Source organism: Aquimonas voraii (assembly GCF_900101825.1).
Taxonomy (GTDB): domain Bacteria; phylum Pseudomonadota; class Gammaproteobacteria; order Xanthomonadales; family Xanthomonadaceae; genus Aquimonas; species Aquimonas voraii.
In genome coordinates this window covers 1-40,655 of sequence record NZ_FNAG01000019.1, presented here as the reverse complement: position 1 = coordinate 40,655, position 40,655 = coordinate 1, and the positions used below count along the sequence as shown (strand labels likewise).

The window sequence follows — 40,655 nt, the reverse complement described above, 5'->3', positions numbered from 1 at the left end:
TAGCGTTTTACCCCGAAGCCGACCTTCAGCGCCTCGATGTCCAGGTGTGCTTCGGCGAGCAGGCGCTTCAGCCGGCTGTTCTCCAACTCAAGTTCCTTGAGGCGCTTGGCGTCCTCCGCCTCCATCCCGCCGTACTTGGCTCGCCAGGCGTAGAAGCTGGCGGGGCTGAAGCCGTGCTGGCGACCCAACTCGGTCACGGCCATCCCCGCTTCGGCCTGCTTGATGAACCCGATGATCTGCTCGGTGGTGAATCGACTCTTGCGCATGTCCGTCCTCTCAGGGTGACGGACTCTACCTAGCTTCGAGTGGTACGGCTGGGTGGGGGCAGGTCAGCTGTCGCCGCGTTTGGTCATGCGTCCGAGTCGTCGCGTGTTGCCGCTGGAGTGTTCGCGTGGCGGTAGGCCGAGTGCGCTGGCGAGGTGGCGGCCGGAATCGAAGCGCGCAAGGTCACCAACCGACGCGCTCAGCGCAGTCGCCGTCAGCAGACCGACGCCGCCGGCCTGGAGATACAGCTGGCTGCGCCGATCGCGACGCGCGAAGGTGTCGAGTTCCTTCTCGATGCCCTGCATGCCGCGCTCGCACAGGGCGATCTCTTCGAGCAGGTGGTGGAGGCTGTGGCGAAGGGCCATGGGGTGAGCGGCAGCGCTTGCGCGCCACTGGCGCGCGCTCACGCGAACGCCAAGCCAAGGATGGCTTGGCCGGCGGGCGCTCCATGGATGGATACTTGTCGCATGCACCGTCGAAGCCGTCTCAGGTCAGCCGCACGCGCTCGGCTCCCGAGGCAATCACCAGCCCGAACTCGCGCAGTTGGCGTCGAAACTCAGCACCCCGGGAGTCCTGCCCACATGAAAAAACTGGATGACGCAGAGATCTACTTGCTGAACTTCGAGCAGGCCGGGACCCCGCCTTCTGCGGCCACAACTCACATTGGGATGTTCTTGGCTTGGGCCCTCTTGAAGGGGCTTGGAGCGTCATCACACATCAACTTCGACTACCACCGCCTAAAGGCCAGAGAGATCACCGGATCCGAATTTCTGAACAGATACTGCGGCTCCACACTGGTCGACAAGAAAGATCTGAACGAGACCGGGGCTGCGTTTGCGAACTGGTACTACGACCGATACTTTCACGACTATCTGGACACCTTTGGACTTAGTCCAAACGCGTCTCTTGACGTTCTAGCCAAGGTCAGCGACAACTGGCAAAACTACGAGAGGGTCGCCACGGTACTTGACACCCGCCTGCTTGAGTGGATGGAGGCAACGGGCCTCAGCGCATCTTCTCTTTCAGATGCTCCTGACTCCACCACAGCAAAAAACGACTCAACGGCTCCGACCTTTGCAAGCGGCGCTCGCGTTGGTCATGGGCGCTTCGGCCCGGGGGAGGTGCTTACCTCCACTGTAGAAGCTGGACGCGAGAGAGTACTCATCAAGTTCGATTCGGGCGCCGAGAAGTGGCTGGCTGTTGGCATTGCACCTCTTACGCTGCTACACGATTCCTAACCTGTAGGTCAACCCGAGCCTACGCGCCATGGCACCTCGCCGCGAGGCGCTCTCTGTCTTTGCTGTGCCTCCCGGCCCAGGCACCACGCCGTTCTGGCCCGGCTACCTCGACCTTAGACCGAATGAACAACACGACCAACGACTAACTGTTGGATCTCGGATGCCATCTTCGCGAGCCATGGCAAGATGCCGAAACGCGCTATCGGCTCGCCACTGGCTCAGAGCCCCAATTTGACGATGGTCGGCGCAGGGCAGATCGGCAAGTTCTGAGGCTCATGCTTCTGCAGGCCGAGGCCTTCGATCCTGATCCATCAGCCATCGCGCTCCAGGGAATCGACATCGACGAGGACCACGGCTGTTGGCCGCGGGCCAAACGGTCATGTATGGACTCCCTCGTCACCCGCTGACGCGTCGGCTGTTCTTTGTTTCCTGCTGACCCGCTCTCCTTGCGCCTGAGCAAATCGCCAGGTTCGATCAAGGCTGGCTCATCAGCGAGTTCGTCTGTGCCGAAGATTGGGCGAACTGGGAGATGCATCCACAGGGCGACGCGTTCCTTTACCCGCTTAGCGGTGATGTCGAACTCATGCTGGAGCTTCCGTCCGGCACCGTTTCAGCGCAGATCTCCGGCCGAGGAGCGCAGGCAGTGCCACAAAACGTCTGGCACACGGCCAAGTTCTTTGCGCCAAGTCGTATGCTTTGCGTCACCCGAGGCGAAGGCACCCAACACAGGCCGACCGGTGGGGCCTGACCCTTCGCCGGCCCGACTCGCACCGACGGGGGACTTGGCCCGCTTCTTGGAATCCTTTGCACGCACGCTGGCAACTCGATCAAGACGGGGCATTTCATTGGCATCGGCCTCTGCCTGGGAGCGGCGATCGGCGCGGGCCTGGGCGTGGCACTGGGCAACCTGGCCTTGGGCATGGGCCCCGGCATCGCCATCGGGGTGGGCCTTGGCCTGGCCGCCGCGCGCAGGGTCCGCGCGGCGAACGCTTCGGCGGCCTCCCCTGCAGACCGTGGCTAGGCGCTCGCGCAGGTCGCGTATCCAATGCGGGAGCGCGCGAGATCCAGCGCACGCAGCAGGAGGCCTGGGCCCGCCGTGAGTGAAATCGTTCTGGCCTATCTGGGAGCCTACACCGCGCCGGTCATGGCGCTTGCGCTGGGGCTGGCCATTGCGCTCAGGCGCTCCATGCGCAAACGCCATCTGCTCTGGCTGCTGGGTGTGACCGTGCTGTCCCTGCTGGGGTTCTTTGGCCTGCTCATCGCAGGTTTCCAGCTCTACCGCGGGCCGGGCCCAGGCGCGAGCCTGCTGCATCTCGCGCTGGTGCTGCTGGCCGGCCTGTTTGTCGGCAGCAGTGCGCTGGCGGGCTTCAGTTTCCTGCTGAAGCTGCTGGGCCTGGCCCCGCTTGAGGACAGGCCCGCAGACAGCGGGCGTTAGGCCGGAGGGGGCGGCGGCGGCGCGGTAGGCGGCGAGCCGGTCGCCGGCAGTGCGGGCTTGTCGCCACGACGGAACAGCAGCACGCCGACGGCCACCAGCAGGGCCAAGCCACCGAACAACCACCACGGCCGGTACCAGAGCCAGCCGCTGCCGATGGCGACCAGGCTGAAGAGGGCGGCGAAGACGAACGACACGGCAGCGGCGGCGCCGCCGACCAGGCGGCCGAGCAGGGGCACCCACTCGGCCAGCGCCACCAGCGGCCGCAGCAGCAGGCCGAAGCCCATCCACAGCAGGCCGAAGCCGCCGACACGCAGGCCCCAGGCGAGCGCGCTGTTGCTGCTGCGGGCCGATTCGATCAGCGCTTCCGGCGAGTGTTGGCCGCGCTCGATGAGGAAGAAGACTTCGTCGCTGCGCAGCTTGGCCGGCGCGAGCCGGCCGGGTGCCACCGCGGCGATCAGGCTGACCTGGCCTTCCGGTATTCGCGCGAAGCGGATGCGCAGGTCGCCAACCTGCGGCGAGGCGAAGTTCTCGCCGCTGTACAGCCAGCCGTCGGCCGGGCGCAGGCTGGCGGCGAGGTTGGGCGGCAGCGCGTCGGTGCTGGCCGGCAGCGGCTCCCAGCCGCCGATCTCGCTGGCGATCCTCGGGTCCAGCACGCGGCCGTCCACGCGCACTTCGCCCGCGCTGAAACGCTGGCTGCGGAAGGGCGGCGGTGGCGGGTTCTCGTGGCCGGACCGATCCTCGAAGCGGCTGCTGTCCTGGTGATCCTCGCTCCAGCGGCGCTCGTAACGGTACTCCTCGACCTGCCGGGTGCTGCCGTCCGCGCGGCGCTCGCTGCGCGTCTCGCGCTTCTCCACCCACTGGAACATCTCGACTTCGCGGCGCAGGGCCAGGCCCTGGGTGGCGACGCCGAAATCCGGGTCCGCCACCGGTGCGCTGGCGCTGGCCGCGGCGCTGACGTGGGCGAGACCGCCCTCGCCCGCCTGCGCAAGCGGCTGCACTTGAGCGCTGGCCGCGTCCAGCACCTGGGTGCGGCGCATGGCGCGGCCTTCGTTCCAGAACTGCAGGCCGAGTGCGACAGCGATCATGGCGAGCCCGAACAGGGCACCGCCGAGCACGCCCTTGCCCTTGCCGGTTTGCGCGTGCGGCATGCGCAGGCCTGGAATCATGTCGGCTTACTCGGCGGTTTCGCCGATCTCGACGGCGTAGGCGTCGATGCGGTACTCGACCTTGGCGACCTCCATGCCACGGGTCGATTCCTCCTGCAGGTGCTGGCGGTGGTCGTCGGACAGCTCCTTGCGCTGCAGTTGGCCGTAGACCACGGCAGGGCCGCTGGAATCCTTGGGCACGTCGAACTTGTGGTCGTGCATCATCACGCGGACGCTTCCGCCCTCTTCTTCCAGCACCACCCAGCAGCCCTTGTTCTGGCAGACCTCGACGATGCGGCCGCTGAACTTCTGCCGGCCCTCGGCGTGCTTGTCGAAGTCGGCGATGGCGGCCTGCACCGGCGTGGCCTCGCCTGCGGGCATGGGTTCAAGTCCATAACTGCCGGCAACAGCCAGCGCGGGCAGCACGGCGGACAGGCAGAAAGCGATCAGGGTGGTGCGCATAGCGAGGCTCCGGGCGGCGCGTGCCGCGTGTGAAGGAGCCCGCACGATAGCGCAGGCGAGGCTCAGGCCGCCAAGGGCTGGGCCTGCAGCTCTGCCTGCGGCTGGGCCACGCCGTAGCGGCCCTTGTCGTCCAGCGCGACCTCGGCCATGGCGCAGCGCGTGTCGTGGGTGAAGTACAGACGCACGCCGCGGGCGCGCATGTCGTCGAGGAAGGCGCGCTTCTCGTCGATCAGCATTTCCGGGTAGCGGTCATAGCCCATGGTGACCGGCAGATGCACCCAGGGCGCGCCGGGGATCAGATCGGCGCAGAACACCACGCCGCCACGGCCGTTCGGGCCCACGATCTCGGCCAGCATCAGGCCCGGGGTGTGGCCGTCGCTGTAATGGAAGCGCACGGCCGTGCCCAGGGATTCGCAGTGCGGCCCGTCGACCAGTTCCAGCCGGCCGCTGCGCTCCAGCAGCTCGGGCAGCTCGGGAATGAAGCTGGCGCGGTCGCGCGGATGCGGGTGCTTGGCACGTTCGAAGCAGGCGCGGCTGACCACGTAGCGCGCGTTGGGGAACAGGAGCCGCGGCGGCTGGCCGTCCTCATGCGCGGCAAGCAGGCCGCCGGCGTGGTCGAAGTGCAGGTGGCTCAGCACCACCACGTCGATGTCGGCATCGCTGAAGCCGGCGCTGGCGAGCGAGTCGAGCAGCACGTGGCGATCCTCGACCACGCCGAAGCGCGCCTTGAGCTTGGGCTCGAAGAAGGCGCCGATGCCGGTCTCGAACAGCACCCGCTTGCCGTTGACGCCGTCAGCCAGCAGCGCCCGGCAGGCGAGGTCGATGCGGTTGTCTTCGTCGACTTCCACCCATTTGGACCACATCGCCCGCGGCACATTGCCGAACATGGCGCCGCCGTCGAGCTTCTGCGAGTTGCCGATCAGGGACCACAGCCTCGTCGTCATGATGTTCTCCTGCTCAGCGGAAGATGGCGTCGTCGCCGCTGCCGTCGGCGGCCTTGCCCACGCCTTCCCAGCGCGAGTCGGTGCCGGCCTCGACTGCACCGGTGGCACGGTTCCAGACCACCACCTGCATGTTGCCCCAGGGCCGCTCGGCGGCCTTGATGACGTGGCCGCGCGCGCTCAGCGCCTCGGTTTCGGCCGGCGACAGCGCTTCCGCCTCGACCGAGAGCTGGTCTGGCAGGTACTGGTGGTGGAAGCGCGGCAGGTCGGCCGTGGCCTGCGCGCCGCCGCCGTCGACGAGGTTCAGCAGACCGAGGATGACCATGCTGATGATGCGGCTGCCACCGGGCGTGCCGAGGATGGCCGTGCGCTCGGGGCTGACCAGGATGCTGGGGCTCATCGAGGACAGCGGGCGCTTGCCGGGGGCAATGGCATTGGCGTCTTCGCCGACGAGGCCGAAGGCGTTGGGCACGCCGGCCTTCATCGAGAAGTCGTCCATCTCGTTGTTGAGCAGGAAGCCGGTGCCGGGAACGACCATGGCATTGCCATAGGGCAGGTTCACGGTCTGGGTGACCGCGACCAGGTTGCCCTCGGTGTCCAGCAGCGAGAAATGCGTGGTGTCGGGTCGCGCGCCCATGCCGACGCCCGGCAGCAGCTCGCTGGGCGTGGCGCGCTGCGGGTGGATGCCGGCGCGCAGGCCGGCGGCGTACTGCGGGCTCATCAGCAGCTCGACCGGCACTTCGACGTGGTCGGGATCGCCGAGGTGCATGGCGCGGTCGCGGTAGGCGCGACGCATGGCCTCGACGGTGAGGTGGATGCGGTCGACCCGCGACAGCGGCGCCAGATCGTAGCCGCCGAGAATGTTCAGCACCTGCGCGATGGCGATGCCACCGGAAGACGGCGGCGGTGCGGTGACGATGCGGTGCTCGCCGAACGGGACCGACAGCGGCGCGCGCTCGACCACGGCGTACTGCTCGAGATCCTCGATCGTCCAGATGCCGCCCGCGGCGCGCACGCCGTCCACGAGCGTCTGCGCGAGCTCACCGCGATAGAAGCCGTCGTGGCCCTCGGCCGCGAGCTTCTCCAGCATCGCGGCATAGTCGGGGTTGAGCATGCGCGTGCCTTCGGCGGGGATTTCACCGCGGCGCAGGAACAGCGCGGAAGCGCCCGGATCGGCGGCGATGACCTCCTTGCGGAAGCCGAGCATCAGGGAATTCTTGCGACCGAAGGTCCAGCCTTCGCGGGCCATGCGGATGGCCGGCGCCAGCGACTTCGACAGCGGCAAGCGGCCGTACTTGTGCGACAGGTGCACCAGCCCCGCCGGCAGGCCGGGGATGGCCGCGGCCAGCGCGCCGTCCACGCTGCGGCGGCGCACGGGCTCGCCGTTCTCATCGAGGAACATGTCGCGGGTGGCCGCCAAGGGCGCGCGTTCGCGGGCGTCGATGAAGACGTAGCGGTCCTCGGCGGCGATGTGCAGCAGGAAGAAACCGCCGCCGCCGATGCCCGAGCTTTCGGGCTCGACCAGGCCGAGCGCCGCGCTGACCGCCACGGCCGCGTCGAAGGCATTGCCGCCGGCGGCCAGCACTTCCATGCCGGCGTCGGTGGCCTGCGCGTTGGCGCTGGCGATCGCCGGGTGGCGCGGCTTCTCGGCCGCGAACGAGACGGACACGCACAGCAGCAGGCCGGCCAGTGCCGCACCGCGGAGAATGCTCAGGCGCACTTGGCGACTCCTGTCAGCAGTTCGAACTTGATGAGCAGCTGCTCACGCGTTTCGGGATGGGCCGGGTCGAGGTCGATGCACTCGACCGGGCAGACCTCGACGCACTGGGGCTCGTCGTAATGGCCGACGCACTCGGTGCAGCGCTCGGGCGCGATCTCGTAGATCACCTCACCCTGGCTGATTGCGCCATTCGGGCAGGCCGGCTCGCAGACGTCGCAGTTGACGCAGAGCGCGTTGATGATGAGGGCCATGCTGTACCTGCGTCGCGGCCTGCCCCCGGGGCGCGATGCCCCGGGGCGGCGTGGAGCCTTCCAAACGGGGATTACTTCGCTTCGACGAAGACGTACTCGGCGCCCGAGGCCTGCAGGGCCTGGCCCACGCGCTCGGAGTCCTCGGCCTTGCCGATGAACAGCACGCGCACTTCGTTGAAGGAGCCGGCCGACGCTTCCTTGAAGGCATCGACGATGAGGTCGGCCATCTTGGCCGACTCCGGCGAACCGAAGGCCAGCATGTTGCCCGGCAGCACGCCGCGCGACACCGTGCCATAGACGTTGTCGAGCTGGCGCTCGTACTCGCCCTGGAAGTCCTCGCGGGTGGCGGCCGGCAGGTAGTACATGAAGGGGCTGGTGCGCAGCTTCTCGGGCAGGTTCTGCTTGACCACGTTGGTCAGGTAGAGCTTCCACGCGCGCTCGTCGTTGGGATCGGCGGGCACAGTGAGGGCGACCTGCTCGGTGGCGGCCGGCGCGGCCTGCTGCTCCTGCTTGCCGCAGCCGACGAGGCCAAGGCCGAGCAGGGCCACGAGGGCGATCGGCGCGAAGCGGACGGTGGACTTCATGGGGGGCTCCTGTTTGCGTTGTGTGTGAATCGGTGGCCGGATGCGGGCCCGACCGACGGGATCAGACGCGGTTCCAGCGCTTCTTGAGCGCTGCATCCACGGCCGGGTGCACGAAGCCGGAGACGTCGCCGCCCAAGCGGGCGATCTCGCGGACCAGGGACGAGGAAATGAAGCTGTACTGCTCGGCCGGGGTGAGGAACAGGGTCTCCACCTCGGGGATCAGATGGCGGTTCATGCTGGCCATCTGGAACTCGTACTCGAAATCCGACACCGCGCGCAGGCCACGCAGCAGCACGCCGCCGCCGACCTTGCGGACGAAATCCGCCAGCAGGCTGTCGAAGCCCACCACCTCGACGTTCGGGATATCGCCAAGAGTGATGCGGGCCAGCTCGATGCGCTCGGCGAGCGCGAAGCCCGGGCCCTTGTGCGGGCTCTCGGCCACGCCGACGACGATGCGCTCGAACAGCGGCGCGGCCCGCGACACCAGGTCGATGTGACCGTTGGTGATCGGATCGAAGGTGCCGGGGTAGACGGCGGTGCGCTGGCGGGTCGAACTCATGCGGTCAGGGCCTTCGGCATCAGGCGCCGGAGTGTAGCAGGGGGGATTCCGGCCTCGCCCGGTCGCACAGGTACAGGCGGCCATGGGCGTGCCGGGTCGCAAGCTCGCGGTGCAGCTGCCAGTGCGCGGGCACCACCGGCGCCGGGCCGGGCGCCGACTCGACGTAGACGAAGGCGCGCTCGGCAAGGTGCGCGTCGACGAGGCCGATGACCGACGCCTGCACGCCGGCGGCAAAGGGCGGATCGATGAAGACCAGCTGCCAGCCCCGCGCCGGGGGCTGCCGCAGCCAAGCGAGCGCATCGCCAAGATGCACGTCCAGCGCCGCCCCGAGACGCTGCGCGCTGGTGCGGAGGGCGGCGGCGGCGGCGGGATCACGCTCGATCAACAGCACTGGCGTGGCGCCGCGCGAAGCCGCCTCGAAGCCGAGCGCGCCGCTGCCGGCAAACAGGTCGAGGCAGGCGCGACCGGCGGTCTCGTGCATCAGCCAGTTGAACAGGGTCTCGCGCATCCGGTCCGAGCTGGGGCGAAGGCCCGGCAGGGCGGGGAACTTCAGCCGGCTGCCGCGCAGGCGGCCGCCGATGATCCGCACTTCGCCGTCGGCGGCGGGCAGGGGCGCGCGTTTGGAAGTTCGTGACATGGCGCCAAGGCTAAGGCTTCGCGCCTGCCCGCGCACGAGGCGCGCGGGGGCCTGCTGCTACCATGCGCATCCCCCGGGATGCCTGCGCCTGCATGTTCAAGTTCTGGAAGAAGAAACCTGCCGCGACCCCGGCGCCCGCGCCGGCCGAAACGTCTGCCGGCACGGACGCCTGCGCCGATGCCCCGCCGCAGGACGCGCAGGCGCCGGCCGCGTCGTACGCCGACGACACAGCCCTTGCTCCCGCAGCCGTCGCTGCCGGCGCTGTCGCGGCCGACGATGTCGCCGCGCCCTTGGCGGCTGAGCGGATTGCCGAGGCGCCCAACGACGCCCCCGAAGCTGTGGCGCCGTCCGCGGAAGCGGCCGCGACCGCAAATGCGCCTGCGCCGGCCAAGCTGAGCTGGCGCGAACGCCTCGCCGGCAGCGCGCTGGCGCGCGGCTTCGCCTCACTGTTTTCGCGCAATCCCAAGCTCGACGAGGACCTGCTCGACGAGATCGAAACCTGCCTGCTGACCGCCGACGTCGGCGTGGCCGCGACCGAGTCGCTGGTTTCAGGACTGCGCACGCGCATGAATCGCCGCGAGTTCGCCGATGCGCGCGCGCTGATGAATGCCCTGCGCGGCGAACTGCAGGCCCTGCTGCAGCCGGTGGCGCAGCCGCTGTCGATCGCCGGCGCCAGGCCTTTCGTGATCCTCACCGTCGGCATCAACGGCGTCGGCAAGACCACCACCATCGGCAAACTGGCGCACCGCTACCGTGGGCAGGGCAAGCAGCTTCTGCTGGCTGCCGGCGACACCTTCCGCGCGGCGGCCGTCGAGCAGCTCAAGACCTGGGGCGAACGCAACCAGGTGCCGGTGATCGCCCAGGGCAGCGGCGCCGACTCGGCCTCGGTGATCTATGACGCACTGGCGGCCGCGCAGTCCCGCGGTGCCGACCTGCTGATCGCCGACACCGCCGGCCGCCTGCACACGCAGAGCGGGCTGATGGACGAACTCGCCAAGATCCGCCGCGTGCTGGGCAAGCTCGACGCTTCGGCCCCGCACGAAGTACTGATGGTGATCGACGGTACCACTGGCCAGAACGCGGTCAACCAGGTACGCCAGTTCCGCGCCAGCGCCGGCGTCACCGGGCTGGTGGTGACCAAGCTCGACGGCTCGGCCAAGGGCGGTGTGGTGTTCGCGCTGGCCCGCGAGTTCGGCCTGCCGATCCGCTTCGTGGGACTGGGTGAGAAGGCAGCCGACCTCCGCGAGTTCGAGCCGGCCGCCTTTGTCGACGCCCTGCTGCCGGAGTCGCTGGGCGCGTGAACGCCAGCGCGGCCCCACGCGGGCAGCGCTGGCCGCTGTATGCCGGCGGCGTGATCCTGCTGCTGATCCTGCTGCTGGCGCTGCTGCGCCACCACATGCAGCCCGAGCACCTGTCCGCGACTCTGCTGGCACAGGCCGAAGGAGCGACGGGACTGAGCTTGAAGCTGGCGGTGCCCGCCGACGTCTCGCTGTGGCCGGATCTCAACATCGTGCTGCGTGGGCTGGAAGCGCGCAGCGAGGCTGGCGCGCGTCCGCTGCTCACCGCCGAGCGGGTCGAGCTGGCCCTGCCCTGGGGCACGCTCTGGGGCCGCGAGATCGAACTCACTGCGCTGCGCCTGCAGCGCCCGCAGCTGGATCGCGACGCCTTGGCGAACTGGCTGTCGGCGCGCCCGAGCACGGTCGGACCGGCGGCGCCCCCCAGACTGCCGCGGCTTGCGGCCGAACTCGCGATCAGCGAGGGCCGGGTGTTTGGCCGCGCCGCTGACAGCTGGGCGCTCGAGGAGATCGATCTGCAGCTCTCGCGCCTGCTGCCCGGCAAGGACTTCCGCCTCTCGCTTGCGCTGGACTACCGCGAGGGCGATCTGCGGATACCTCTGCAGGCGGACGCCGCCGGTCAGCTGGCCACACAGGGCATGCCGCTGGAGCTGGCGCCATTGGCCCTGCGCTGGCTGGATCCCGAGCGTGAGGATGAGGAGTTGCTGCGACTCAACGGCCATCTGGAACTGGCCTGGCCCCATCGCCTGCAGCTGCTACTGGAGGGCCGCGGTCGCCGCTGGCCGCGCGATTGGCCGTCCCTGCCGCGGGCAGCCGACGAGTCGCCCGGCGAGTACACCCTGGCCCTGGAGTTCGTCGGCACGCCCGAGGGCCGCGGCCCGCTCACGGCGCGCTTCGCGCGCGGCAGCCTGCAGGCCGATCTGCAGGCGGATGCCGCCGAGCTGCTGGAATGGATCGCCCAGCCGGGGCCGCGCGATCTGCCTCCGGCGCAGTTCCGTGCGACGGTCCCGCTGATCGAACAGCCGGACCTGCGCATCGAAGGCCTGCAGATCGAACTGCGCGAAACGGAAACCGAAGCCGATGCCGACTGAATCGAACGCAGCACCGCCGTGGGGGCTGGCTGCGCGCCTGCTCGACTGGCAGGTGCAGCACGGCCGCCACGACCTGCCCTGGCAGCATCCGCGAACACCTTATCGGGTGTGGCTGTCCGAGGTGATGCTGCAGCAGACCCAGGTCGGCACGGTGATCAGCTACTTCGAACGCTTCGTCGAAGCCCTGCCCTCGCTGCCGGCGCTGGCGGCCGCACCGCTGGACCAGGTGCTTGGGCTTTGGTCTGGCCTCGGCTATTACAGCCGAGCCCGCAATCTGCACCGTGCGGCGCAGCGCTGCGCCGAAGCGCATGCGGGCGAACTGCCGACGACGCTGGAGGCGCTGATGGCCCTGCCCGGCATCGGCCGCAGCACCGCTGGCGCCATCCTTGCCCAGGCGCATGGCCTGCGCTTTCCGATTCTCGACGGCAACGTCCGCCGGGTGTTGGCGCGCTACCACGGCATCGCCGAATGGCCGGGCCTGCCGGCGGTCGAGAAACAGCTGTGGCGGCTGGCGGAGTCGCATCTGCCGGATGAGCGGCTCGCTGACTACACGCAGGCGCAGATGGATCTCGGCGCCACCGTCTGCACGCGCGGCAAGCCGGCCTGCCTGCTGTGCCCGCTGCGCGAGAGCTGTGCCGCCCATGCGCAGGGCCTGACCGGCCTGATTCCAGCGGCACGGCCGCGCAAGGAGACTCCGGTGCGCAGCACGCGGATGCTGCTGCTGGTCGATGCCCATGGCCGCGTGCTGCTGGAGCGGCGGCCACAGACCGGCGTCTGGGCCGAGCTGTGGAGCCTGCCGGAATGCGCCGGGGACGCGGATGCCGAACATGCCGCCTGCGCCCTGCCGGCACGCCTTGAAGGCCAGGCCGAACCTCTGCCCGGCTTCCGCCACACTTTCAGCCACTACCATCTCGACGTCCAGCCCCTGCGCTGGCGCGCGCGGGCGATCGAGGGTGTGGGTGAAGGCTCGCACAGCAGCCCGCAGCGCGCATGGTTCGACGCGGCCGCAATCGAATCGCTGGGCCTGCCCGCGCCCGTGCGCAAGCTGCTGGGCGAACACCTTCAAGCCAGCGGCGCCCTGCGCGCCTGTGGCGCCTGCGACTGACCAGCCACTGGAGCCCCCATGCCCCGCACCGTGTTCTGCGCAAAGCACAAGATCGAAACCGAAGGCCTCGACTTCGCCCCCTGGCCGGGCGAGCTCGGCAAGCGTGTCTACAGCGAGATCGGCAAGCCGGCCTGGGCCGAATGGCTGGCGCATCAGACCATGCTGATCAACGAGAACCGGCTGTCGCCGATGGACCCCAAGCACCGCGCCTACCTGGGTGAGCAGATGGAGAAGTTCCTGTTCGGCGGTGGGGCGGATGCGGTGGCGGGCTACGTCGCGCCAGACGCGCGCTGAGGTCGGGATAGTCGAAGGGTGGGGCGAGATTGGCCCCCTGTCCCCAACCTGCCTTCGCTTCGCTCGGGCTCCGGAGAGTGTCGGCTGCCACCGGCAGCCGACACTCTCCTCCGCTTCCCACGAGGGGAGAGGGGCTTGACAGCAGTGCTTCGAAGAACGCGCTGGAGCTCTAGAGGACCGGAATCACAACTAGGAATCCATTGAGCGAAGCCGCCGAACCAGTCCGCGTCCCGCTTCTAACGAATCCCGAATCCCGAATCCCGAATCCCGATTCCCGAATCCCGAATCCCGGCCCTTCAAGCACAGACCGCAGCCAGCACCGCGCGCGAGCTGACGGTGGGCGTGGGGCGCTGCAGCTGCCACACGGGCACCTGTTCCGGTTCGAGCGGAGCGGGGCCGCTGCGGCGATCGCCGGCGAGCCAGCGGCGCACGGCGACGCGGTCGCCATGCGGGGCGAGCAAGGCCAGCAGACGCTCGACCGGGGCGGACAGCGCGCGGTCGGTGCGGGGCATGGCCCAGGTGGTGCAGATCGGCAGCAGGTGGCCAAGCGGCAGGGCAACGAGATCGGTGTCGTTCTCGTCGAGCGAGAGCTCGGCGAGGATGCCCACGCCCATGCCGCGGCGCACGTAGCTCTTGATCAGCTCGCTGTCCTGGGCGGTGCAGCCGACCCGCAGGCTGAAGCCGGCGGAGGCGAAGGCACGGCGCAGGCTCGAACGCTCATCGAGCGTCGAGTCGTAGCTGATCAAGGGGTGGCGCGCGAGCTGGGACAGGCTCACCCGACGCAGTTCGGCCAGCGGATGGTTGCGCGGCACCACCGCCACCCGCTGCCAGCGCAGCACGGGCACCGCAAGCGGGCCGGGCGGGACATCGGTGGAGGTGCTGACCAGGGCGATATCGGTATCGCCGGTGGCGAGCTGGGTGAGCGCATCCTCACGGCTGGCGTGGCGCAGGCGGATCACCAGCTGCGGCTGTTCGGCCTGGAGCACCGACATGGCAGCGGGCAGGATGCTGCGCGCGAGCGTGGGCGAGGAGGTGATGGACAGGACACCGCCGTTGTCGCGCTTCAGGCTCTGCGCGAGCGCACGGATCTGTTCGGCTTCGGCAATCATGCGGCGGGCGCGCTGCACGACTTCCTGGCCTTCGGGTGTCAGCGCTTCGAGGCTCTTGCCACGGCGCTTGAAGAGGCGGAAGCCAAGCCCGGATTCGAGCTGGCGGAGTTGCTTGGACAGGCCGGACTGGGTGGCGTGGATACGCTCGGCGGCGAGCGTCACGTTGAGCCCGGAGTCGACGATGGCGAGGACGGTGCGGAGCTGGGTCAGGGTCATGATGTCGTTCCGGGAGATCGCAAGGGCTGGTGCTGGGTGTCGTTGCTGGCGTCAAGGGTGTACCAGTGGGCGCTGGTAAAGCCCCAACCGCCTACGTAGGACATGGCAATACACGGGTTGCCGGTATTAATCGATTTCATGGTCGTGACCTCGGGTGTGGGCGACTTCGCGCCCGGGAGTGCTTTGGGTGGTGCGGGGGTCTTGCTGAACCGGACAGGCCGACAGGCCTGCTCGGTTGGTGCATCGCGTCATATGAAGCGATGGATCGAACCTAACGGGTTTGTGTCAAGCCCGCCAGCGTTTTTTACGGGCATATGACCAAAGTGTCGTATGCGGTTTTGGACCTTGTCAGTCCGCGACGGTGCTGCGCCGCGTCGGAATCGCGACGTTGCAGACCTCGATGCGCCCGGCCGGGTGCGCGAACCAGGCTTCGTAGCGGAAGCGGCGCGATTCGATGAAGGCGCGGAAGCTGTCGGAGTCGGTGCGCATCACCTCGAAGCGCGGCCGTTCGGCGGCCTCCATCGCGCTGGCCAGACGCATGGCCTTGACTGCGGGCTTGGCCTGGTCGGCGGCGTAGAAGCCGAGGGGCGCGCGCCCGCGCGGCAGGCTCGACAGATGCTCGATGCCCTCCAGCACGCGGCCGAACAGGGTGACGTTGCGGTCCAGATGGCGGGGGGCGTGCCCGGTCACCACGTAGAGCTGGGCCGCGCTGCCGCTGTCGGGAGCGTTGTCGCGGCCGGCGCCGAGCGTGCCGTAGCAGTGCGCCAGCCAGCTGCGGCCAGTCGCGGGATCGCGCGCGGCCGGGAAGCCGTCGATGAAGCCCGCCTCGGGCGCATAGACGTCGCCATCCGGCACCGGGGTGAAAACGCCGACCTTGTCGCTGGCCTGGTCGAACTCGGCGGCCAGGCGCTCGGCCTGCTCCCCGCGCGGGCGCGCCTGCTCGACGTCGTCGGCCAGCGGATCGCCCCACTGGGCGACGTAGTTGTCCTGCGAGCGCAGCACCGCAAGGCCGTCGAAATAGCCCTGTGCGATCAGCCCGCGCAGCTGGCCGGCGTGCTTCGGCGCGAAGGCCGGGGCGAGCTCGATGTAGACCGTGCCGGAGTCGAGCTCCAGCAGGACGAGATTCTCCGGCTCGACCGCGCGCCAGGCCTCGGCCGGCGCCTGCGCCAGGACCTCGGCGCTGCTCAGCGGCTTGGGGACTCCGCCATACACGGCGGTGGCGAACAGCAGGCTCAGGGCGAACAAGTGGCGCATGGGGGGCTCCGGTGGTCGGGTGTGCCGACTGTGGACCGGCGCGACGCGGGCCTCAAGCCTGCAGCGGACACGGCCCCGGGAGCGCCGCGCCCGTGGAGGATTGCGGCCACGCACTTCTTACATCGCTGGGCCATCCGCTGACGCTCGCGGGAGCGCGCGGGAGCGCGCCGCACGCGCCGGCTCGGCCGATTCCCGATTGCCGGCTCTACAGCCTCAGCGGCGGCCCTTCCAGCAGGTCGAGCTGCTCACGCAACTGGTTCAGCAGCCGATCCCAGTGCGCGCGTTCCTCGAACCACGGAAACGCCGCCGGAAACGCCGGGTCAGCCCAGCGCCGCGCGATCCAGGCGTGGTAGTGCAGCAGGCGCAGGCTGCGCAGGGCTTCGATCAGTACGAACTCGCGCGGCTCGAAAGCGCGGAACAGGCTGTAGCCCTCCAGCAGATCGCCGAGCTGGCGGCGCATGGACTCCCGATTTCCGGAGAGCAGCATCCACAGGTCCTGCATGGCCGGCCCGGTGGCGCAGTCGTCGAAGTCGACGAACTGGATCTGGCCCTCGCGCCAGAGCAGGTTGCCGGGGTGGCAGTCGCCGTGCAGGCGCAGCTCGGCGAGCGGGGCGGCTTCGTCGAAGGCGTCCTCGATGGCATCGAGCAGGGATTCCGCGGTCTGCTCGAAGCTGGCCTCCAGTTCGGCGGGCAGCCAGCCCTGGGTGAGCAGGAACTCCAGCGGCGCCTCGCCGTGGCTCAGCAGATCAATGCGCGGGCGGTGTCGGAACGCAGTGCGCGCGCCGACCTGATGCAGGCGGCCCAGCGCGCGGCCGAGCTGCTCCAGCGTCGCTGGCGCATCCAGCTCGGGGGCGAGCCCACCGCGCAGCGGGAACAGAGCGAAGCGGAAGCCCTGGTGACGGAACAGGCACTGCCCCTCACGCGCGATCGGCGCCACCACCGGGATCTCGGCGGCTTCGAGCTCGCGCGTGAACTCAAGCTCCTCGATGATCGCGGCATCGCTCCAGCGGCCGGGCCGGTAGAACTTCGCCACCAGCGGCGCGCCCTCGTCGAGGCCGACGCGGAACACGCGGTTCTCGAAGCTGTTGAGTGCGAACACATGCCCGCTGCAAGCATGGCCCTGAGCTTCGACCGCGGCGATCACGCTGGCCGGATCCAGCCCGGCGTAGGGCTTGGCCGAAGCCGACGGCTCAGTCGATGCCAAGTTTCTTCAGCTTGTAGCGCAGGGCGCGGAAGGTGATGCCGAGCTTGGCCGCCGCCTTGGTCTTGTTGTAGCGGCACTCCTCGAGCGCCTTCATGATCGCCTCGCGCTCGACCTGCTCGATGAAGTCGGTCAGGGGCTCGGTCGGCGAGCGCGCAGCCGGGGCCGCCTCGACCACGGTCGGTCCCGCGGCAGGGGCGGCGGCAGGCGTCGGCGCGATTGGCGGCACGGCGCCGGCCTGCGCCTCGGGCACGAACATGGCGGCCGCGCGCGGCAGGTGCAGGTCGTCGGCGCCGATGCTGCCGCTGTCACAGAGCGCCACCGCGCGCTCCAAGATGTTCTCCAGTTCGCGCACGTTGCCGGGGAAGGGATAGGCCTTCAGTGCAGCCACGGCATCGTCGTTCAGGCGGTAGGGCGGGTCGCCGTTTTCCTGTGCAAGCCGGCGCAGGATCGCATCGGCCAGCGGCAGGATGTCGCCGGTGCGCTCGCGCAGCGGCGGCACGCGCAGCTCGATGACATTGATGCGGTAGTAGAGGTCGTGGCGGAACTTGGCCTCGGCGACCAGCTGGGCGAGGTTCTTGTGGGTCGCCGAGAGGATGCGCACGTCCACCAGCTGCTCGGTGTTTGCGCCCACCGGCCGCACCGACTTCTCCTGGATCACGCGCAGCAGCTTGACCTGCATGTGGATCGGCAGCTCGGCGACCTCGTCGAGGAACAGGGTGCCGCCATGCGCCGCCTGGAACAGGCCTTCCTTGTCGCCGTGGGCACCGGTGAAGCTGCCCTTCTTGTGGCCGAAGAACTCGCTCTCCATCAGCTCGGAGGGAATGGCGCCGCAGTTGACCGGCACGAACGGGCCTTCGGCGCGCGGGCCCTGTTCATGGATCAGGCGGGCCACCAGCTCCTTGCCGACGCCAGACTCGCCGCTGATGTAGACCGGCGCCTGGCTGCGCGCGACCTTGGAAATGGTGGCGCGCAGCTGCTGCATCGCCGGCGAATCGCCCTGCAGCTTGTTGGCGGACAGCTGCAGCTGGGCGCGGCGCTGCTCGCCGAGCTGCAGCGCGCTCTGCACCAGCCGCCGCAGCACATGCAGGTCGACCGGCTTGGAGACGAAATCGAAGGCGCCGGCCTTCAGCGCATTCACCGCCGCATCGACGTTGCCGTAGGCGGTGATCATCGCCACCGGCGTTTCCGGATACTTCTGCGAGATCAGCTCGATCAGGCTCTGGCCGCTGCCATCCGGCAGGCGCATGTCGGTGAAGCACAGGTCATAGCGCTGGCGCGAGAGCTGCTCGCGAGCCGAGGCAAGGTCAGCTGCAGTCTCGACCCGCAGGCCCATGCGGCCCAGGGTCAGCACCAGCAGTTCGCGGATATCACGCTCGTCGTCGACGATCAGTGCACAGCGCGTGGTCGACATGGTCACCTGTCAGGATTCGGGGCCCGGCGGCGGAGCCGCCGCGGGCAGCGGGCATCAAGCCCGCGTGAGGATACGACACCGTCCGGTTTACGTCTCGCCGACGGGCTGCCCGAAGTTGCGCGACTTGGCCAGGGTGATCCGGAAGCAGGCGCCGCCGGCGGGCACGGGCACGTAGTCCAGGCTGGCCTGGTTGGCTTCGCAGAGCTGGCGGGCGATGTAGAGCCCCAGCCCGGTGCCGTGTTCGTGGGTGGTGAAGAAGGGCTCGAAGATGCTCGCCGCGACCTTGGCCGGAATGCCGGGTCCGCGATCCATGACCTCCACCACCGGCGGCCCGTAATCCAGCGCCTGCCGCGCGCTCACCGTGACGCGCGCCGGCTCGCCCGGCAGGCGGCCATAGCTCAGCGCATTGCTGACCAGCACGGTGACGGCCTGATGCAGCTGGGCCGGATCGACCACGGCATACAGGCGACGCGGCGGCGGTGCGGCGATCAGCTGGTCCTGGTCGAGGTGATGGCTGGCCTGGTAGTCGTCGACGAACTGGCGGACCCACTGCGAGAGGTCGACCTGCTCCGGTCGCGAGCGCTCGCGCCGCGAAAGGTTGAGCACGTTCTCGATGATCCCGTTCATGCGGTGGCAGTGCGAGAGGATGATCTCGACCAGGCGCTTGTCGGTTTCGGGCAGGTCGGGCGACTCCTCCAGCAGCTGGGCCGAGTAGCTGATCGCCGCCAGTGGATTGCGCACCTCATGCGCGATGCTGGCCGACAAGCGCCCGAGCGTGGACAGGGTCAGCTCCTCGGCGCGGCGCGAGACCAGGCTGGCATCGTCGAGGAAGATCAGCACCAGGCCGTCGCTGGCGGAGAGCTTGGCGAAACGCGGGATGACCTCGATGCCTTCGCCGGCCAGCTGCAGCGGCTGGCTGGCGCCCTCGCGACCGCGCTGCCAGTCGGCCAGGCGCCGCGCCAGCGCGGGCGCCACCGTGCCGAGGTACTGCTCGGCCGGCGAGGGCTGGCCGAGCAGGTTCCAGGCTGCCTCGTTGCTCAGCTGGATCTGGTTGCCGGCATCGACCACCAGCACGCCGGTGCGCATGCGACGGATGATCAGCTCATTGAGCTGCGACAGGTTGGCGAGGTCTTCCCCGCGCTGGGCGGCCAGCCGGTTGGCCTCGCGCATCTGCCGGCCCAGCAGGTTGCACAGCACCGCTGCCGCGAAGTAGCTGATCGCCAACATCACCGACTCGACCAGGTCGCGCGAGCCGCCGCGGTCGCCGAGGCCGGTGAGGAAATACTCGGCGACGCCGCCGAAGGCCATCGCCGCAGCCAGTGCGAGGCTGACCCGGAGCGGCAGCAGGAGCGCGCCGGCGCCGACATTGACCAGCATCATCAGGCTGATCGCGGTATCGATTCCCTCGGTCACGTGGAAGAACAGCAGGGCGATGCCGATGTCCAGCGCGAGGCCGATCGCGGCCTGCGCCTGCAGGCGCAGGCGCAGCTGGCTGGCGGCAACCACCAGCAGCAGGGCCAACACGATGTAGACCGCCGCCGCCCCGCGCGCCAGGCCCGGCGACACCAGCTGCACCAGGTCGGCCGCGAACGGGCTGAACACGACGAACACCAGCAAGGCGCCCTCCAGTGCGCGGTAGAGGGCGAAGAAGTACAGCTCGCGGCGCAGCCCAAGTTCGGTCGCCGTGTCGCCTGCCCTCGCCGCCTCCGCGCCCTGCTCGCTCATGCCCTGGTCCACGCGCTGATGCCGGCGGCGAGTATAGGCGGGGCGCCAGCGAGGCGATCCGCTGCCGTGACTCAGGCGCGCTGGCGTCGCGCCCCCGCCTCGATGAGAGCAGTGCCGTCCACCCGGCAGTGCGCACCAAGGCTGAGCGGGCGCGCCTGTGCGGCTTGCACCAGCGCCTGCGCAACCCGAAAGCGTGCATGTATGCGGCTGCCCGCGGGCGAAGCACGCAGGTTCTCGCGCAGCCACTCGGCGGCGGTGGCAAGACCCTGGGCATCGCGCTCGATGCCAGCGTGATCCCAAAGAAGATGGCGCAGTCGCAGGCTCAAGGCGTCCGCATCGGCGGGCTCGGCGGCCAGCGCAGGCGCGCGCCAGGGACGGATCGCAGGCAGCTCGCAGGCGGCAAGACTTCGGCCGGTGCGACGGCCAAAGGCGAGGCCTTCGAGCAGGGAGTTGCTGGCGAGTCGATTGGCCCCATGCACGCCGGTGCAGGCGCATTCGCCGATCGCGAACAGGCCCTTGATGTTGCTTTGGCCGGCGACATCCACGGCGATACCGCCCATGTGGTAGTGCTCGGCCGGCGCCACCGGCAGGGCTTCGGTGCGCGGATCCAGACCGTGCTGCAGTGCCAACGCGAACACCGCAGGGAAGCGATCGGGGAAGGCCGCGCCAACGGCCTCGCGTGCATCCAGCCATACCGGCCCCTGCCGCAGCTGCCGGTACACCGCGCGCGCCACCACGTCGCGCGGGGCGAGTTCGGCGCCGGGCGTGTCCGCAAGGAAGCGGCGGCCGGCGTGATCGAGCAGCACCGCACCCGCGCCACGCAGGGCTTCGGTCAACAGGGGCAGCGGCGCAGGGTCTAGCCCGCGCACCGCCAGCGCCGTGGGATGGAACTGCACGAACTCCAGGTCGCGCAGTTCGGCACCGACCTCCAGCGCCATCGCCAGGCCGCTGCCGTCCGCATGCGCCGGATTGGTGGTGTAGCGGTAGAGCTGGCCGATGCCGCCGGTGGCCAGCACCACCGCGCCGGCGGTGAGCGCATAGCGGCGGCCGCTGCGGTCCTCGGCCAGCGCGCCAGCCACGGTCGACTCCGATTGCAGCAGGGCGCGCGCCTCGAAGCCTTGCAGCACCTCGATATGCGAGGCGCGCCGCACTGCTGCTGCCAACGCTCGCATCACCTCCGCGCCGGTGGCGTCGCCCTGAGCGTGCACGATGCGCCTGGCCGAGTGCGCGGCTTCGCGGCCGAGGCTCAAGGCACCCGCGGCGTCGCGGTCGAAGCGTGCGCCGATGGCGGCCAGCCAGTCGATGAGTTCGGGCGCCGCGGCGGTAAGCGCATGCACGCGCTCGGTGTCGTTGTGGAAGACGCCGGCCGCGAGCGTGTCCTGCGCGTGCGCCTCGGCGCTGTCGCCCGCGCCGATCGCCGCGGCGATTCCGCCCTGCGCCCAGTGGCTGGCGCCATCGAGGCCCAGTCGCCCGGGCGTCAGGATCAGGACGCGCCGCGGTGCCGCCGCGAGCGCTGCGCTCTGCGCGGCGATGCCGGAGCCGACGATCAGGACCTCGGCGCGCACGCGCTTACGCCGCCTCGCGCCGACCGATGTCGAGCATGCGCTGCACGGCCTGGCGGGCGCGGCGCGCGGTCTCGGCATCGACCTGCACTTCATGCTGACCCAAGCGCAGGGCGTCGAGGATCTTCGGCAGGGTGATCCGCTTCATGTGCGGACACAGGTTGCAGGGCCGGGTGAACTCGATGTCCGGAAAGTTGACGGCGACGTTGTCGCTCATCGAGCACTCGGTGACCATCACCACCCGCTTCGGCCGCTTGGCGTCGAGGTGGTGGATCATCGCCGCCGTGCTGCCGACGAAGTCGGCTTCGGCGAGCACGTCCTGCGGGCATTCGGGGTGGGCGAGGATGTGCACGTCTCCCTGCGCTGCGCGGTAGCCGCGCAGTTCGGCGCCGGTGAAACGCTCGTGCACCTCGCAGCTGCCCTGCCAGAGGATGACCTCCACCTGGGTCTTCGAGGCGACGTACTGGCCGAGGTACTGGTCAGGCAGGAACAGCACGCGGTCCACGCCCAGCGACTCGACCACGTGCACCGCGTTCGCCGAGGTGCAGCAGACATCGCTCTCGGCCTTCACTTCAGCTGTCGTGTTGACGTAGGTCACCACGGGTACGCCGGGATAGCGCTGGCGCAGCAGTCGGATGTCCTCGGCGGTGATGCCGGTGGCGAGCGAACAGCCGGCCGCGGTGTCCGGAATCAGCACGGTCTTGGCCGGGTTCATGATCTTGGCCGTCTCGGCCATGAAGTGGACGCCGGCCATCACGATGATGTCGGCATCGACGTTCACGGCCTGCTGGGCCAGCGCCAGCGAGTCGCCGACGATGTCGGCAACGCCATGGAAGATCTCCGGCGTCTGGTAGTTGTGGGCCAGGATGACTGCCCGCTTTTCGCGCTTGAGGCGCTGGATTGCGTCGATGTAGGGCAGGTGCAGGGCCCACTCGGCGTCGGAGATCACCTGGCGGGTGCGCTCGCGCAGGGCGGCGTGGCGACGCGCCATGGCGTCATCGGCGGTGGGCAGGCTCGACAGGCTGGCAGGGCTCATGGGCACTCCGGATGCGGAAACGCGGCGCGGCCGTTGACGGAAGGCGGGCTCGGACGCCGAGTGCTTATGCTCGACATGAGCATAAGGAGGGCCTAATGCTAGGTTTGAGCATAAGGGGCGTCAAGCGCGGATCGGCCCTGGCCGCCCGGATTCCGCCAGCACATCAGGGTCCGCCCCCGCCCGCGCCAGCTCAGACGGGCTCGATCGCGCTGTCGGCCGGTCGCCAGTCGATCTCGATCGCAGCCAGCGCGGCCAGCATCTGCCGATGCTGCCGAGCTTCATTGCGCTCGAACAGCAGCACCTCGATCGGCCGCCACAGTGCAACCCAGCCCAGCACCAGCAGGCCCTCGATCACCACTTCGCTGACGGCGCTGTGCCAGCCCTCGATCAGCCGGCGCAGCACCAGGCTCGCCGCGAGCACGGCGAAACCGGCAAGCACCACGCTACGGTAGCGCCGCTGGCTGGCCCGGTGGCGGCGCTCGGCCTGCTGCAGCAGGAAGCGGAAATGGACGTGGATGGCCGACTCGATGTCGGCGCCGCGCGCGCGTAGCTCGGCGGGCGCGTGGATGTGCAGGCGCAGGCGCGTGCCCGGCGAGTGCTCGCCGGCGCAGTCGCGCAGGTAGGTCTCGAAATCCACGTTCAGCGATTTCTCGCGAAAGGGCGAGGGATCCAGCGAATCGAACAGCTGTTCGATGCGCTGCACGCGGATTTCGATGTCGGCGGTGTCAACGGCCATGGGCCTCCGGGCGATGTCCGTGAATACGTATTCAACGCAACTGCACAACGGGCAATCCAGCCCCAGCGGTTAGCGTACCCCGCGGGCCGCGGGGGCGGCCGAGGAGTCAACGCATGACCAGCAGCGCGCTGCAGTGGAGCATCTTCATTGGCCTGACCCTTCTGGTCGCCGCGCTGACCTGGTGGTTCTGCCGGCGAGCCGAGCATTCCGGGGAGGCCTCGCGCGAATACTTCCTGGCCGGCGGTGGTCTCGCGTGGCCGGTGGTGGCGGGATCTCTTCTGCTCACCAACATCTCGGCCGAACAGATCGTCGGCATGAATGGCGCGCAGATGGCCCTGGTGGCGTGGTGGGAGTTTGGCGCCGCGGTCGCTCTGATCGTGTTGGCCAAGGTGCTGGTGCCCCTGTACTACAAGTATCGCTGCACCACCACGACCGAGCTGCTCGAACACCGGTTCGGCGACTCCGGCATTCGCGCCGGCGTCGGCCTGCTGTTCCTGTTCGGCTACCAGTTCATCCTGCTGCCGGTGGTGCTCTACACCGGCGCCGTGTTCATGAAGTCGATGTTCGCGCTGGACTTCTCGGTGCTGAGCATCGCGGCGGCACTTGCCGCGGCCGGACTCGCCTACGCGGCCTTCGGTGGTTTGCGTGCCATCGCCATCTCGGACACCTTCAACGGCGTCGGTCTGCTGGTCATGGGCCTCGCCGTCACGGCATTCGCGATGTCCGCCATCGACTGGGATCTGTCGGGCATTCCGGCCGAGCGCTTCAGCCTGATCGGCGACGCCGACTCGGACATCCCGTGGACCACCCTGCTCACCGGCATGTTCTTCGCCCACCTGTTCTACTGGGGCACGAACATGGTGATCGTGCAGCGGGCGATGGCGGCCCGAACCGTGCGCGAGGCGCAGAAGGGCATCTATGCCGCCGCCGCATTCAAGCTGGTCATCCCGCTGATCGTCGTGCTGCCGGGCATCATCGCCTACAAGCTCTACGGCGACATCGGCGATGTCGCCTACGGGCGTCTGGTCGGTGATGTGCTGCCGCCGTGGCTGTCGGGCGCGTTCGCCGCGGTGATCGCCGGCGCCGTGCTGTCCAGCTTCAACTCCTGCCTCAACTCGGCGGCCGCGCTGTATACGCTCGACCTGCACGTGCGCTACATCGACCCCAAGGCCAACGTGCGCCGTATCGGTCAGGCGGTGGCGGTGGTGGCCAGCGTGGTCGCCGTGGCGCTGGTGCCGCTCTATCAGAACTCGCAGAGCATCATCGCCACGCTGCAGCAGTTGAACGGACTGTATTCGATGCCGGTGCTGGCGGTGTTCCTGGCCGCGGTGTTCTTCCAGCGCCCGGACCCCCGGGCAGCCAAGATCGCGCTGGTGTTCGGTGCCGCCCTCTATGCCTACTTCACCTTCTGGTGGACGCCCCTGCACTACCTGCACCTGATGTTCATCACCCTGTTCTCGGCGCTGGGCCTGATGTGGGGGCTGGGTCGGGTGCTGCCGCCGCGGGTCGCCACAGGCTCGCATTGACAGCCCTCTGCGCGACGGGGGCGACCACAATATCTTGGGTTGACTCGGCATCCAAACCCCAATATTTTGTGGCCCGTCGGTGCCGAACCCCGCAGGGTCGGCTTAATAGGGAAGCCGGTGTGAAACCGGCGCTGCCCCGCAGCGGTATGTGGAAACGACCGCCGTCATTGGCACTGGAGCTCAGCGGCTCCGGGAAGCGACGGCCAGTAGGTGCCCGGGTGCAACCGGGCCTGTCCATGAGCCCGAAGACCTGCCGACAGCCGTGCGAAGCACACACGCACGGTCCCGGCATCAGGGCTTCCGCGGGGAAGCGGCCGGACGCACTCGCATCGGCCTGACGGCCATGCGCTGAGTCCTGTCGTTCGACCGGTGGAGAGTCCAACGCCCGAGGGGGCGTTGCCGCAGTCGTGCGCGCGACCGGCCCGTTCCGGTCGAGGCCTGCGTCTGTGTTGACGTTCGCTCAAGCGCGCGGCCCCGCGAGGGAGGGTTCGCGCACCGTGCGCCACACGGACCCACCCCATGCAAACACAAGACGCTCCAAGCGCTGCAAACGACGCGCAGAGACCCGCGTCGCTCGACGCCAGCGCAACGGACTCGAATCGCATCGATCACAGCGGAGCCACAGCCCGCCCCTCCCTTGAACTCCGCCCACCGCACGACGCCCCCGGCATGTGCGTGACCAAGCGCAGCGGTCGCCGCGAGCCGGTCGATCTGGACAAGATCGTGCGCGCAGTAACCCGCTGCTGCGAGGGTCTGCACTCGGTCGACCCGATGCGGGTCGCCACCCGTACGATCTCGGGCCTGTACGACGGCGCCAGCACGCGCGAGCTGGATGAGCTGTCGATCCGCACGGCGGCACTGCTAACCAACGAGGACCCGGAGTACGGACGTCTGGCGGCGCGCCTGCTGGCCCAGGTGATCGAAAAGGATGTCGCCGGCCAGGAGATCCACGCCTTCTCGCAGTCGATCACCCGCGGCCATGAGCTGGGTCTGATCAACGAGCGCCTGCTCGGTTTCGTGCAGGCGAATGCGCGCAAGCTCAACGACGCGCTGGACGCCTCGCTGGACCGTGGCTTCGACTACTTCGGCCTGCGCACGCTCTACGACCGCTACCTGCTGCGCCATCCGCACGCACGCAAGGTGATCGAAACGCCCCAGCAGTTCTTTCTGCGAATTGCCTGCGCGCTCAGTGAGGACGTACCGGAGGCCCTGGCGCTGTACCGGCGCATGGCCCAGCTCGAGTATCTGCCGAGCTCGCCGACGCTGTTCAACAGCGGAACGACGCATGAGCAACTGTCGTCCTGCTTTCTGCTGGACTCGCCGCAGGATTCGCTGGAATCGATCTACCAGCGCTATAGCGATATTGCCCAGCTGTCGAAGTTCAGCGGCGGCATCGGCGTGAGCTACACGCGGGTTCGCTCGCGCGGCTCGCTGATCCGCTCCACCAATGGACACAGCAACGGCATCGTGCCCTGGCTGAAGACGCTGGATGCGTCGGTGGCCGCGGTGAACCAGGGCGGCAAGCGCAAGGGCGCGGCCTGCGTGTACCTGGAGACCTGGCACGCCGACATCGAGGATTTCCTTGAGCTGCGCGACAACGCCGGCGACGAGGCGCGGCGCACGCACAATCTGAATCTCGCCAACTGGGTGCCCGATCTGTTCATGAAGCGGGTCGAGGCGGATCAGGATTGGTCGCTGTTTGATCCGCGCGTGGTGCCCGAGCTGACCGACCTGTATGGCGATGCCTTCGAGCGCGCCTATGCGCAGGCGGAAGCCCAGGGCAAGGCGGCGAAGTCGGTGCCCGCGCGCAAGCTCTACGCGCGGATGATGCGGACGCTGGCCGAGACCGGCAACGGCTGGATGACTTTCAAGGACAAGTGCAACGCGGCCAGCAATCAGACCGCCAAGGCCGGCAACGTCATCCACCTGTCGAACCTGTGTACCGAGATTCTCGAGGTCACCTCGACCGAGGAAACCGCCGTCTGCAACCTCGGCTCGATCAACCTTGCGCGGCATTTCGATGCCGATGGCCAGTTCGACTTCGAGGCCTTGGCGGAAACCGTGCGACTGGCTGTGCGCCAACTCGATCGCGTGATCGACCTGAACTTCTACCCGATCGAATCGGCGCGTCGCGGCAATCTGCGCTGGCGGCCGGTGGGCTTGGGCTGCATGGGCCTGCAGGATGTGTTCTTCCGGCTGCGCCTTCCCTTCGACAGCGAACCAGCACGCGCTTTGTCGGCGCGGATCGCCGAAGAGGTCTACCTTCACGCGCTGGAGACATCGGTCGAACTCGCACAGGACCGTGGGCGGCATCCCGCATTCGCCAATACGCGCGCGGCCCGCGGCGAGCTGCAATTTGATGCCTGGGGCGTGACGCCCGCCAAGGCCGAGCGCTGGAAGGCGCTGCGCGCACGCATCCAGCAGCATGGCCTGCGCAACTCGCTGCTGATCGCGATCGCTCCGACCGCGACGATTGCTTCGATCGCCGGCTGCTACGAATGCATCGAGCCGCAGGTCAGCAATCTGTTCAAGCGCGAGACCCTGTCGGGCGACTTCCTGCAGATCAATCGCTATCTCGTCGATGAGCTGAAGAAGCTGGGCCTGTGGACCGCCGAGATGCGCGACGCAATCAAGCTGGCCGAAGGTTCCATCCAGAACATCCCGCAAATTCCCGAGCCATTGCGGCAAATCTACCGCACCGCCTGGGAGCTGCCGATGCGCTCGCTGATCGACATGGCCGCCGAGCGCGGCCCCTTCATCGACCAGTCTGCTTCGCTGAACCTGTTCATGGAGAGCCCGAACATCGGTGCACTGTCGTCCATGTACATGTACGCCTGGAAGCAGGGACTGAAAACCACCTACTACCTGCGCTCGCGCCCTGCCACAAAGATCGCCAAGGCCACCTTGAGCTCCAACGCAGCCGAACAAGCTGGCGTTTGCTCGCTGGAGAACCCTGAAGCCTGCGAGGCCTGCCAATGAACGCCGAGGCGGCAGTCCCGTCGGGGCAGAAGTCAGTGGCGTCAGGTTCGGCGCAGCAGATGCTGCTGGACGCAGGCTTCGAGCTCACCCTGCGCCCCATGCGCTACCCGCAGTTCTACGAGATGTATCGCGATGCGATCAAGAATTCGTGGACCGTGGATGAGATCAACTTCCAGATCGATATCAGCGACCTGCACTCGAAGATGACGGCAGCGGATCGGCACCTGATCCACCGGCTCGTGGCCTTCTTCGCCACTGGTGATTCGATCGTGTCGAACAACCTGGTGCTGAACCTCTACCAGCATCTCAACGCGCCGGAAGCGCGGATGTACCTGTCGCGCCAGCTGTATGAAGAAGCGCTGCACGTGCAGTTCTACCTGACCCTGCTCGACAACTATCTGCCTGACCCGTCAGAACGGATCAAGGCCTTCGCTGCGGTGGAGAACATCCCGTCGATCCGACAGAAGGCCGAGTTCTGCTTCAAGTGGATCGACAGCCTGCAGGATCTGCGGCGTATCGAGACGCCAGCGCAGCGCCGGCAGTTCCTGCTGAACCAGATCTGCTTCGCGGCCTGCATCGAGGGGCTGTTCTTCTTTGCCGCCTTCGCCTACGTCTACTACTTCCGCTCTCGCGGTCTATTGCCTGGGCTGGCCTCCGGCACCAATTGGGTGTTCCGTGACGAGAGCTGCCACATGGCCTTCGCCTTCGAGTGCGTGCGCACGATTCGCAGCGAAGAGCCCGAGCTGTTCGACTCAGCCATGCGGCAGCAGGTCTACGACATGCTGGAAGAAGCCATCGAATGCGAGCTCGCGTTTGCCGAGGACGTGCTTTCTGGCGGCGTGGCCGGCATCTCGATGCGTGACATGCGGCAGTACCTGCAGCACTGCGCCGACCAGCATTTCGCCAAGCTCGGGCTCCCACCGCGTTACCACGTGCGCAATCCGCTGCCCTTCATGGAGCTGCAGGACGTTCAGGAGCTGACGAACTTCTTCGAGCGCAGAGTCTCGGCCTATCAGGTGGGCGTGAGCGGCGTTGTGGCCTTCGATCACGCGTTCTGAGCGATCCAGAGCGCGCTTCTGAAACGCGAAAGGCCCGGCAGTGCCGGGCCTTTCGCTTTCGACATCGATGGAGTACCTACTTCACGCCAAGCTGGTCCAGCAGGAAGGCGTAGTACTCGGCGGCCTCACGGAAACGCTGGAAGCGTCCCGACTTGCCACCGTGCCCGGCCTCCATGTTGGTGCGGAAGACCAGCAGGTTCTCGTCGGTCTTCTTCGCGCGCAGGCGGGCCACGTACTTGGCAGGCTCCCAGTACTGCACCTGGCTGTCCCAGAGGCCGGTGCCAACGAAGGTGGCTGGGTAGGCCTTGGCTTCGATCTGATCGTAGGGCGAGTAGGCCAGCATGTAGTCGTAGTAGGTCTTGTCCTCGGGGTTGCCCCACTCGTCGTATTCGTTGGTGGTCAGCGGAATGCTCGGGTCAAGCATCGTGGTGACCACGTCGACAAAGGGCACCTGGCTGACGATGGCGCGGTACTTCTCCGGCGCCATGTTGGCCACCGCCCCCATCAGCAGGCCGCCGGCGCTGCCACCCATGGCGGACACACGATCAGCAGCGACGTATTTCTCCGCCACCAGAAAATCGGTGACGTCGATGAAGTCGGTGAAGGTGTTGAGCTTCTTCAGCAGCTTGCCGTCCTCGTACCAGGCACGGCCCATTTCCTGTCCGCCGCGGATGTGGGCGATCGCGTAGACCATGCCGCGGTCGACCAGGGACAGCACGTTCGAGTTGAAGGCCGGATCGATGCTGTTGCCGTAGCTACCGTAGCCGTACTGCAGCAGGGCCGCGCTGCCGTCGCGCTTGAAGTCGGCGCGATGCAGCACGGTCACCGGCACGCGGGTGCCGTCGCGGGCGGTGGCCCAGAGGCGCTCGGTGACGTAGTTCTTCTTGTCGAAGCCGCCCAGCACCGGCTGCTCCTTCAGCAGCTTGCGCTCGCCGGTCACCACGTTGAGCTCGAAGGTGGTGGCTGGCGTGGTCAGCGAGGTGTAGCTGTAGCGCAGCCAGTCGGTCGCAGGCTCGGCGTTGACCGACAGGCCCATCGCATAAGCGGTCTCATCGGCGGCGACGTACTGCTCGCTGCCGTCGTTCTTGCGCAGGCGCAGTCGGGTCAGGCCCTCGGAGCGCTCCTCGACCGCGAGGAAGCCGTCGAACAGGGCGAAGTCCTCGATGAACACCTTGTCGTCGTGCGCGATCAGGTCCTTCCACTCGGTGCGGGCACGCACGTCATTCTCGCTGGCCTGCATCAGGCGGAAGTTCTTGGCCTCCCAGTTGGTGCGAATGACCCAGCGCTCGCCGAGGTGGTCGGCCGAGTACTCGAAGTCGCGCTCGCGCGGGGCGAGGATCTCGAAGTCACCCGGGGCCGCCGCCAGCGTGCAGCGCATCTCCGAGGACACGGTGCTGCTGACGCTGATGCAGATGTACTTGTCCGAAGTGGTCTTGCCGACGCCCATGTAGAAGCTGGGGTCGCGCTCCTCGTAGACCACGCGGTCCTTGCCCTCGGCGAGGCCCAGAGTGTGCAGGCGCACGCGCGTGGTCAGAAGAGTCTCGGGGTCGTTCTCGACGTAGTAGAAGCTGCTGCTGTCCGCCGTCCACGCGATGCTTGCCGAGAGGCCCTTGATCTCGACCGGCAGCAGCTCGCCGGTTTCGAGGTTCTTCACCCGCAAGGTGTACTGGCGGCGACCGCTGGTGTCCTCGAAGTAGGCCATCAGGCGATTGTCGGGGCTGACCTCGTAGCGCGCGATCTGGAAGAAGCCCTGCCCTTCGGCCAACTTGTTGACGTCCAGCAGCACCTCTTCGGGGGCGTCCATGCTGCCCTTGCGACGCGCATGGATCGGATACTCGCGGCCTTCCTCGAAGCGGGTGTAGTACCAGTAGCCATTCTCCTGGAAGGGCACGCTGGAATCGTCCTGCTTGATGCGTCCGACCAGCTCGCCGTAGAGCTGTTCCTTGAGCGCCGCCAGTGGCGCCAGCATGGCATCGGCATAGGCGTTCTCGGCCTGCAGATAGGCCAGCATCTGCGGGTCCTTGCGGCTGTCGTCGCGCAGCCAGTAGTACTCGTCCTGGCGCACCGCGCCGTGCGGAGCCTTGACCTCATGCGGCCGCGTCTCGGCGACGGGTGGTTTCGGCGTGTCCGCGGTGGCGGTGTCAGCGGCACCGCCGCCCGCATCGGGGCCTCGGGAGCAGCCGGCAACCGCGAGGATTGAAGCTGCCAGCGCGGCGAGCCGCGGCAGCTGGCGATGAGAGGCGTGCATGCTCATGGGGTCTCCTTCCATGCAGAACCCCGGCCTGCGCCTGCAGACCGGGGTCGGATGTGGGTTCTGGGGCGAACGTTCGCCGCAGCCGACGGAGTCTACGCCGGCTGCGGGACAAACGAGATCAGCCTTTGGGGAACAGGTGCTGACGCAGGAAACTGTAGGCAATCGCCTGCATGTAGGCGCGCTGGCCGTTGTCGGCCGCGCCGCCATGGCCGCCTTCGATGTTCTCGTAGTAGGCGACGCTGTGGCCCTGCTCCTGCATGCGCGCGAACATCTTGCGGGCGTGGCCCGGATGCACGCGGTCATCGCGGGTCGAGGTGGTGAACAGCACCGGCGGGTACTTCGCGTCGGCCTTGACGTTCTGGTAGGGCGAGTACTTCTGCAGGAACTCCCAGTCGGCGGTGTCGGGGTTGCCGTACTCGGCCATCCAGGAGGCGCCCGCCAGCAGCAGGTGGTAGCGCTTCATGTCGAGCAGAGGCACCTGGCAGACCACCGCGCCGAACAGCTCGGGGTACATCACGGTCATGTTGCCCATCAGCAGGCCGCCGTTGCTGCCGCCCTGCATGCCGAGGTGGGCCGGCGCGGTGATGTTCTGGGCGATGAGTTCCTTGGCGACCGCCGCGAAGTCCTCGTAGGCCTTGTTGCGGTTGGCCTTCAGCGCGGCCTGGTGCCAGCGCGGGCCGTACTCGCCGCCGCCGCGGATGTTGGCGACCACGTAGACGCCGCCGTCCTGCAGCCAGGCGCGACCGACCGCTCCCGAGTAGCCGGGCGTCAGCGAAATCTCGAAGCCGCCGTAGCCATACAGCAGGGTCGGGTTCTTGCCGTTACGCTCCATGCCCTTGCGCGCCACCATGAAGTAGGGAACGCGGGTGCCGTCGTCGCTGGTCGCGAAGCCCTGGGTGATCTCAAGGCCTTCCTTGTCGAAGAAGGACGGCATCTCCTTCAGCTTGGCCTTCTCGCCCAGCAGCTCGCCGAGGTAGAGCGTGGTCGGGGTGAGGTAGTCGGTGCTGGTCATCCACACCAGGTCCGACTTCTCCTCGTCATAGGCGCTGACCGACACCGTGCCGAAAGCCGGCGCTCCGGGCAGCGGCTGCGAGGCCCAGGGCTGGCCCGCTTCGGCCGCGGGCGTCAGCACGCTCAGGCGGTTCTTGACGTCCTCCAGCACGTTAAGCACGAGGTGGTTGGCGGTGAAGCTGTAGCCCGCCAGCGAGGTCGTGTCGCTCGGCTCGAAAAGCACGGTGAAGCGGCGCTCGCCAGCGAGGAAGGCATCGAGCTTGGCCGCCAGCAGGCTGCCCGCGGCGAAGGTGATCTCGGCCACGGTCAGCGGCTCGCGCAGTTCCAGCAGCAGCCAGTCCTTGTGCACCGATTTGTTGGCGCTGTTGGGCGCGTCGATCCTGGTCAGCGTGCCGCCGTCGCCGATGAGGTAAAGCTCGTCGTTGTAGAAGGCCAGCGTGCGCGAGACGAAGCTGCGCTCGTAGCCGGGGGTGTCGTCGTGGCTGGCGGCGATGTACATGTCATCGGCCTGACCTTCGTACACGGTCTCGGCGCTGGCGAGCTCGGTGCCGCGCTTCCAGCGCTTGGCGATGCGCGGATAGCCCGAGCTGGTCATCGAGCCGTCGCCGAAATCGGTGTAGACGAAGACCGTGTCGAGGTCGATCCAGCCCATGCCGCCCTTGGCCTCGGGACGGAAGAAGCCACCCTCGACGAAGGACTTGGTCGCGACATCGAACTCGCGGGTGACGTTGGCATCGGCACCACCGCGCGACAGGGACAGCAGACAGCGCGTGTACTCCGGACGCAGGCAGTCGGCACCCGCCCACACCCAGTTCTCGCCCTCGGCCTTGTTCAGCGCATCAAGGTCGAGGATCACTTCCCACTGCGGCGCGGCCGAGCGGTAGCTGTCCAACGTAGTGCGGCGCCACAGCCCGCGCGGGTTGTTGGCGTCCTGCCAGAAGTTGTACAGGTAGCCGCCCATCTCGCGGACGAAGGGAATCTTGTCGTTGGAGTCGAGGATCGCGCGCAGGTCGTCACGCAGCTGGGCGAAGCCTTCGAGGCTCTCCAGCGAATCCTTGGACGCAGCGTTCTGCGCGCGCACCCAGTCGAGCGCCTTTTCGCCCTCAACGTCCTCCAGCCAGAGGTAGGGGTCTTCGGCTGCAGCCACGCGGGTCTCCTCGGTCTTGGCGGGTTCTGCCGGCGCGGCAGCGGGTTCAGGGGCGCTGCCGCCGCAGCCGGCGAGGAGCAGCGAAGCAAGTGTCGCGGCAAGCAGGCCGCGAGTGGGACGGGATCGCGAGGTCATGCGGGTCTCCGGTGGTGTTTCGACAAGGCTAGGCGGGGGCGCCAGCGCGGTGCAGGGCTTGAAGTCACGAGGCCGGCTCATTCCCCCATGAACCGGCGATGCGCGTTGACCGACATGATGATTCCGAAGCCGGCCAGCAGGGAAACGGCCGAGGTGCCGCCGTAGCTCATCAGCGGCATGGGCACACCGACCACGGGCAGCACGCCCGAGATCATGCCGCTGTTCAGCACGACGAACAGGAAGAAGGTCATCGCCAGCGCGCTGCCGACCAGTCGCGCGAAGGTGTCGCGGGACTGCGCCACGATCCACAGGCTGCGGCCAATGATGAAGGCGAACAGCAGCAGCATGCCGGCCACGCCGACCAGACCGAACTCCTCGGCGAACACCGAGAAGATGAAGTCGGTCGTGTGTTCGGGCAGGAAGTCGAGCCGCGACTGCGTGCCCTCGCCCCAGCCCTTGCCGAACACGCCGCCCGAACCGACCGCGATTTTCGACTGGATGATGTTCCAGCCCGAGCCCAAGGGATCACTCTCGGGATCAAGAAAGGTGGTCAGGCGGGCGCGCTGGTAGTCCTTGAGGAAGAACCAGCCCACGGGCGCCGCCACCAGGCCGAGGCCGGCGAACAGCGCAATCCGCGACCAGGCGAGGCCGGCGAAGAAGATCACGAAGCAGCCCGAGGCCGCGACCGTGACCGCGCCGCCAAGATCCGGCTGGATGGCGATCAGTGCGGCCGGCACGCCGATGATGGGCGCGCAGACCAGCAGGCTGCTCCAGCGCGGCGGCAGCGACTGCCCGTGCAGGAAGGCGGCCACCGCCATCGGCAGGGTGAGCTTCACCAGCTCCGCCGGCTGCAGGTAGAACACACCCAGGTTAAGCCAGTGGCGACCGCTGCGGCCGGTGCCAAGCACCGGTACGAGCAGCAGCAACAGCAGGCTGAGCGCGAACAGCCATGGCGTCCACAGGCGCAGCTGCTGGGGTGGCACCAGCGCGATCAGCCAGAGCGCGCCGAAGCCGACCGCAAAACGCAGGGCTTGCGCCATGAACAGCTGGGGATTGCCATGCGTGGCGCTGTGCAGGGTCAGCAGTCCGGCCGCGGACAAGGCCAGCAGGCCCGCCAGCAGCGGCAGGTCGAGCCGCGGCACGAACGCGCCCAGTATCCCTCCCATGGGACGCAGAGGGCGGTTCACGGTGCCGCCTCGCGCAGGATCCATGCATCGAGGATCTGCCGCGCCACGGGTGCGGCGGCGCGCGTACCCGAGCCACCGGCTTCGATCACCAGGGCAAGCGCGATGGTCGGTTCACTGGCGGGTGCGAAGGCGATGAACAGGGCCTGGTTGCGCTGGTTCGCGGTCAGCCGCGAGGGATCGACATCGGTGGCGCCGCTGCGGCTGACGCGCTGGGCCGTGCCGGTCTTGCTGGCGATCCGGTAGGACAGGCCCTCGCCCATCGCCCGCGCGGTTCCTGTCGGGCCGTGCATCACCGCCTCCATCCCCTCGACCACCGCCTCTAGGTGGTCGGGGCGGATCGACAGCGGCGGCCCCAGCGGTGGAACGTCGACCTGCACGATCTCGGCATCGAACCCCGCCTGTGCGGAGCGCAAGAGGTGCGGGGGATGACGCTCGCCACCGGCGGCCAGGATGGCCGTGGCGTAGGCGAGCTGCAGCGGTGTGGTCACCCAGAAGCCCTGGCCGATGCCGGCGATGACGGTCTCGCCCGGATACCAGGGCTGGTTGCGCGCGGCACGTTTCCAGGCCGGCGTGGGCAGAATGCCGCTGGACTCGCCGATCAGATCGATGCCCGTCGGCGCACCAAAGCCGAACTGGGCGACATAGCCGGTCAGACGCTCGATGCCGAGGTCGAGGGCGAGTTGGTAGTAGTACGTATTGACCGACTGCGCCAGCGACTCGCGCAGATCGATGGTGCCGTGGCCTCCGCGTCGCCAGTCGCGGTACTCGCGCTCCTGGCCCGGCAGGCGGAAGGCTCCACTGGAGAACACCGTGTCGCTCGGGCGACGCAAGCCGAGCTCAAGTCCGGCGAGTCCGATGAAGGGTTTCAGGGTCGAGCCCGGCTCGTAGCCACCCAACAGCACCCTGTTGAACAGGGGTCGCGAGGGAGCGTTGAGCAAATCGGCATAGGCAGCGCGACCGATGCCGTTGACGAAGGGATTGGGGTCATAACTCGGCAGGCTGACCATCGCCAGCACTTCGCCGGTCCGCGGATCCATCGCGACCGCCGCACCCGACTGTCCCGCGAAGGCTGACACCGCCGCCTGCTGCAGTTCGAGGTCGAGGCTCAGGTAGAGATGCTCGCCGGACTCCGCCGCCTGGCGCTCCAGCACGCGCAGGGTGCGGCCCTCGGCATTGATCTCGACCCGCTCGATGCCAACCTGCCCATGCAGGCGGCTCTCGTAGAAGCGTTCGATGCCCGACTTTCCGACATGGGTTGCCCCGCGATAGCGCGCGGGGTCGAGGATTTCCTGATCCTGGGCATCAATGCGCCCGACGTAGCCGATGACGTGGGCGAGCAGTTCGCCGTAGGGATAGCGCCGGGTGAGATAGGGAACCACATCGACGCCAGGGAACTCGTGCCTGCGCACTGCGAAGCGCGCCACCTCCGATTCGCTGAGTCGCAGCTTCAAGGGCACCGCCTGGAAACGGCGCTTCGACAGCCGATCAGCCTCGAAGCTCTGCAGATCCTCCTCCGTCAGCTGCAGCAGTTCGGTCAGCGACCGCAGCGTCGCGTCGAGATCCTCGACCTGTTCGGGGACGAGTTCAAGCCGGTAGGCAGGCACGTTGTCAGCCAGCAGTCGACCGGCACGGTCGTAGATCAGGCCGCGCGCCGGCACGATCGGCCGGGAGCGGATGCGGTTCGCCTCCGATTCGGTGGCGTACTCCTCGTGCCTGACGACCTGTAGATGGGCGAATCGCGTACCCAGCGCCGCCAGAACCACCAGCGCCAGCACGAAGGCAATCGCGGCGCGCGACCGGAACAGTCGGGCCTCGGCCGCGGCATCCCGCAGGCGACGTACGCCACGCATGCTCAATCGCCCCGCTGGCGGGCGCGCAGCCGCAGCCCATCGAGGACAAGGAAAAGCCAGGGCCAGAGCGCGAGGCCCACCAGCGGCGACAGCCAGTAGTCGAGCGGCGGCATGGCTTCTCCGCTGAAGCCGCGGATCATCAACACGACCACGCGATCATTCAACAGCATGGCTCCCACCGCCAAGGCCTGCTGCCAAAGGGTGAAGAAACGCAGGCGGGGGCGGAAGCGCAGGACAATGAAGGCCAACATGCAGAGACGCAGGGCGTGCTCGCCCAACAGGCTGCCATGCACCACATCGGCGACCAGCCCGATGGCAAAGGCCACGCCGAGCCCGACCCGCTCGGGGGCTTCGAGCAACCAGTAACAGATGACAAGGGCCAGCCAGAAGGGCTTGAACCCTGCGAGTTCAACCGGAATGGGAAGCAGACCCAGCAGCAGGGCGACGAGGAGCGAGGCTGGGAACAGGGCGAAGTTGCGCAGGCGCATCAAGGCACCTCCGGCGGCGGCGACATCAGTTCGATCGGCGGACCGAAATCAGGCAGCGATTCGCTCATCGACAACAGCAGCACCTCGCCGCTGCGATCCAGGCGCGCCGCCGGCCGTGCACTGGCGACCAGAAACAGCCGAGTGTCATCAGCGCTGATCGCGGTCACTTCACCTACTGCGAGGCCAGCGGGAAAGCGCCCGCCGATGCCGGAGGTGACGAGCTGATCGCCGACAACGAGATCCGCACTCTGCGGGATATTGGGAAGGACCAGCTCATCGGTGCGGCCGGTGCCGTAGGCGATCGTGCGCAGGCCGGTGCGGACCACCTGCACGGGGACGCTATGGTTGGGGTCTGAAATCAGCAGCGCGGTGGAGGTGAAGGACGAGACCTCGAGGATTTGACCGACCACGCCCCCTGCGTCGATCAGCGCGAGCCCCTCCCGCGCGCCACGCTGGGCGCCGGCATCAAGCACGATCCGATGGCGGAAGGGGTCGAGATCGACGTCCAGCACGGAGGCCATTTGCACGCTGAGCTGGAGCCCGCGCGTGCCATTCAACAATTCGCGAAGGCGCAGATTCTCGATCTGCACGGCCTGCAGGCGACTGAGGCGGGCTTCGGCAACCAGCAGCCGGCGCTGGAATGCATCGCGCTCTTGTTGCAGGCGCTCGCGCGATGCAAGCAGATCGGAGGCGGCGCCCACAGCGCGCGAGGGCAGGCCGGCGAGCAGGTAGATCGGCTGCACCAAGGCAACGGCGTGAGCGCGCGCCTGCTCCAGCAGGGCGGTTCGGTGATCAGCCACCATCAGACCCACGGCGGCCAGCAGATAAATCAGCAGTCGGATAGGCCCCACGCCGGTGTCGGCAAAAAGACCGGGAGCCTGGCGGGGGTTGTAATTCACGTGCGCGCGTCGTCGGAAGCCGGCTGTTCTGCGCTCGAACGCTCTACGTTGAGAACGACGTAGGGCCGGCGCATCGCGATGGACGCGCGGGCACTCGTCGTAGCGTGCTGCCGCAGAGTCTGCTGGCGACTGCGGCGACTGCACTGGCCGAACCGAAGTCCACTTTTCACTCCGGAGCGAAGAAGTCGTTGCCGTGCATGTCGATCAGTTCGAGCGCACGACCGCCGCCGCGGGCGACGCAGGTGAGCGGGTCATCCGCCACGTGCACGTGCAAGCCGGTCTCCTCGGAGATAAGGCGGTCGAGGTCGCGCAGCAGGGCGCCGCCACCGGTCAACACGATGCCGCGCTCGGCGACGTCGGCGCAGAGCTCCGGCGGGGTCTGTTCCAAGGCAGCGCGTACGGCGCTAGTGATCCCGGCGAGAGGCTCATGCAGAGCCTCCAGCACCTCATTCGAGTTCATCGTGAAATTGCGCGGCACGCCCTCGGCGAGGTTGCGTCCAGAGAATTCGATCTCACGCACTTCCGCCTGCGGGAAGGCGCAGCCGATTTCGATCTTGATCTTCTCGGCCGTGGTTTCACCGATCAGCGTGCCGTGGTTGCGGCGAACGTAGCTGATGATCGCCTCGTCGAAACGGTCGCCGCCGATGCGCACGGACTGCGAGTAGACGATGCCATTCAGCGAAATCACCGCCACCTCGGACGTGCCGCCGCCGATGTCCAGCACCATCGCACCGCGCGCCTCGTGCACCGGGATGCCGGCTCCGATTGCGGCTGCCATGGGCTCCTCGATCAGGAACACTTCGCGCGCGCCTGCCTCTTCCGCCGATTCCTTGATGGCTCGGCGCTCGACCTGGGTGGAACCGCAGGGCACACAGATCAGGACGCGCGGACTGGGACGCAGGAAGCGCGAGCGGTGCACCTTGCGGATGAAGTGCTTGAGCATCTCTTCCGTAGTGCTGAAGTCAGCGATCACGCCGTCTTTCATCGGGCGGATGGTGGAAATATTGCCGGGCGTTCGACCCAGCATGCGCTTGGCCTCATGTCCCACCGCAGCCACCGACTTGTGAGAGCCTGGCCCGCGGTCCTGGCGGATCGCGACCACCGAGGGCTCATTCAGCACGATGCCCTGATTCCTGACGTAGATCAGGGTGTTGGCGGTGCCAAGATCGATGGAGAGATCGTTGGAGAAGAGGCCTCGAAGGCTCTTGAACATGGCGCAGCGCGCTCCGGCAGAAAAGCGCTCAAGCCTAGCAAGCGCCCCTTCGCTCAGCAAGGAAGCGCATTGCGGCATTGGCAATGGCAAAGGGGAAGCGGCGGGCCCTCGTCTGGCATGGCCTTGGACTATCGGCACACGGGTCACCGCGTGCGCAGCCCCACTCGCGATGGCCTGTTGGCGAGGCCAGGATTGGATTCTCGGCAGTCAGGCCTTGGGGCGTGGATCGAGCAGCGCCGCCAGCCCAGTGCTCGCAGGCGCACAAGGGGTGCGGATGGCGCCGGTATGCTTCAAACTTGCAGGTTCGTCGGCTGTGGCCGACCCACTCCCCCTCATTGAGCGCCGACACTCGGCCTCGTACCGGAGCCCCCATGCCTGCCCTGATCTGCGGATCGCTCGCCTACGACACCATCATGGTGTTCCAGGACCAGTTCAAGAATCACATCCTGCCGGACAAGGTCCATATCCTGAATGTGTCCTTTCTGGTGCCGCGTATGCGCCGTGAGTTCGGCGGGTGCGCAGGCAACATCGCGTACAACCTTAAGCTGCTTGGCGGTCACCCCATCCCGATGGCAACCGTCGGGCAGGATTTCGCCCCCTATCGGGAGCACTTCATCGGCTGCGGCATCAGCCTCGACCATGTCAAGGTGATCGACGACCTGTTCACCGCGCAAGCCTTCATCACCACGGACCTGGACGACAATCAGATCACGGCCTTCCATCCAGGCGCCATGATGCGCTCCTACGAGAACCACGTCCGCGATGTGCCGGGAGTGAAGTTCGGCATCGTCGGCCCGGACGGCTACGAGGCGATGCTGCAGAACTCACGTGAGTTCGCTGAGCTGGGGATCCCGTTCATCTTCGATCCCGGCCAGGCGATGCCGCTCTTCAATGGTGAGGAACTGCGCCAGATGATCGAGCAGGCCACCTACGTCACGGTCAATGACTACGAGTCGAGCCTGCTTCAGGAGAAGAGTGGCCTCAGCGCCAAGGACATCTCTGAAAGGGTGCAGGCCTACATCATCACCCGGGGGCCCAAGGGCTCCGAGGTGCACACGCGTCAGGGCGTGATGCATGTGCCTGCCGCGAATGCGATGCGCGTGGTGGACCCGACCGGCTGTGGCGACGCCTATCGAGCCGGCCTCATATTTGGACTCATGAACGGAATGGATTTGGCAACTGCTGGCCGGATCGCGTCACTCATGGGAGCTCTGAAGATCGAGCATCTCGGCCCGCAGAACCAGCGCTTCGACTATGAGGAATTCGCCGAGCAGTTCCGCCAGCAGTTCGGCTACGCCTTGAAATAGGCGCGGCGAAACCAGTCGCACAGGAAGCCCGCCCAGTGCGGGCTTCTTTTTGGCCTTTGAAGGCTCTGCAGTACGGTTGCGGGAATAAACCGAAGAGCCAGAGATATCCGCTATGGAATAGCGCTTCGAGGATTCGGCCCCGTCCTTGGGAACCCGCGAAATCTGTCGCTGCCGCCGAGGTTCCTATGCTGTGGTGCAGCTTGGAGTCAGCCGAGTCATTGCATTCGCGTACAAGGAAAAGGGCCACCCCGATTGGGGTGGCCCTTTTGGTGTAAGGCCCTGGCGATGACCTACTCTCACATGGCAAATGCCACACTACCATCGGCG

The 40,655-nt window shown here is 67.8% G+C and carries 34 protein-coding genes, 1 pseudogene and 1 riboswitch; of the genes and pseudogenes, 10 read left to right on the top strand and 25 right to left on the bottom strand.

Features of this window, described 5'->3' with window-relative positions:
• The coding region (locus tag BLP83_RS17320) for a transposase (RefSeq protein WP_143006761.1) at nucleotides 1–266 on the bottom strand (266 nt) is incomplete at its 3' end.
• 66 nt (nucleotides 267–332) lie between these two features.
• Nucleotides 333–632 (bottom strand): annotated as a pseudogene (locus BLP83_RS17315) (transposase); the annotation flags it as partial.
• Nucleotides 633–845: 213 nt separating this feature from the next.
• Between BLP83_RS17315 and BLP83_RS17310 the strand changes: the two are divergent.
• Together BLP83_RS17310 and BLP83_RS17300 are read left to right on the top strand one after the other, a co-directional pair.
• Nucleotides 846–1,502, top strand: coding sequence for a DUF7832 domain-containing protein (locus BLP83_RS17310; RefSeq protein WP_091245877.1), 657 nt, complete (start codon nucleotides 846–848; stop codon nucleotides 1,500–1,502).
• A 1,096-nt stretch (nucleotides 1,503–2,598) separates the two neighbouring features.
• Complete coding sequence (locus BLP83_RS17300; protein ID WP_091245870.1) at nucleotides 2,599–2,937, top strand: hypothetical protein; 339 nt, start codon at nucleotides 2,599–2,601, stop codon at nucleotides 2,935–2,937.
• On the opposite strand, the gene BLP83_RS17295 is transcribed toward BLP83_RS17300, so the two are convergent.
• The 8 genes from BLP83_RS17295 to rsmD form a co-directional block, all read right to left on the bottom strand.
• Entirely contained in the window at nucleotides 2,934–4,103 is a 1,170-nt protein-coding gene (locus tag BLP83_RS17295) for a TMEM43 family protein (RefSeq protein ID WP_091245867.1), read from the bottom strand. The two genes, BLP83_RS17300 and BLP83_RS17295, sit on opposite strands and share 4 nt — an antisense overlap.
• A gap of 6 nt (nucleotides 4,104–4,109) precedes the next feature.
• Nucleotides 4,110–4,544: a DUF4920 domain-containing protein gene (locus tag BLP83_RS17290; protein WP_091245865.1), complete on the bottom strand. Its 435-nt coding sequence runs from the start codon at nucleotides 4,542–4,544 to the stop codon at nucleotides 4,110–4,112.
• Nucleotides 4,545–4,606: 62 nt separating this feature from the next.
• Nucleotides 4,607–5,488 (bottom strand): MBL fold metallo-hydrolase, encoded by an 882-nt coding sequence (locus BLP83_RS17285; RefSeq protein WP_091245861.1) that lies wholly within the window; start codon nucleotides 5,486–5,488, stop codon nucleotides 4,607–4,609.
• A 13-nt stretch (nucleotides 5,489–5,501) separates the two neighbouring features.
• Complete coding sequence (gene ggt / locus BLP83_RS17280; protein ID WP_218121268.1) at nucleotides 5,502–7,205, bottom strand: gamma-glutamyltransferase; 1,704 nt, start codon at nucleotides 7,203–7,205, stop codon at nucleotides 5,502–5,504.
• Nucleotides 7,196–7,456 (bottom strand): YfhL family 4Fe-4S dicluster ferredoxin, encoded by a 261-nt coding sequence (locus tag BLP83_RS17275; RefSeq protein ID WP_091245858.1) that lies wholly within the window; start codon nucleotides 7,454–7,456, stop codon nucleotides 7,196–7,198. Before BLP83_RS17275 ends, ggt begins: the two co-directional genes overlap by 10 nt.
• A 71-nt stretch (nucleotides 7,457–7,527) precedes the next feature.
• Nucleotides 7,528–8,040, bottom strand: coding sequence for a hypothetical protein (locus tag BLP83_RS17270; RefSeq protein ID WP_091245855.1), 513 nt, complete (start codon nucleotides 8,038–8,040; stop codon nucleotides 7,528–7,530).
• Between the two features lie 61 nt (nucleotides 8,041–8,101).
• Nucleotides 8,102–8,599 (bottom strand): pantetheine-phosphate adenylyltransferase, encoded by a 498-nt coding sequence (coaD, locus tag BLP83_RS17265; protein WP_091245852.1) that lies wholly within the window; start codon nucleotides 8,597–8,599, stop codon nucleotides 8,102–8,104.
• A gap of 19 nt (nucleotides 8,600–8,618) precedes the next feature.
• On the bottom strand, nucleotides 8,619–9,236 hold the full coding sequence (rsmD, locus tag BLP83_RS17260; RefSeq protein ID WP_091245849.1) for a 16S rRNA (guanine(966)-N(2))-methyltransferase RsmD: 618 nt from the start codon (nucleotides 9,234–9,236) through the stop codon (nucleotides 8,619–8,621).
• Nucleotides 9,237–9,298: 62 nt separating this feature from the next.
• Here rsmD and ftsY point away from each other — a divergent pair, with 62 nt between their 5' ends.
• Genes ftsY through BLP83_RS17240 form a run of 4 tightly spaced genes read left to right on the top strand, consistent with a single transcriptional unit; the run spans nucleotide 9,299 to nucleotide 13,021 of the window.
• Nucleotides 9,299–10,537, top strand: a complete 1,239-nt coding sequence (gene ftsY / locus BLP83_RS17255; RefSeq protein ID WP_245680072.1) for a signal recognition particle-docking protein FtsY — start codon at nucleotides 9,299–9,301, stop codon at nucleotides 10,535–10,537.
• On the top strand, nucleotides 10,534–11,622 hold the full coding sequence (locus tag BLP83_RS17250) for an AsmA family protein (RefSeq protein ID WP_091245843.1): 1,089 nt from the start codon (nucleotides 10,534–10,536) through the stop codon (nucleotides 11,620–11,622). The genes ftsY and BLP83_RS17250 overlap by 4 nt, the downstream gene beginning before the upstream one ends.
• Nucleotides 11,612–12,727 (top strand): A/G-specific adenine glycosylase, encoded by a 1,116-nt coding sequence (gene mutY, locus BLP83_RS17245; RefSeq protein ID WP_091245841.1) that lies wholly within the window; start codon nucleotides 11,612–11,614, stop codon nucleotides 12,725–12,727. Before BLP83_RS17250 ends, mutY begins: the two co-directional genes overlap by 11 nt.
• An 18-nt stretch (nucleotides 12,728–12,745) precedes the next feature.
• Nucleotides 12,746–13,021, top strand: coding sequence for an oxidative damage protection protein (locus tag BLP83_RS17240; protein WP_091245836.1), 276 nt, complete (start codon nucleotides 12,746–12,748; stop codon nucleotides 13,019–13,021).
• A gap of 296 nt (nucleotides 13,022–13,317) precedes the next feature.
• Here BLP83_RS17240 and BLP83_RS17235 read toward each other — a convergent pair whose 3' ends face one another.
• From BLP83_RS17235 to BLP83_RS17200, 8 genes are all read right to left on the bottom strand, one after another.
• A complete protein-coding gene (locus BLP83_RS17235; protein ID WP_091245834.1) occupies nucleotides 13,318–14,346 on the bottom strand; it encodes a LysR substrate-binding domain-containing protein in 1,029 nt (342 codons plus the stop codon).
• 348 nt (nucleotides 14,347–14,694) lie between these two features.
• Complete coding sequence (locus BLP83_RS17230) at nucleotides 14,695–15,600, bottom strand: peptidylprolyl isomerase (protein WP_091245831.1); 906 nt, start codon at nucleotides 15,598–15,600, stop codon at nucleotides 14,695–14,697.
• A 205-nt stretch (nucleotides 15,601–15,805) separates the two neighbouring features.
• A complete protein-coding gene (locus tag BLP83_RS17225; protein ID WP_091245828.1) occupies nucleotides 15,806–16,804 on the bottom strand; it encodes a serine/threonine protein kinase in 999 nt (332 codons plus the stop codon).
• Entirely contained in the window at nucleotides 16,791–18,215 is a 1,425-nt protein-coding gene (locus tag BLP83_RS17220) for a sigma-54-dependent transcriptional regulator (protein WP_091245826.1), read from the bottom strand. Before BLP83_RS17220 ends, BLP83_RS17225 begins: the two co-directional genes overlap by 14 nt.
• 87 nt (nucleotides 18,216–18,302) lie before the next feature.
• Nucleotides 18,303–19,940 (bottom strand): sensor histidine kinase, encoded by a 1,638-nt coding sequence (locus BLP83_RS17215; protein ID WP_091245823.1) that lies wholly within the window; start codon nucleotides 19,938–19,940, stop codon nucleotides 18,303–18,305.
• A gap of 71 nt (nucleotides 19,941–20,011) precedes the next feature.
• Nucleotides 20,012–21,505 carry an L-aspartate oxidase gene (locus BLP83_RS17210; protein WP_245680071.1) on the bottom strand — a complete coding sequence of 498 codons (1,494 nt, stop codon included), beginning with the start codon at nucleotides 21,503–21,505 and terminating at the stop codon, nucleotides 20,012–20,014.
• 4 nt (nucleotides 21,506–21,509) lie between these two features.
• Nucleotides 21,510–22,538 (bottom strand): quinolinate synthase NadA, encoded by a 1,029-nt coding sequence (nadA, locus tag BLP83_RS17205; protein WP_091245816.1) that lies wholly within the window; start codon nucleotides 22,536–22,538, stop codon nucleotides 21,510–21,512.
• Between the two features lie 190 nt (nucleotides 22,539–22,728).
• Nucleotides 22,729–23,274: a hypothetical protein gene (locus BLP83_RS17200; protein ID WP_091245813.1), complete on the bottom strand. Its 546-nt coding sequence runs from the start codon at nucleotides 23,272–23,274 to the stop codon at nucleotides 22,729–22,731.
• A 113-nt stretch (nucleotides 23,275–23,387) separates the two neighbouring features.
• On the opposite strand from BLP83_RS17200, the gene BLP83_RS17195 reads away from it, so the two are divergent.
• The 3 genes from BLP83_RS17195 (at nucleotide 23,388) to BLP83_RS17185 (ending at nucleotide 28,837) form a co-directional block, all read left to right on the top strand.
• Nucleotides 23,388–24,800, top strand: coding sequence for a solute:sodium symporter family transporter (locus BLP83_RS17195; RefSeq protein ID WP_091245810.1), 1,413 nt, complete (start codon nucleotides 23,388–23,390; stop codon nucleotides 24,798–24,800).
• A gap of 60 nt (nucleotides 24,801–24,860) precedes the next feature.
• Nucleotides 24,861–25,072: riboswitch (cobalamin riboswitch) on the top strand.
• A 397-nt stretch (nucleotides 25,073–25,469) separates the two neighbouring features.
• Nucleotides 25,470–27,779: a ribonucleoside-diphosphate reductase subunit alpha gene (locus tag BLP83_RS17190; RefSeq protein WP_091245807.1), complete on the top strand. Its 2,310-nt coding sequence runs from the start codon at nucleotides 25,470–25,472 to the stop codon at nucleotides 27,777–27,779.
• Nucleotides 27,780–27,838: 59 nt separating this feature from the next.
• Nucleotides 27,839–28,837 carry a ribonucleotide-diphosphate reductase subunit beta gene (locus BLP83_RS17185; protein WP_091245805.1) on the top strand — a complete coding sequence of 333 codons (999 nt, stop codon included), beginning with the start codon at nucleotides 27,839–27,841 and terminating at the stop codon, nucleotides 28,835–28,837.
• A 76-nt stretch (nucleotides 28,838–28,913) separates the two neighbouring features.
• Here the strand turns inward: BLP83_RS17185 and BLP83_RS17180 are convergent, their stop codons facing one another.
• The 7 genes from BLP83_RS17180 to BLP83_RS17150 form a co-directional block, all read right to left on the bottom strand.
• Nucleotides 28,914–31,091, bottom strand: a complete 2,178-nt coding sequence (locus BLP83_RS17180; RefSeq protein WP_245680070.1) for a S9 family peptidase — start codon at nucleotides 31,089–31,091, stop codon at nucleotides 28,914–28,916.
• A 118-nt stretch (nucleotides 31,092–31,209) separates the two neighbouring features.
• Nucleotides 31,210–33,384 carry a prolyl oligopeptidase family serine peptidase gene (locus BLP83_RS17175; protein WP_091245802.1) on the bottom strand — a complete coding sequence of 725 codons (2,175 nt, stop codon included), beginning with the start codon at nucleotides 33,382–33,384 and terminating at the stop codon, nucleotides 31,210–31,212.
• A gap of 77 nt (nucleotides 33,385–33,461) precedes the next feature.
• On the bottom strand, nucleotides 33,462–34,550 hold the full coding sequence (rodA, locus tag BLP83_RS17170) for a rod shape-determining protein RodA (protein ID WP_091245882.1): 1,089 nt from the start codon (nucleotides 34,548–34,550) through the stop codon (nucleotides 33,462–33,464).
• A gap of 17 nt (nucleotides 34,551–34,567) precedes the next feature.
• The gene (gene mrdA, locus BLP83_RS17165; protein WP_091245799.1) at nucleotides 34,568–36,421 is read right to left on the bottom strand and encodes a penicillin-binding protein 2; all 1,854 of its coding nucleotides are present in this window, start codon (nucleotides 36,419–36,421) and stop codon (nucleotides 34,568–34,570) included.
• A gap of 2 nt (nucleotides 36,422–36,423) precedes the next feature.
• A complete protein-coding gene (gene mreD / locus BLP83_RS17160) occupies nucleotides 36,424–36,912 on the bottom strand; it encodes a rod shape-determining protein MreD (RefSeq protein WP_176764271.1) in 489 nt (162 codons plus the stop codon).
• Nucleotides 36,909–37,952, bottom strand: coding sequence for a rod shape-determining protein MreC (gene mreC, locus BLP83_RS17155; protein WP_091245795.1), 1,044 nt, complete (start codon nucleotides 37,950–37,952; stop codon nucleotides 36,909–36,911). Before mreC ends, mreD begins: the two co-directional genes overlap by 4 nt.
• Nucleotides 37,953–37,974: 22 nt before the next feature.
• Nucleotides 37,975–39,021, bottom strand: a complete 1,047-nt coding sequence (locus tag BLP83_RS17150; RefSeq protein WP_091245792.1) for a rod shape-determining protein — start codon at nucleotides 39,019–39,021, stop codon at nucleotides 37,975–37,977.
• A 371-nt stretch (nucleotides 39,022–39,392) separates the two neighbouring features.
• On the opposite strand from BLP83_RS17150, the gene BLP83_RS17145 reads away from it, so the two are divergent.
• On the top strand, nucleotides 39,393–40,328 hold the full coding sequence (locus tag BLP83_RS17145) for a carbohydrate kinase family protein (RefSeq protein WP_091245790.1): 936 nt from the start codon (nucleotides 39,393–39,395) through the stop codon (nucleotides 40,326–40,328).
• Nucleotides 40,329–40,655: the final 327 nt, after the last annotated feature.

What these genes read in the sequence shown, in the direction of transcription:
- BLP83_RS17195 (WP_091245810.1), top strand. Translation starts at nt 23,388, where the DNA reads ATGACCAGCAGCGCGCTGCAGTGGAGCATCTTCATTGGCCTGACCCTT.
- BLP83_RS17145 (WP_091245790.1), top strand. Translation starts at nt 39,393, where the DNA reads ATGCCTGCCCTGATCTGCGGATCGCTCGCCTACGACACCATCATGGTG.
- BLP83_RS17185 (WP_091245805.1), top strand. Translation starts at nt 27,839, where the DNA reads ATGCTGCTGGACGCAGGCTTCGAGCTCACCCTGCGCCCCATGCGCTAC.
- BLP83_RS17310 (WP_091245877.1), top strand. Translation starts at nt 846, where the DNA reads ATGAAAAAACTGGATGACGCAGAGATCTACTTGCTGAACTTCGAGCAG.
- BLP83_RS17240 (WP_091245836.1), top strand. Translation starts at nt 12,746, where the DNA reads ATGCCCCGCACCGTGTTCTGCGCAAAGCACAAGATCGAAACCGAAGGC.
- BLP83_RS17285 (WP_091245861.1), bottom strand. Translation starts at nt 5,488, where the DNA reads ATGACGACGAGGCTGTGGTCCCTGATCGGCAACTCGCAGAAGCTCGAC.
- BLP83_RS17175 (WP_091245802.1), bottom strand. Translation starts at nt 33,384, where the DNA reads ATGACCTCGCGATCCCGTCCCACTCGCGGCCTGCTTGCCGCGACACTT.
- mutY (WP_091245841.1), top strand. Translation starts at nt 11,612, where the DNA reads ATGCCGACTGAATCGAACGCAGCACCGCCGTGGGGGCTGGCTGCGCGC.
- ftsY (WP_245680072.1), top strand. Translation starts at nt 9,299, where the DNA reads ATGCGCATCCCCCGGGATGCCTGCGCCTGCATGTTCAAGTTCTGGAAG.
- BLP83_RS17295 (WP_091245867.1), bottom strand. Translation starts at nt 4,103, where the DNA reads ATGATTCCAGGCCTGCGCATGCCGCACGCGCAAACCGGCAAGGGCAAG.
- BLP83_RS17180 (WP_245680070.1), bottom strand. Translation starts at nt 31,091, where the DNA reads ATGAGCATGCACGCCTCTCATCGCCAGCTGCCGCGGCTCGCCGCGCTG.
- BLP83_RS17290 (WP_091245865.1), bottom strand. Translation starts at nt 4,544, where the DNA reads ATGCGCACCACCCTGATCGCTTTCTGCCTGTCCGCCGTGCTGCCCGCG.
- BLP83_RS17270 (WP_091245855.1), bottom strand. Translation starts at nt 8,040, where the DNA reads ATGAAGTCCACCGTCCGCTTCGCGCCGATCGCCCTCGTGGCCCTGCTC.
- BLP83_RS17190 (WP_091245807.1), top strand. Translation starts at nt 25,470, where the DNA reads ATGTGCGTGACCAAGCGCAGCGGTCGCCGCGAGCCGGTCGATCTGGAC.
- coaD (WP_091245852.1), bottom strand. Translation starts at nt 8,599, where the DNA reads ATGAGTTCGACCCGCCAGCGCACCGCCGTCTACCCCGGCACCTTCGAT.
- rodA (WP_091245882.1), bottom strand. Translation starts at nt 34,550, where the DNA reads ATGGGAGGGATACTGGGCGCGTTCGTGCCGCGGCTCGACCTGCCGCTG.
- BLP83_RS17235 (WP_091245834.1), bottom strand. Translation starts at nt 14,346, where the DNA reads ATGACCCTGACCCAGCTCCGCACCGTCCTCGCCATCGTCGACTCCGGG.
- BLP83_RS17215 (WP_091245823.1), bottom strand. Translation starts at nt 19,940, where the DNA reads ATGAGCGAGCAGGGCGCGGAGGCGGCGAGGGCAGGCGACACGGCGACC.
- BLP83_RS17200 (WP_091245813.1), bottom strand. Translation starts at nt 23,274, where the DNA reads ATGGCCGTTGACACCGCCGACATCGAAATCCGCGTGCAGCGCATCGAA.
- mrdA (WP_091245799.1), bottom strand. Translation starts at nt 36,421, where the DNA reads ATGCGTGGCGTACGTCGCCTGCGGGATGCCGCGGCCGAGGCCCGACTG.
- BLP83_RS17230 (WP_091245831.1), bottom strand. Translation starts at nt 15,600, where the DNA reads ATGCGCCACTTGTTCGCCCTGAGCCTGCTGTTCGCCACCGCCGTGTAT.
- BLP83_RS17275 (WP_091245858.1), bottom strand. Translation starts at nt 7,456, where the DNA reads ATGGCCCTCATCATCAACGCGCTCTGCGTCAACTGCGACGTCTGCGAG.
- BLP83_RS17150 (WP_091245792.1), bottom strand. Translation starts at nt 39,021, where the DNA reads ATGTTCAAGAGCCTTCGAGGCCTCTTCTCCAACGATCTCTCCATCGAT.
- BLP83_RS17220 (WP_091245826.1), bottom strand. Translation starts at nt 18,215, where the DNA reads ATGTCGACCACGCGCTGTGCACTGATCGTCGACGACGAGCGTGATATC.
- rsmD (WP_091245849.1), bottom strand. Translation starts at nt 9,236, where the DNA reads ATGTCACGAACTTCCAAACGCGCGCCCCTGCCCGCCGCCGACGGCGAA.
- nadA (WP_091245816.1), bottom strand. Translation starts at nt 22,538, where the DNA reads ATGAGCCCTGCCAGCCTGTCGAGCCTGCCCACCGCCGATGACGCCATG.